The organism is Nonomuraea sp. GTA35, assembly GCF_041950525.1.
Classification (GTDB): domain Bacteria; phylum Actinomycetota; class Actinomycetes; order Streptosporangiales; family Streptosporangiaceae; genus Nonomuraea.
In genome coordinates this window covers 458,429-516,099 of record NZ_JBGNUV010000007.1, presented here as the reverse complement: position 1 = coordinate 516,099, position 57,671 = coordinate 458,429, and the positions used below count along the sequence as shown (strand labels likewise).

Genomic DNA, 57,671 nt, shown 5'->3' with positions numbered 1-57,671 from the left:
CGCCGTCACGGGGCTCCCAGGTGGACCAGACGGACTCGCCGACCCGGAGGGTGTCGATCCTGGCCTGCGCCATGAGGTCGAGGTCGCGATCGAGGTCGGGGGACTGCTGGTATTCCCAGTAGTAGGCGGTGCCGAAGCGGATGCCGGTGCTGCTCGTCGGGGGTGATGGCGTCATGAGATCCCCAGCGACTCTTAAAACGATTTACCGGATGATATATTTATTCAGGCCCGGATGTCAATGCTCATAGGTCTGGTGGAAAGACGATCACGTCTATAGGGTCAAAACGTTTGTCTCACCTCGGCGGAGGGACGCTCGTAAGAAATGCTCGACTTCCATGAGGACCCCGGGCCGGGCTCAGGGCGGCGGGCGCCGCGCGCGGACTTCGTCTCCGACGCGCCCCGGCTGTCGCTCAACGGGCAGTGGCGCTTCCGGCTCTGCGGCACGGCCGGCGGCACCGGCCCGTCGATCGCGGACCCCGGCCTCGACGACACCGGCTGGGAGACGATCCGGGTGCCGTCGCACTGGGTGCTGGAAGGGCACGACCAGCCCCTTTACACCAACACCGCCTACCCGTTCCCCATCGACCCGCCGTACCTGCCGGACTCGAACCCGACCGGCGACTACCGGCTGCGCTTCGACCTCCCGCCCGGCTGGCCGGGCGGGCGCGCGGTGCTGCGCTTCCAGGGCGTCGACTCCTGCGGCACCGTCTGGCTGAACGGCGAGCTGCTCGGGCACTCCAAGGGCAGCAGGCTGCCGTTCGAGTTCGACGTCACCGGGAAGGTCCGGCCGCGCGGCAACCTCCTCGCCGTACGCGTGCAGCGCTGGTCGTCGGGCAGCTACCTCGAGGACCAGGACATGTGGTGGCTGCCCGGCATCTTCCGCGACGTGGAGCTGCTGTCCCGGCCCGAGGGCGGCATCGACGACTTCACCGTGCGCGCCTCCTACTCATCCGGCTCGGGAACCCTCCTGGTCACCGCCGACGCCCCCGGCCTGGTGGAGGTACCGGAGCTGGGCATCACCGTGCCCACCGGGCAGGAGTCCACGATCGGCCGGGTGGAGCCGTGGAGCGCCGAGCACCCCCGCCTCTACCACGGCACCCTCTCCGCCGCCGGGGAGACGATCGCGCTGGCGATCGGCTTCAGAACCGTCGAGATCTCCGGCGGGCGGCTGCTGATCAACGGGGCGCCGGTGCTGTTCCGCGGCGTCAACCGGCACGAGCACGACCCCGACAGGGGCCGCTCCCTCGACCGCGAGACCATGATCCGCGACATCGAGCTGATGAAGCGGCACAACGTCAACGCCGTCCGCACCGCCCACTACCCGCCCCACCCGGAGTTCCTGCGGCTGTGCGACGAGTACGGGCTGTGGGTCGTGGACGAGTGCGACATCGAGACCCACGGCTTCATCTACGCCGGCTGGGAGGGCAACCCGCCCGTCGAGCCGATGTGGCGCGAGGCCCTGCTCGACCGGGCCCGCCGCATGGTCGAGCGCGACAAGAACCATCCCAGCGTCGTCATCTGGTCCCTCGGCAACGAGAGCGGCAGCGGCCCCGCCTTCGCCGACATCGAGACCTGGATCCGCGAGCGCGACCCCACCCGGCCCCTGCACTACGAACGCGACCCCAGCTACCGGCACTCCGACTTCTACAGCCTCATGTATCCGTCGCTGGACGACCTCGAACGCATCGGGCGGCGCAAGGAGGAGACCCCCGAGGGGGTCGTGCCCGGGTCGGCGGACGACGTGCGGCGGCGCGGGCTGCCGTTCCTGCTGTGCGAGTACGCGCACGCCATGGGCAACGGGCCCGGCTCGCTCGTGGACTACCAGGCGATCCTGGAGTCGTACGAGCGGTTCTGCGGGGCGTTCGTGTGGGAGTGGATCGATCACGGGCTGGCGGGGGTGGACGAGCTCGGGCGCCGGTACTACCGGCACGGCGGTGACATCGACCACCAGCCCAACGGCGAGCGCTACTGCCTGGACGGGCTGCTGTTCCCCGATCGCACGCCGTCGCCCGGGCTGGCCGAGCTGCGCAAGGCCATCGAGCCGGTGTCGATCTCGGTGGAGGGCGGCGAGATCGTGGTCGTCAACAAGCACGACGCGGTGTCGCTGGCGCACCTGGGCTTCCGGTGGCAGGTGAAGGTGGACGGCATCCGCCGGGCGGCGGGGCCGCTGGTGGTGCCCGGCTGCCCGCCGCGGTCGGAGGTGCGCGTCCCGCTGCCCGACGAGGTCGCCGCCATGATGCGCGAGCCGCACCCCGCGGCGCCGGACGGCGAGCGGCAGCCTGCGGCGCCGTGCGGTGGCGAGCCGCGGACGGCGGAAGCGTCCGGTGAGATGTGGCTGACCGTCGAGGCCGTGCTCGCCGAGGACGCCCGCTGGGCTCGGGCCGGCCACGTGATCGCCTGGGGCCAGGCCAGGCTCGGCTCGGCCACCCCCCACCGCCGGACCCCCCACCGCCGCTCACCCCGCCACCCGCACCCCACCGGCGCGGGCAGCCGGGCGGGGGAGGTGCGCCTCGGCGAGGCGGCGTTCGACGGCAGGACCGGACGCCTGACCCGCCTCGGCGGGCTCGAACTGGACGGACCCGTGCTCGACGTCTGGCGCGCCCCCACCGAGAACGACCGCGGCCAGGGCCCGAGGAACGCCCTGGCCGCCGACTGGGAAGCGGTCGGCCTGGACCGCTTCCTGCACCGCGGCGGCGGCATCGAGCGCCCCGACGACCACACCCTCGTCGTCCGCGGTCGCAGCGGCCCCGCCACCCGCACCCTCGGCTTCCGCACCACCTACACCTACCGCTGGCGGGACGGCGCGCTCCACCTCCTCGTCGAGGCCGACCCCGTGGGCGACTGGGACGACACCGCCTACGGCCACCTCACCGTCAACCCGCCCCGCATGGGCACCAGATGGTCGCTGCCCGGCGGCTACACCGACGTCACCTGGCTCGGCCGGGGCCCGGGCGAGTCGTACGCCGACAGCCGCGCCGCCGCCCGCGTCGGCAGGTACGCCCGGTCCATCGACGCGCTCCAGACCCCGTACCCCGTCCCCCAGGAGAACGGCAACCACGTCGAGACCCGCTGGCTGGAGCTGTCGGGCCCCGGGCTGCCCATGCTGCGCGTGGACGGCGAGCCGCACCTGGACTTCACCGCCCGACGCTGGACGAGCGAGGCCCTGCAGGCCGCCCGCCGCCCGCACGACCTGACCGACTCGGGGCGCGTGTGGCTGAACCTCGACCACGGCCAGCAGGGCATCGGCAGCGCCTCCTGCGGCCCGGCGCTGCCCGAGAGGTACCGCCTGGAGGTCCGCCGCTACTCCTGGTCCATGACGCTGACCGTGGCGAGAGGAAGCTGATCGCATGACAGAACCGTCCAAGTTCGACTTCTGCCCGTGGCTGTTCTGGGACCACGCGACCGACGAGGACCGCCGTGCCCAGGAGCTCCACCAGGCCGGGCTCAGGGACCGGATCGGGCTCGACGCGGCGGGGAAGGTGTTCGTCTCGCCGCTGGCCGCCGTGCACACCGACCGGTTGCGCATGGGGGACTTCTGTTACATCGCCGCCCACGCGTACGTCACGGACGACGTCTCGATGGGGGAGGACTGCACCGTCAACCCGTACGCGGTGGTGCGGGGGCGGGTGGAGCTCGGGGACGCGGTGCGGATCGGGGCGCACACGTCCCTGCTGGGCTTCAACCACGGCACCGCGCCCGACCGGCCGGTCTTCCGCCAGCCGATCACCTCCAAGGGCATCCGCGTCGGGGACGACGTGTGGATCGGCTCGAACGTCGTCGTGCTGGACGGCGTGACGATCGGCGACCACGCGATCATCGGCGCGGGCTCGGTCGTCACCAAGGACGTGCCCGCCTGGGCCATGGTGGCGGGCAACCCGGCCCGCCCCCTCCGCGACCGCCGCACCCCCCGCCCCACGGCGGGTGAGGCACCGCCGGTCGGCGGAGAGCTGCCTACGGCGGGCGGGGTCCGGGTTTCCGCAGGCGTGGCGGGTGGTGCGGCGGGCGGGGACCTGGAAGGGCGGCTGGTGGCGTTCGCCGGGCGGGCGCGGGAGCAGGCCGAGGCGGTGCTGGCGCGCTGCTGGACCGGCGACCGGTACGTGGACCGGCCCGGCGCCCAGCCCACCGTGCGCGCCTGGTGCGACGCGGTGGAGATCGCCGACCTGCTGCTCGGCGGCCCGCCGCCGACCCCGGCCCGCGACGAGATCGTCGCCTTCCTCCGCGACCGCCAGGACCCGGGCACCGGCCTGGTCCCCGAGCTCGGCGCCCCCGGCTCGCCCGAGGCGGGCGACGCGGGACGGCCGGAACTGGAGGGCGTGACCGCGTACCACGTGCTCTGCGTCGGATACGCGCTCAACCTGCTCGGCACCGCCTTCCACCACCCCGTCCACGCCGTCCACGACCTCCGCTCCCAGGACCTGACCGCCCTGCTCGACGGCCTCGACTGGACGCGCGAGGCGTGGACGTCCGGCTCGGTGGTGGATGCGATCGGCACCGGCCTCTACCGCAACCTCGCCGACTTCGGCCTGCGCGGCGACGTCGAGACCCTGTACGGGTGGCTGCTGACCCGCGTGCGCCAGACCCACGGCATGTGGGGCGAGCCGGACAACGACTCCGGCTGGCTGATGGTGGTCAACGGGTTCTACCGGCTCACGCGGGGCACGTTCGCGCAGTTCGGGATGGCGCTGCCGTACCCGGAGCGGGCCGTGGACACCGTGCTCGCCCAGGCCCGCGACCCCCGCTACTTCGGCCCGGACACCGGCAACGCCTGCAATGTGCTCGACGTCATCCACCCCCTGTGGCTGCTCGGCCGGCAGACCCCGCACCGCAGGGCGGAGGGCGAGGCGTGGGCCAGGGAGCACCTCGCCCGCGCGCTGGGCGGCTGGCACGACGGCGCCGGGCTCAGCTTCGCGCTGAGCGGGGGGAGCGGCGCGGCACGCACGCCCGGGCTTCAGGGCACGGAGATGTGGCTGGCCATCATCTGGCTGCTGGCCGACTACCTCGGGATCTCGGACACCCTCGGCTACCGGCCCCGGGGGATCCACCGCCCGGAACCGGCGATCAGGTATCCGGCCTAGGCGGCCGGCGGCACGGTGAGCGCGGCCGCCATCGCCTGGTGGCCGGCCGCGCTCGGGTGCAGGTGGTCGCCGCTGTCGTAACGGGGCAGCAGGCGGGCGGGGGCGGCGGGGTCGCGGAGGGCGGCGTCGAAGTCGGCCACCGCGTCGAACGCGCCGCCTTCCCTGATGAACGCGTTGACCGCCTGCCGGGCCCGTTCGCCCTCCCGGGTGTGGTAGTCGGCGCCCGCGAACGGCGTGATCGTCCCGCCGATCACGCGGACCCCGGCCGCGTGCGCCGAGGCCACCATGCGGCGGTACGCGGCGACGAGGTCGCCCGCCCGCGCGCCCGCGCCGAGGTCGTTGACGCCCGCCTGGACGATCACCGTGCCGATGCCCGGCTTGGTCAGCACCTCGGCGGTCAGCCGCGCCTCGGCGGGCCGTCCCGTCCCCGCCGCGAGCACCTTCCCGCCCGACACACCCTCGTTGAGTACCGCCACCCCCGAGAGGTGGGCGAGCAGGTCGGCCCAGCCGTGGCCGGTCTCCGAGCCGACGCCGACGGTGAGCGAGTCGCCGAGCGCCGCCACGACGGGCACCGGCTCGGGCGTGACCACGGTCAGCGCGTCGAGCCAGTGCCAGACCGCGACGGGCTCGACGTACGCGCCATCGCCCTCGTCGGCGGCATGATCGCCCGGGAGTGACCGGTAGGCGGGCGAGACGGCAGGCTCCCACGCACCGGCGGACGGCAGAGCGCCGCACCCGCCCCAGGCGCCGGGTTGCGCATCGGGCGCGTCCGGCGCGGCGGCCAGCAGCAGATCAGGCGCATCCGGCGTGGCGGCCAGCAGCACGGGCGCGTCCGATGTGGCGGGTAGCAGCACATCGGGCGCGGCGGGCAGCGCGGCAGGTGGTGGGTAGGCCGGGGCGGTGGCGCGGTTGCGGCCCGTCAGCGTGTCGCACTCTCCCCGCACGTACACGCTCACCGCCAGCCGCCGCCGTCCCGCCACGCGCCCGGCCACCGGATCGCTGAGCACCGTCTCCCCGGCCCCCACCGTCACCTCGGCACACCCGCCGAACGTCACCTCCCGGTTCGACCCCGGCTCCAGCGCGGCCCCCGCCCGAGGCACCCCCACGCACACCCGCCCGAACGTCACCGCCCGCCCTCCGAACGCGTTGGTCAGCCGCACCCGCAGCCCGGCCCCGCCCACGGAGGTACGCACCACGTTCCGCACGGTCACGTCACGCAGCCGAGCCCCGAGGGCCTCCGCGGCGGCAGCCCAGGTGGTCACCGCACGGCCGCCGACCGTCACCAGGCCGAGGTGAACGAGTACCGCCCGGACCCGACCCGGCACACCAGCGCCGACCCGGTCCACCCCACCCCGGTCACGGGCTCGCCGGACTCGCGCACCGACGACGCGTCCGTGGTGGGCACGTGCACGGTGGCCAGGGCTCCCGGCGGGATCCGCACCGACAGCCGCAACTCGCCGCCGTCGATCTCCCACCGGCTGGCCAGCCGCCCGAGCGGCGTCTCGTACGCGGCCGACGCCCACCGCAGGGCGCCCCCGACCAGCGGCCGGATCCGGGGACGGCGGAAGCCCACCGACCCCTCCTCCTGCCCGAGCCCGGCGACCCCGCCGTACAGCCACGCCCCGACGGAGCCGAGCGCGTAGTGGTTGAAGGAGTTCATGGCGACGGGGCCGAAGCCGGTCTCCTCCGTCCACCCGTCCCACCGCTCCCAGATCGTGGTGGCCCCCCGCTTGATCGAGTACCCCCACGACGGGTACCGGTCGTCGTGCAGCAGCGCGTAGGCCAGGTCGGCGTGCCCGTGCGCCGACAGGACGGGGCCGAGCAGCGCCACCCCGGCGAACCCGGTGGTCAGCCGCCGCCCCCGCCGTTCCAGGTCGGCCACCAGGTGGGCGACGGCGGCGGGCACGAGGCCGGCGGGGACCAGGCGGTGCGCGAGCGCCAGCAGGTAGCCGGTCTGCGTGTCGCCGGTGACGCGCCCGTCGGCCGAGACGAACTCGCGCGCGAACGCCTCCCCGATCCGCTCCCGCAGCCCCGCGTACCGATCATGGGCCGCGGTGTCGCCCAGCACGGCGGCGGCCCTGGCCGTCAGGTCCGCGCTGAGCGCGAAGTAGGCGGTGGCGAGCACGTCCCGGTCGGTGCGCACGTCCGCCTGCAGCCAGTCGCCGTAGTGGCTGCCGACCCGGTTCCGCCAGATGAGGCCGGGATTGTGGCGTTCGACGTGGTCGACCCAGCGGCGCATGCTGGGCAGGCTGTCGCGCAGCACCCGCTCGTCCCCGTACACCTCGTACAGGTGCCACGGCACGATCGTGGCGGCGTCGCCCCAGGCGGGGGTGCCGTGCCGTTCGGTGATGACGTGCGGCACGACGTCCGGCACCGCGCCCTCGGCCGTCTGGGCGCAGCGCAGGTCGGCCAGCCAGCCGGTGAAGAACGCCGCCACGTCCGCGTTGTAGCAGGCCGTGGGCAGGAACACCTGCGCGTCGGCCGTCCAGCCGAGCCGCTCGTCCCGCTGCGGGCAGTCGGTCGGCACGGAGACGAAGTTGTCGCGCTGGCTCCACCGGATGTTGCTCATGAGCTGCCGCACCATGGCGTCCGAGCAGGAGAACTCGCCCGCCACCGGCGTGTCGGAATGCATCGCCCGGCCCACGACGCCGACGTCGGCGTGCCCGGTGACCTCGACGTAGCGGAAGCCGTGCACGGTGAAGCGCGGCTCGTACGTCTCCTCCGCCCGGCCTGCCGTCACGTAGTGGTCGGTGGCCTCGGCGGAGCGCAGGTTGGCGGTGTAGAGGCCGCCGTCGTCGGTGAGCGCCTCGCCGTGCCGGAGCGTGACGCGGGTACCGGGCGCGGCGCCGCGCACGGTCAGGCGGACGCGGCCGGCGATGTTCTGGCCGAGGTCCACGATCGTCCTGCCGTCCTGGACGCGGATCTCGACCGGTTCGAGGTCCTGCGTCACCCGTACGGGCTCGGCCACGGACGGCACGAGCACCGCGAGGCCGGTGTCCGCGACGCGGGCCGGGGCCCAGGAGGAGTCGTCGAAGCCCGGCAGGTCCCAGCCGCCGAGGTCGAGGCGGGCGTCGTACCACTCGCCCATGAGCAGGTCGGCGTAGCGCAGCGGGCCGGTGGTCTCCCGCCAGCGCTCGTCCGTGCCGATCACGGTGCGGGAGCCGTCCGCGTGCTCGGCCACGATCTGGGCCAGGAGCTGCGGGTGCCGGCCGTAGCGCTGGGCCTGCTGCCGGCCGTCCCAGCCGAGGCTGCCCGACCACCAGCCGTCGGCCAGGATCGCGCCCACGCACAGCGGCCCGTCCCCGGCCAGGTCGGTGACGTCGTACACCTGGTACGGGACGCGCTGCCGGTAGTCGGTCCAGCCGGGGGTCAGCTCGCCGTCGCCGGCGCGGTGGCCGTTGACGTGCAGCTCGTACAGGCCGCGGGCGGTGACGGCGATCCGTACGGCGGTGGCCGGGGGCAGGTCGACGACGCGCCGGAAGTAGCGGGGCGCGGGGAGGTGGGCCGTGCGGACGGTGCGGGGCTCGCGGTCGTCCGTGGGCGGCTCGAACGGCGGCTCCGTCTCCGGGTCGTGCTCGATCCAGGCGGCCCGCCACTCGTCGGCGTGCAGCACCCCGGTGTCGAACCACGACCGTGCCGACCCGCCGTCGCGCACCTCGACCCGCCAGGTGTAGCGGGCGAACGACACCAGCGGCGCCCCGCCGTAGTCGGCGCTCACGTCCTGGCCGTCGATCCAGCCGCTGTCCCAGGCCAGGGCGCCGCCGGGGCCGTGCACGGTGACGCGGTGGGCGGCGGGGGCGTCGCCACGCCGGTCGGAGGCCAGCCGCCAGGCCAGCCTGGGCGTGCGGGTGCCGATGCCGAGCGGGGTGCGGCGGTGCTCGCAGCGCAGGTCGTACGGTGTCAGCTCCGGGGCGTCCGGAGGCTCGGGCAGCGACCAGTCGTCCGGCATGATGTTCACCACGTCCACTCCTTCGCGGGCCGGGCCAGCTCGTAGTTCCGCCGGGGGGCGGTGGGGTGCACCTTGCGGCCGCTGTACATGGGGCGGGCGGTGCCCTCCGGGCTGATGCCGATCACGTCGTCGCCGCGCCAGCGCACCTGGTACTCCCGGCCGGCCGCGACCTCGGTGCTGGTCGTCTCGGGGACGGGGAAGGTGACGGTGACGCGCTCGCCCGCGCGCGGGGCGGGGATCGACAGGTAACCGTCAGGGGCCCACGCCCCGGCCTGGGTGCCGTCGAAGCCCTCGGTGCCGCGGATCACGCGGACCTTGGCGTACCCCGCCCAGTCGGGCACCCGCATCCGCAGCTCCGGCAGGTCCTCGTGCACGTCGAGGTCAACCCGGCCCTCGTGGGGGAGGTGGCTGAGCACGGTGACCTGCTTGGTGGCCCGGGTGAGGAGCAGGTTGATCCGGTTGCCGGTGACGATCGAGTTCCACCCCCAGAACAGGCCGCGGACGCCGGAGCCGACGCAGCACGCCTGCACGTCGGCGGTGTGGCCGCGGCCCAGCTCGACGTCGCAGACGAAGTCGTTGGGCGCGCCGTAGCCGGCGAAGGCGCCGCGTACGCGCTCGCCCACCCGTACGTGGGTCGTCCAGCCCGGCTCGTCGCCGGAGGAGTCGGGCGCGGACTCGACCCAGCTCAGGTCGAGGAGCTGCGACTCCACGAGGTGGTTGCGCAGGAACCGCTCCACCACGCCCCAGTACGCGCTGTGCCCGGACCCGGCCAGCGTGGTGCCGGTGCCGATGAGGTCGACCAGCGAGCAGCTCTCGTGCTCGTACCGCTGGTCGGCCAGGTCGCCCGGGGTCCAGCCGAACGCGGTGGCCTGGCCGAGCGCCCAGTCGTAGCTCCTGCGCACGAACGCGGTCAGCTCGTGGTCGCCAGTGTGGTGGGCGTAGCGGGCCAGCCCTTCGAGGGTGCCCAGCCGGGTGTGGAAGTGGCCGCTGCGGTAGGCGCGGGCGGCGTTGAAGCTGCCGTCCTCGTGGAACACGCCGCTCTTGTGCACGATCAGCCGAGCGAACCACCCGCACAGCTCCAGCGCGTCCTCGTTGCCGGTCGCCTGGTGGTAGCGGAGCAGCGGCATGATCAACCGGCCGCTGAACGAGGCCGGGTCGGGGGCCAGGTGCAGCGCGACGGCGTTGGGGGAGGGCCAGCCCTCGGGGGTGTACTCGGAGGCGGGGTAGAACCACACGTCCCGCTCCTTGATGGCGATCCGCTTGAGGGCGGCCACGTGCCGGTCCACCAGCTTCCTGGCCTCGGGGTCGCCGTCGGAGACGAACCACGTGGTCAGCGACAGCAGCACGGCCCGCTGGTCGATGAGGTTGGCGTTGGCCGGCCAGCCCCGCTCGGGCCTGGCCTGCCGGTAGCTCAGCCCGTCGGCGCCGAAGAAGCCGATGAGCCTGGTACGGAAGCCGTCCTCGACCTCCCGCCAGGTGTCCTTGCCCGTCATCTGCCTGGCCAGCAGGCAGGCGTCGAGCAGCCGGCCGTGGCTGGAGCCCCAGTCCCAGTCGCCGTGCTGGAGCGTGGCCGGGCGGGCCAGCAGGTCGGCGCTGAAGTACGGGATGCCGCCCATGCCCGCGTCGGGCAGCCCGGCCACCGCGTTCATCGCCAGCTCGGCCCGTTCCTCCAGCAACACTGTGTCGGGAATCTCCGGCATGCCAACACCTCATAAATATTCAAGGTCGCATAAACTGCCCATTCAGCGTCCTTCGCTTCCGGCGTCCGCGTCAAGATCTGTATAAATATTCATGTCTTGTTGGATATGTAAGACTGAGGCACGATGGCCGCATGAGCGATGATTCGGTGGTGCGGCCGCGCCCGGAAGCGGCAGTCACCCTGCGACCCGCCTCCGGAGCGCGGATCGAGGGCGGGTTCTGGGGCGAGTGGCAGCGGGTCAACCGCGACGTGACGATCCCGCTGGGCGGCGAGCGGATCCGCGAGTCCGGCGCGTTCGCCAACCTGGAGGCGGCCGCCCGCGGTGCCGGAGGGGAGCACCGCGGCAAGGTCTTCGCCGACTCCGACGTCTACAAGTGGCTGGAGGCGGTGGCCTGGGAGCGCGGCAGGGCCGACGGCGGCGAGCTCGCGCGGTCGTACCAGGAGGCCGTCGCGCTGGTCGCGGCCGCCCAGCGCCCGGACGGCTACCTGCACACCCACACCCAGCTCACCGGCCGCGAACCCTACTCCGACCTGGCATCCAGCCACGAGCTCTACTGCGCCGGCCACCTCATGCAGGCAGCCGTCGCCGGCAGCCGCGCCCTCGGCGACGGCACGCTGCTGCGCGTGGCGACGCGCTTCGCCGACCACCTCGTCAAGGACCTGCCCGCCGGCGCGCTCGACGGGCACCCGCAGATCGAGACCGCCCTGGCCGAGCTCTACCGCGAGACCGGCGCACGCCCCTACCTCGACCTGGCCGCCCGCATGGTCACGGACCGGGGCCGGGAGAGCCTGCCGCTCAAGGGCCACCACGGCCCCGGCATCCGCCAGGACCGGGTGCCGCTGCGTGAGGCCACCACGGTCGAGGGGCACGCGGTCCGCGCCATGTACCTGGCCGCCGGAGCCACGGACGTCGCCGTCGAGACAGCCGACGGCGACCTGCTCGCCGCGCTCGCCCGGCAGTGGCGCGACATGGTGGCGACCAAGACGTACCTGACCGGAGGGCTGGGCTCCGTCTGGTACGGCGAGCAGTTCGGCGGCCCGCACGAGCTGGCCCCCGAGACCGCCTACTGCGAGACCTGCGCCGCCGTCGGGAGCGTGCAGTGGTCCTGGCGCATGCTCCTGGCCACCGGCGAGCCCGCCTTCGCCGACCTGATGGAGCGCACCCTCTTCAACGCCGTCCTGCCCGGCATCTCCCTCGGCGGCGACCGCTTCTTCTACGTCAACGCGCTGCGGGTGCGCGCCGGCGCCAACCCCGACGACCGCCGCGCCGCCGCCAGGGGCCGCCAGGACTGGTACGGCACCGCCTGCTGCCCGCCCAACGTCATGCGCCTGCTGTCCTCGCTCGGCCACTACCTCGCCACCCGGGACGCCGAGGGGGTCCAGGTCCACCTGTACGCCCCCGGCACGATCCGGACGGGGGACGTGCTGCTGGAGGTGGAGACCGACTACCCGTGGGACGGGCGCGTCGAGCTCGTGGTCCGGGAGACGCCCGATCGCCCGTGGACGCTCGCGCTGCGCATCCCGGCGTGGGCGGACGGGGCCGGTGTGGAAACGCGGTCCGGCGCGGACGGGCGGCCGGTCGCGTCCGGCGCGGGCGGGCGACCGGTCGAAGCCGGCGGGTATCACCGTGTCCGGCGCGCCTGGCGGCCCGGTGACCGGGTCACGCTGGACCTCGCCGTCCGGCCCCGCCTGACCGTCGCCGTGCCCCGCCTGGACGTGGCCCGCGGCCAGGTCGCGGTGGAGCGCGGCCCGCTCGTCTACTGCCTGGAGCAGGCCGACCACCCCGGCGTCATCGTGGACGACCTGTGCCTGGCCACGGACCCCGGCCTGCGCGACGGGACCCCGACGACGGGCCTGCCCACCGGGGTGGTGCCGGTCACCGCCCGGGGAAGGGCGCACGTGCACCGCGCGGACGACGCGGGCTTCCCGTACCGCACCGCGGGCGCGCCACGGGAGCCGGAGCACGAGGGCCCGGTCGGCCTCACGTTCGTGCCGTACTACACCTGGGCCAACCGCGGCACCGGCCCGATGACGATCTGGGCGCCGATGCACTGACGCGACCGCAAGCCTTCCGAAGGCCCGTCACACCCGCAGGACGGTCCACCGCGTCCTTGGCGAACTCCTGGCCGGTCGCCTGCGTGTGCTGGCCGTACAGCTCGGCGACCTCATCGGCGGTGAAGTCGCCCAGGCGCAGCGACTCGGCGACGATGTTGAACGGGCTGCCCGAGTTGGACCGGCCGGATTCGCCGCCCGAGGCGACCTCGTAATCGCGCAGGCCGCGCAACCCGCACAGCACCACGGACGCGGGAAACGGATGGCCCTCGTGCCGGGCGTTGTGGCCGTCACGGAGCTGGCTGAGGATGCTGACCAGGCTGTTGCCCTGCAGGGCGTCGATCTCGTCGAGCAACAGCACCACCCGGCGCGGGCAGCGGCGGCACCACGCGCTCAGCGCGGAACCGAACCGGCTGCCCGGCGTGACCTCCGGCCAGGAATCCGGCGGCAGCAGCTTCTTCGGCCATCCCGACCGTTCCGCGGCCTCGCGGAGGGAGTCCAGCAGAAGGGACTCCGCGACCGCGTAGTCGTCGCCGGCCGCCTTGGCGCGCTCGCAGGAGAACATCAGGGCGGCGATGTCGCCCTCAGCGGTCAGCTCGGAGGCCAGGCTGCGCAGCGTGGTCGTCTTGCCCGTCTGCCGGGGCGCGTGCAGCACGAAGTAGCGATCCATCTCGATGAGCACCCGCGCCTCGGGAAGCCGCTGCGCGGGGGGCAGCATGTAGTGGTGCCGCGGCCCGCAGGGGCCGGTGGTGTTGAAGTACTTCGCTCGGGGTGGCCGCATGGTCACAGTCTGCCACTGGCCTCCGCCGGGCGCCTGAAATGCCGCTAGCCGACCGTGACCCCGGTGATCGACAGGCCCTCGACGTCGGCGGCCACGTCCGCACGCGACACCCGGGCGAACGAGCTGTCCCTGATCGTGACGTCCCGCAGCGGCTGCTCCGGATAGCCCCGCAGCAGGTACGCGCTGCGCGTACGGTCGCTGCGCACCCCCGCCACGTGGATGTTGCGGATCGGCGGCGGATCGTCGCCGTTGTGCCCGTCGCCGTGGTAGAGATCGATCGAGACGGCCTCCTTGGTCAGCTCGCTGATCTCCACGTCGCGCACGAAGACGTTCTCCACGAAGCCGCCGCGCACCGAGTTCGTCTTGATGTAGAGCCCGAAGTAGAGCCCTTCCCCGCCCCAGCGGCAGCGCTGCACGAACACGTTGCGGATGCCGCCGGTGGTGTCCGTGCCGATCGCGACGGATCCGTACCGGTAGCGCATCTCGCAGTCCTCGATCAGCACGTCCTCGCACGGCACCCCGACCCGCCGCCCGTCAGGGCCGCGACCGGCCTTGATGGCGATGCAGTCGTCGCCCACGTCGAACACGCAGCCGGAGATCACCACGGACTTGCACGACTCGGGGTCGCAGCCGTCGTTGTTGGGCCCGCGCGAGTAGATCGACACGTTCCTGACCAGCACGTTCTCGCAGCGCACCGGGTGGATCTCCCACATGGGGGAGCGCACGATGCGCACCCCCTCCACCAGCACGTTCCTGCACAGGTACGGCTGGATCAGGTTCGGCCGCAGGTAGTGGCCGGCGCCGAAGACGCGCTGCTCGACCGGCACCCCCTCGGCGGCCATGCGTTGCAGCTCGGCCCAGTCCTCGTCCTCCCACGGCATGCCCTCCCGGTAGCCGAACTCCGGCGTGCCCACCCACGGCCACCAGTGCTCGGGCCCGGCCGAGCCGTCCAGCGTGCCGCCCCCGGTGATGGCGATGTTCTCCTGGCCGTAGGCGTAGACGAAGGGGGAGTAGTTGTAGCACTCGATGGCGGAGAAGCGGGTGTGGACGGCCGGGAGGTAGTCGGCGGGGTCGGTGCTGAACAGGATCGTCGCGCCCTCCTCCACGTGCAGGTCCACGTTGCTGAGCAGGTGGATCGCCCCGGTGGGGTACGTCCCCGGCGGCACCAGGACGTGGCCGCCGCCCGCCTCGTGGCAGGCCGCGATCGCGGCGCGGAACGCGCCGGTCCACTTCTCCCCGCCGCCGTAGGAGGTCACGTCGAACCAGCGGTCGGGGAACTCCGGCGGGCGCACCCGGTCCCGGAGCTCGTCGGCGTACCGCCAGGCCTCTTCCTCGGTCACGAAGCTCATGCCACCTTCCTCATGCGCAGCGCGTGATACAGGGGCAGCGCGATCACCCAGGACGGGTTCCAGGTGTTCGCCTCACCCGTGCGCTGCCAGTTGGTCTGGAAGAACCCCTCACCCTGCTCGCCCGGCGTCAGGAAGCCCCAGTCGCCCGGCTCCGTGCAGATGCCCTGGCCCATGGCGTGCAGGATCCGGTCCGCCTGCTCCGCGTAGTCGGCCCTGCCGGTCGCCCGGCCGAACTCCATCAGCTCGGAGGTGGGGAAGAACACGTCGAGGTGGTGGTTCTGCACGCTCACCGACGGCCAGCCGCACGCCTTGAAGCCGCGCCGCTCGAACGTGCTGCCCTCGTCGAACTCCGGCGACCACACGTAGACGAACGTCAGCAGCCAGTCGGCCGCCGCCTCCGCCCACCGCGCGTACGCCTCCCGCCCGGTCAGCCGGAACAGCTCGTGGGCGGCCAGGAAGAAGTACATCCCGGCCTCCTTGTCCTCGCCCGAGGCGTCCAGCGTGGCGTGCGCGAACGGCCGCTCGAACGTGGCCGCGTGCAGCCGGTGGTAGTGGCCGAGCACCTCCTCGGCGCGCAGCAGCCACATCCGCTCCCCGCTCAGCCGGTACGCGCCCAGCATCGCCTGCACGCAGGGGATGCCCGCCGCGCTCACCATCGGCGAGACCGGGGTGCCCATCGGGGTCCAGCCGAGCGGGACGACGCCCTCGGGCAGCCTGGTGTGCCAGAAGATCGAGGCGGCGTCCGCCACCGCCTCCGCCCACTCCGGCGGCACCTCCAGGCCCGCGTCCCTGAACCGCAGGGCCAGCGCCGCCAGGTCGGTGATCGTCTCGCCGTGGGCGCGGCTGGAGACGAAGTCCGCGCCGTCCTTGCGGAACATCTCCCAGCTGCCCTCGTCGACCAGGTAGCGGGCGGCGCGCAGGCCGCGCACCGGCGTCGCGCTGCCCTCGACGTAGAAGTCCGCGGCGCGGCGGGCCCGCTCGACCCGCTCCGGCTCGCCCCGCTCGATGCCGAGCAGGGCGTCGCACAGGGCCAGCTTCATGCACTGGCCGGTCCAGCCGTACAGGTACGAGCGGGGGCGGCCGTGGCGGGTGCCCTCGTAGGCGAGGTAGCCGTCGCCGTTCCAGCGCGCGTCCATGGCGCCCGTCTTCAGCCGGACGATGTCGTCCGCCGAGAGCGGTCTGGCGGGCTCGTCGCGGTAGAGCCTGGTGTGCACGAGCGTCCTGAAGCCGAACCCGCGCGGCTCCACCGGGCCCCAGTCCAGCGTGTGGCGGGTGGTGATCGTCTCGCCCGGGGCCAGGTCCCGGTAGCCGATCGGGCGGTCCGCCACCTCCGCCTTGCTGACGTAACAGACGTCCGGCTCGCCGTCGAACATGATCACGCCCGTCAGGGCGGCCACGGTCAGCCCGGGGGACCGGACGACGCCGAGCGAGCCGTAGGTCACCCTGCCGTCGTGGCCGCGGGTGGCCTCCGGGTGGGCGAACAGGCTGACGTAGCGGCCGTCCCAGGCGGCGTTCACGGCGGGGACGGGGAGGCGGTGCTCCTCGGCGACGTACGGGATGCGGGGCACCTTCCTCGCCGGGTCGGAGGAGGGGTTGTCGTTGTAGAGCACGCCCGGCATGGTGACGTGGGCGTCCTGGGTGGGGAGGGGGAGCAGGAGGCCGGCCGCCACGTCGGTGATCGCGGCGCCGGAGTCGTTGCGCCAGGTGGTGGTGAGGGTGAGCAGGCCGTCCGGGGTGAAGGCCAGCTCCAGTCGCGCGCTCAGCCCGCCGGCCCGCGCCGTCACCACCACCGTCCCCCGCTGGAGGCGCACGGTGCCCGGTTCGGCGGGTTCGACGCGCCACGGGCGGCCCGCCGAGGCGGTGAGCAGGCCGCGCAGCGGTGCCCGCAGGTGCGGGCCGGCCGCGTCGCGACGGCCGAGCCGCATCTCGGGGCCGCCGGGGCCCGTCACCACCTCGACGAGCTTCCCGCCGGGCTCGGCGATGGCGGCGAGCACGCCGGCGGGCGTGGACTCGCGTACCGGCGTCATGGCACCCGCCGCAGCCGGACGGCCTGCCCGACCGTCCCGGGCAGCGGGACCTTCACCGCCGGGCCCTCCTGGACCCCGTGCGGCGTCACCGTCATCTCCCACGTGTCGATCACCTCGACCTCGTAGCGCCCCTCCGGCACGTCGTACTCGCGCTGCGGGAACCGATGCTCGCCGCAGAACTCCAGGTAGAACTCCCCGGGCAGCTCCAGCATCGGCGCGTCCCTGTCCCGGTACCGCGCCTGCTCGGGGATCGCGACGAGCACCTGGCGCAGCAGCCGCAGCCGCGGCACCGCCTCGCCGACGAGCGTCCCGCCGCTCTGCGACCAGGTCAGCCCGTCCTCGTCCAGGTACGACTCCCCGTGCGTGACGCACCGCCGCCGCACCGCCCCGTCCCAGGCCTGGGTCACGACCTCCTGCGGGGTCAGGCTCAGCCACGGATCGGGCGCGTCGCCCTCGTAGCCGCACATGTCCATGACGACCGGCTTGTGGTGGTCGCGCGTCTGGACCCACGCGTCGCGCGGGCTGCGCGCGGTCACGCTGCCGTGCGTGAAGCCGCGCCGCCACAGCAGCGGCGAATCGGCCGGGACGGTGATGGACAGCGGATGGTGGCCGGGATCCTCCTCGGCCACCAGGTCCGCCAGCCGCACCCAGTCGTGCTCGGAGATGCCGGGCAGGCGCGCGGGGTCGGCCGACAGCGACCACCACACGTTCGGGTGCGCCGCCAGGCGGGGGACCACCTCCTCCAGGTAGCGCGTCGCGGCCGCCACGTCGGCGATGCCGTCGTCGGGGTGCAGCAGCACCAGCTCGGCGGTCACCCCGATCCCGGCCAGCTCCGCCACCCGCTCCTCCAGCGAGTCGAGCGTGCACCGGCCGGCCAGCGCCGCCATCCGCACCCGGTCGAAGGGGGAGGCCTGCAGCGTGGCGAGCGTCCGCGCGCGCCGGTTGGCGCCCTGCAGGTGCCAGGCGAGCGCGGTCGTCGCCATCCCATCGATGATCATGGTGCAACCCTCGTCATCCGCAGCGCCAGGTACGGTCGGCGCGGCAGCGCCACCCGCGCCTGCTTCCGGTACGCGCCGTCCACCGGGGTGATCGTCATGTTCCAGGCGTCGATCAGCTCGACCTCGTAGGCGCAGCCGTCGTCGGGCAGGTCCACCGTGACGGAGGCCGCCTGCCGCCGCCCCAGGTACCGCAGCAGCACGCCCTCGTGGCGCGCCTGCATGACCTGCCGCAGGAAGGCGATCCTGGCGGGGCTCTGCCCGTACAGGCCGCCGCCGTTGCCGATCCAGGCCCGCTCCTGGAAGCCGGACAGCGACTCGCCGTGGCCCACGTAACCGCCGCGCGCCATGCCCTCCCAGAAGCGGTCCACCAGCTCCTCGCCGGTGACGTTGCCCCAGCGCCTGCCGATGTTCCCCTCGTAGCAGATCTCGTCGAGCACCACCGGCTTGGGGCAGGCGCGCAGCCACTCGTCGGTGGGGGTGACGTCCCAGTGCTGGATGCTCTGGTGCGTCACCCAGGGCTTGGTGAAGTCGTACAGGGTCGCGACCTCGTACATGCGGGTCCCGTTGTGGATCGAGCGCAGGTGCTCGTACGGGTCCAGCCGGGCGATCGTGCGCAGGATGTCGTCCCAGTCCTCGACGGTCTTGGCCGTGTTGAAGTCGTACTCGTTGGCGGCCGACCACCACACGTTGCGGTAGGCGGCCAGGCGGGCGATGACGTGCCGCAGGAAGGCGTGGTCGGCCTGCTTGCCCATGTCCTCGATGCCGCGCCGGCCGAAGTCGTAGGGGTGGAAGAGGATGATGTCGGCCTCGATGCCGAGGTCGAGCAGGTCCCGGACGCGGGACTCCAGGTGGCGGAAGAAGATCGGGTTGAACCGGGTCTTGTCCAGCCCGTCCGGGTCCTTCCCGGCGAACGGCACCTGCGGCGGCGTCATCGCGCCGGTCGGCAGCACGCACATGCGCAGCTTGTTGAAGGGCGAGGCGGCGAGCGTGCGCAGCGTCTGCCGCTCGCGCTCCTCGTCCATGTCGTGCGTCCAGTGGTAGGCGGTGGTGCCGAACGGCAGGTACGGCGTGCCGTCGGCGTACTCGAACGCGGTGCCGGACGCGCGCACGGGGCCGTGGTTGCCCTCGGACGCGGGCGACACCTCGAAGGCGCCCGCGTGGCCGTCCAGCTCGGTCACGTTGCTCACGGTGGTGTAGCTCCACGGACCCACCGCGTCCGGCATGAACCGGACGCGGTAGACGCCGTCGCCGTCGTAGAAGCCGTCGGCCTCGACGATGCGATTGCGGAACTGGAACCGGGCCGACAGACGAACGTCAGCGAAGGGGTTGCCGTCGGACGGCCCGGCCAGCTCGATCTCGTGGACGCCCCAGCGTTCCACGGTGGGGGACAGTGTTACCAATCCTTCCCTGCGGCGGCCTGCGCCTTGATGTAGTTGGGGATGTCCTGCTGCTCGGAGACGGCCAGCGACTGCTCGGGCGTCATGCCGTCACGCAGCACGTGCTGGCGGAAGACCGACCACAGCGGCAGGTCCCAGAACTCGGTGTTCTGGTAGTTCGACACCGCGGCGTTCTCGCCCCAGTAGACGGCCGAGGTGTCGAGGTTCGCCAGCGCGGGGACGCCCTTGCCGAAGTTCGACACGACGCCTTCGGTCTGCAGCACGGCCTTGATGCCCTGCTTGGAGATCTCCGTCTGGGCCTCCTCCGACACCAGCCACTTCACGATCCGCAGCGCCTGATCCTTGTGCGCTGCGGACGGCGGGACGAACGCTGCCCGCGTGTTCGGCTGGTAGATGGTCGTGGAGCCGCGCTTGAGCACCGGGATCGCGGTGACCCCGATGTCGACGCTCTTGGCCTGCTCCTTGAACGACTCCTCGTCGCCGTCCTCGATGAACAGCTCGTTGCCGGCGTACATGTTCAGCCGCGACACCGTCTCGACGGCCATGGCCAGGTGGCCCGGCTGGCTCATGTCGCCCTTGAAGAAGTCCGTGACGGTGGTGAACTCGTTGCGCGGGATCGTCAGGAAGCGGTACAGGTTCTCCACGTACTGCTTCCAGCCGTCACCGGTGATGCTGACCTTGACCTCCTCGGGCTTCGGCTCCTCGCCCGCCGTCGGCTGGAACGGGTAGAGGCCGGCCTGGTTGAACTCGAGGTACTGGTCGGGGTGCTGCATGTAGCCCTTGTAGTGGTCCAGGCCGTCGTCCCTGGTCAGCTTCTTGGCCAGCTTGTACGCCTCGTCGTACGTCATGCCGGGCTTGGGATGCTGCACCCCGAACTTGTCGAAGATCTTCTTGTTGTAGAGCAGCACGTGCTCGTCGATGAACAGCGGCACGCCGTAGATCCCGCCGTCGGAGCGCGACCTGGTCAGCTCCACGGCGGCCTTGTTCAGCGTGTTCAGGTCGATGCCGGCCTTCTGGAGGTCGGCGGTGAGGTCGCCGACCCAGCCCATCGGCTCCAGGTCGCGGTCGATGCGGGACTTGGGGTCCTCGATGATGATGTCGGGGGTGACGCCCGCCTTCTTGAGGTCCTCGTACCGCACGGGGAGGTCCCACGTCGCGTACTTGATCTTGATGTCGGGGAACGCCGCCCGCAGCTTGTTGCCGATGATCTCGTCGAAGACCCGGGTGCCCTGCCGGGACTCGTCGACGGTCGCCTCGAACGGCTTGTAGTTGGCGGCGAAGATGAACAGCTCGTCGTCGCAGACCTGGAACGGCAGGTTGTACTTGTTCCCCACGTCCTTGCAGGCGGCCGCCGAGGCGTTGGCGGGCACGGCGGTGACGGACAGAGCGAGCGCCAGCAGCGCGATCCCACGAACCTTGCTCATCATTCACTCTCCTTGACGGGGGAATAGCTGCACTGGCGCACGACATCGCGCCGGACGCCGTTCTTGAACTCGGTGATCGTGTGCTCGGGCCAGTTCGAGAGCAGGCCCACCGCGTTGCGCAGGTATTCCTCGTTGAAGACCACGTGCCGGATGTTGTTGCGGTTGTAGGAATAGACCAGGTGGATGAAGCCGTCGGCGCTCTGGGTGAGCACCGGGTAGGTGAACTGCGGGCCCGACTGGGCCTCCACGTCCACCGAGTGCTCCCACGTGCGCCCCTTGTCCGGCGAGAGCGACAGGCGCATGGGGGAGCGGTGCTCGACCCACGGGTTGTAGGCCAGCACGAGCTTGCCGCTGTCCAGCTTCAGCGCGGCGACGCGGGAGTTCGGGTTGCCGATCGGCTCGGCCGCGGGAGCGCTCCACGTGCGGCCGAAGTCGGTCGACTCGCTCTTGTAGATCGCCTTGTCGCCGGTCCGCATGTACGCGGCCAGCCGCCCCGGCTCCACCTCCACCACGGTCGGCTGGATCGAGCCCTCCGGCGTGCGGATCCAGGCCCCGGTGTCCTCCGGGTACGCCTTCCACGTGCTCAGGTCCTGGCTGAAGACGTAGAAGCCGGAGCTGGAGTTGGCCTCGTCGTAGATGGGCAGCAGCACCTCGCCGTTGGACATGCGGATCGGGTTGGTGCCGACCATCCAGCCCCACTCGGAGCGGATGACGGTGGGCTCGCTCCAGGTGTGGCCGCCGTCGTCGGAGGTCTTGAGCCGGATGGAGGCCTGCTCCCAGCCGTGCCCCTCGATGACGACGTAGAACAGGTAGACCCGCTTGCCGTCCGACCACAGCACGGGGTTGCCGTCGGCCTTGCCCGGCTCGTCGACCACGACCTCCGGCTTGGACCAGGTCTTCTTGCCGGTCGCCAGCCGCGACAGGTAGAGCGCCTGGTTGGCGGCGCCCTCCGACGTGCCGCCGTAGTAGACCGTCAGCATGTCACCCGTCGGGGCCTGCGTGACGGCCGCCGCGTGGACCTTGGGGACGTTCGGGTCGGGGGCCGCCACGTCCTGGCGGCAGGCGTACGCGCCGGTCGGCGCCACCTGCACGTCGCCGTCGCCGTGCGCGCCTGACACGTACGAGGGCACGCCGACGGCCACCGCCAGGGTGCCGTATAAAAGGCTCTGCCGAATTTTCATGAAGCGTCGATCTCCAGATACTTGATGGTCTTCCGCAAATAGGAGAAGGCGACGTCCAGCCGCCCTTCCCGGCCGTCGGTGACGCTCGGATAGGAATAGCCGAGCTCGCTCTGCCAATATTCGGAGTCGGAATCCTGCAGTACGCGCCGGTGCGGCCAGTTCGCGCCGCCGTCCTCGGAGACGGCGACGACCAGGGGGGTGCGCAGCGCCTTCTTGCGCCGTTCCCCGTTCTTGGTCACCCACCTGAACTGGTCGCGCTCCAGGCTCGCGTCGTTGTAGACGAGCGCGAGCCGTCCGTCGCCGAGCCTCGTGAGCTGGACGGAGGAGTCGTTGTTCGGCAGTTCGGTCCGCGTCGGAGCGGACCAGGTGCGGCCGTCGGAGGAGGTGGAGGCGTAGATCCGCCCCGCCCGCCGGTCGCGGAACATCGCCAGCAGCCGCCCGTCGGGCCGCCGGGCGATCGTCATCTGGACCAGGTCCGCGCTCCCGGGAACCTGGTGCTCGGTCCACGTGCGCCCGCCGTCAGCGCTGACCTCGGCCACGCTGTGGTCGCCGCCGGCGGTGCAGTGGTAGGCGGGCAGCACCCACGCGCCGTCGTCCAGGACGATCGGCGGGTGCCGCACGAAGATTCCCGGCTCGGACAGCAGCACGCGCGGCTCGCTCCACGTGCGGCCGGCGTCGGCCGAGGTGCGGGCCACCACGTGCGCGGTGGTCTGGTCGTGCGGCTCCATGGAGGTGTGCAGCAGCCACACCAGCCCGCCGCCGTCCTCGAACAGGACCGGGTTCTGCTCGCTGCGCAGCGGGTCGGCCGCCACGAGCAGCGGCTCCTGCCAGCGGTCGCCGGTCAGGCGCGAGACCACCACGTTCGTGCCGGGATCGCCTTCCTGGGGGCCGCTGAACCAGGCGCACAGCAGCTCGCCGCCGCGCGTGCGCAGCAGGTTGGCCGCGTGGTTGTCGGGGCCGTGCGGCGCCGGCAGCAGCGCCTCGCGCGCGCCGGCCAGCACGGCGGACGGCCGCACGATGCCGTCGAAACGGGGGTCGGTCATACGTTGACCACCGGGTCCTCTCGTACGTCGGGATCGGGGACGCCGCGCAGCTCCAGCTCCTCGGCGAAGTGGCAGGCCACCCGCCGGCCCCGCACCTCGCGCAGCGGGGGCCGCTCGGTGCGGCAGGTGTCCCTGGCGTACACGCAGCGGGGGTTGAACGGGCACCCGGGCGGCACGTGCGCCGGGTCGGCGATGTCGCCCAGCAGCTTGATCCGCTCGCGGTGCCGCTTGGCCGCGGGATCCGGGTCGGGCACGGCCGACAGCAGCGCCTCGGTGTAGGGGTGCAGGGGCCGCCCGTACAGCTCCTCGGTCGGGCCCTGCTCGACCACCCGGCCCAGGTACATGACCGCGACCACGTCCGCGACGTGCTCGATGATGCCCAGGTCGTGGCTGACGAACAGGAAGCCGAGGTCCGACTCCTCCTGCAGGTCCATGAGCAGGTTGAGGATCTGGGCGCGGACCGACACGTCCAGCGCGCTGACCGCCTCGTCGGCGACGACCAGGCGGGGCGAGAGCGCCAGCGCCCGCGCGATCCCCACCCGCTGCCGCTGACCGCCGCTGAACGCGTGGGGGTAGCGGTTGGCGTACTCGGGGCGCAGGCCGACGCGTTCGAGCAGCTCGCCGACCCGGGCGTCGATCTCCTCCTTGGTGCCGACCTGATGCACCCGCATCGGCTCGCCGATGATCTCGCGCAGGGTCTTGCGCGGGTTGAGCGACGAGTGCGGGTCCTGGAAGATCATCCGCACCTCGGCCCGGTACGGCTTGAGCTCCTTCTCCTTCAGCCCCGCCACGTCGATCACCGAGCCGTCGGGCCGCCGGTAGAGCATGCGCCCGCCGGTCGGGTCGTGCGCCCGCACGATGCACCGGCCCAGCGTGGTCTTGCCGCAGCCGGACTCCCCGACCAGGCCGAGCGTGGTGCCCGCCGCGATGTCCAGATCGACCTCGTCGACCGCCTTCACCGTGCCGACCTGCCGGCCGAGCAGGCCGCTGCGGATGGGGAAGTGCTTGGTCAGGCCTTCGATCCTGAGCAGGGGTTCCTTGCTCACTCGTCCTCCTCGTAGAGCAGGCAGGACACCTCGCGGTCGCCCACGGGCAGCAGGCGCGGCTCGACCGCGTCGCACCGCCCGGCCACCACGTGGTCGCAGCGCGGGTGGAAGAAGCACCCGTCCGGCCGCGCGTACGGGGGCGGCACCATGCCTTTGATCGCCGTCAGCCGCCGCTGCCTGGCCCGCCCCAGCCGGGGCATCGAGCGCAGCAGCGCCTGAGCGTAGGGGTGGCGGGGCGCGGCCAGCACCTGCTCGGCGGAGCCGTACTCGACCACCCGCCCCAGGTACATGACGGCCATGCTGTCGGCGACCTGCGCCGCCACCCCGAGGTCGTGCGTGATCAGCATGATGGCCATGCCGAACTCGCCCTGCAGGTCCCGCAGCAGCTCCAGGATCTGCGCCTGGGTGGTGACGTCCAGCGCGGTCGTCGGCTCGTCGGCGATCAGCAGGCTGGGGTTGCACGCCAGCGCCATCGCGATCATGGCCCGCTGCCGCATGCCGCCGCTCAGCTCGAACGGGTAGGCGTCCACCCGCCGCTGCGGCATGGGGATGCCGACCCGGTCGAGCATCTCGATCGCGCGCCTGCGGGCCTCGGCCTTGCCGACGTTCTCGTGCAGCCGCACCGCCTCGACGATCTGGCTGCCGATGGTGTGCACGAGGCTGAGCGAGGCCATCGGCTCCTGGAAGACCATCGCGATGTCGTTCCACCTGATCTGCCGCAGCAGCTTCGTATCGGCGCCGACCAGCTCGACGGGGCCGCTCTCGCGGTGCAGGGTGATCTTGCCGCCCTCGATCTGCCCCGGCGGGTCCACCAGGCGCAGGATCGAGCGGGCCATGACGCTCTTGCCGCAGCCGGACTCGCCGACGATGGCCAGCGTCTCGCCCCTGCGCACCTTCAGGTTCACGCCGTCCACGGCGCACACCACGCCGTCGTCCATGAGGAAGTGCGTGCGCAGGTCCTCGATCTCAAGCAGCACGTCGTCTGCGGGCACGCCTGCTCACCTTCCTGTTTCCGTGTTGATGGTCGCGCTCGCTTGACGCCCTGCGCGGTCACGCCAGAAGGGCTTCCTTCTCCGGGCTCGGCTCGCCGCTCCGTACGGATCGGCGGCGTCTCTCAAGCCGTCCCCGAAGAAGTTCATGGCGACCACCACGACCACCACCGCGACGCCCGGCGCCAGCAGCCACGGCGCGTTCGCCACGACGCGCACGTTCTGCGCGCCCTCCAGCAGCACGCCCCAGCTCACGGCGGGGGCCTGCAGGCCCAGGCCGAGGAAGCTCAGGCTGGTCTCGCCGAGGATCATGGCCGGGATGGCCAGTGACAGCGAGGCGATGATGTGGCTGGCGAAGGACGGGATCATGTGCCGGAAGATGATCGACAGCCGGCCCACGCCGTCCAGCCGGGCGGCCGTGACGAAGTCCTCCTCGCGCAGCGACAGGAACCGCCCGCGCACGTCCCGGGCCAGCCCGGTCCACCCGATCAGCGACAGCAGCACCGTGATGGCGAAATATCGGGTCAGCGGCCCCCAGTCGGTGGGGAGCGCGGCCGACAGCGCCATCCACAGGGGCAGCGTCGGGATCGCCATCAGGAACTCGATGACCCGCTGCACGACGTTGTCGACGGCGCCGCCGAAGTATCCGGAGATGCCGCCGATGAGCATGCCGAGCAGGAAGCTGGCCGCCACCCCGACCAGGCCGATCGACAACGACACCCTGGCGCCGTGGATCAGCCTGGACAGCAGGTCCCGCCCGTTCTGGTCCGAGCCCAGCAGGAAGAACGGCTCGCCCTGCTGCACGGGGCCGATCAGGTGGATGTCGGACGGGATCAGGCCGAGCAGCTTGTACTCGTCGCCGTGCACGAACAGCCCGACCTCGATCACCTTGGCCGGATCCTCGGTGTAGCGCTGCTCGAAGGTGTCCGGGTCGCGCTCGGTCGTGTAGCCGTACACGTGCAGGCCGTGCTCGCCGGAGAAGTGCAGCACCTGCGGCGGCGCGTACGTCATGGACGTGTTCGCGGTCGAGCTGGACATCGGCGCGAAGAACTCCGCGAAGATCGCCACGAAGTACACCGGGATCAGGATCGCCGCGCCGGCCATCGCGAGCCGGTGCCGCCGGAACTGCCGCCACATCAGCCGCCACTGCGGCAGCGTCCCTGCTTCCTTCGTCGTGGGTCGCCTGAGAAACATGCGGCGCTACTCTCTCTTGTACCGTTTGCGAATTCGCGGGTCCCACCACGCCAGCGCCAGGTCGCTCATCACGGTGCCGACCACGGTGAGCAGGCTGAGGATCATGATGAAGCTGCCGACCAGGTACATGTCCTGGTTCATGACCCCGCTGAGCAGCAGCGGGCCGCCGGTCGGCAGGCTCATGACGACCGAGACGATGGTCTCCCCGCCGATCAGCCCCGGCAGCAGCCAGCCCACCGTGCTGAAGAACGGGCTGAGCGACATCCGCACCGGGTACCTCAGCAGCAGCTTCCACTCCGGCAGCCCCTTGGCCCTGGCCGTGTGCACGTAGGGCCGGTAGAGCTCGTCGAGCAGGTTCGCCCTGGTCACCCGGATCATGCCGGCCGTCCCGGAGACCGCGATGACCGCGATCGGCACCCAGAGATGGCCGAACAGGTCGAGGACCTTGCCCAGGTTCCAGGCCGCGTCCTGGAACTCCGGTGAGAACAGCCCGCCCACGCTCTGCCCGAAGTAGCGGAACCCGACGTACATGAGGACCAGCGCCAGCATGAACTCGGGGACCGCCATCCCGATGAAGCCGAGGAAGGAGAAGCCGTAGTCGCCCCAGGAGTACTGCTTGACCGCGCTGTAGATCCCGATCGGGAACGCGATCGCCCAGACCAGGAGCAGCGAGGCGATCGACAGCACCGCCGACAGGACGACCCGCTCGCCGATCAGCGTGGCGACCGGCTGGTTCCAGGCAAACGATTGACCGAAGTCGCCGTGCAGCACGATGGCGGAGATCCACCGCCAGTACTGGACGAAGATTGGGTCATCGAGGCCGTAGCGCTGCCTGAGGTTGGCGGCCTCCGCGGGTGTGATGCCCTCGCCGCCCGAATCCGCGTTCGCGACCAGGGTCGAGACGTAGTCGCCCGGCGGCAGGTTGATGATGACGAACGTGACGATCGAGATCGCCCAGAGCGTCACCACCACGTAGAGGAGGCGGCGGCCGAAGTAACCCAGCACGTCGGCCCCTCAGAGGGAGTACTGCTCGGGCATGGTCGGCCCGGGGTTCACCGGGGCGGCGGCCATGGACTCGGGCACGTTCTTGAAGCTGTTGGAGACGATGCCGTACTCGTTCGGGTACGAGCTGATCCCGATCGAGTAGAACTGCTCCTTGGAGATGCGCACGACCTCCTTGGCGTGCTCCAGCGCCTTGGTGAAGTCGGGCTCGGTGCGCATGGTGGTGAACGCCTCCAGCTGCTTGCGCACCTCCTCCGGCGGCTCGTCGCCGCTCTTGCCCTTGCTGCCGTACCACTGGGCCCAGCGGATGGCGTAGCGGGCGCTGCCGGAGTTGCTCGGCACGTAGTAGTGGTCGCCGCCGGTGCCGGTGATCACGTCGAAGTCGCTGCACGTGTACGCGGACGCCTGCGGGTTGTTGCCCATCGTGCGCTCGTCGTACAGCGTGGACGCCACCGGATCGACCCGCAGCCCGACCCCGACCGCCTCCCAGTCCTTCTTGACGAACTCCAGCGCCTGGACGTGGTGGGGGAACTCCGTGTCCGCCATGACCGTGATCATCAGCGGCTTGCCGTCGGGGCCGAGCCGCTTGCCGTCGGCGTCCTTCTCGGTCAGCCCGGCCTTGTCCAGGAACTCGTTGGCCCTGGCGACGTCGTACTCCGTGTACTGCTTGGCGAAGTCCGCGTCGTAGAGGGCGTTGGCCTTGGAGGGCGCGCCCTGCCAGGGCTCGCCCTGGCCCGCGTACACGCCGTCGATGATCTGCTTCCGGTTGATCGCGTACGACAGCCCGACCCGGAAGTCCTTCTTCCTGAACAGCTCGCGCAGGTTCTCGTCGGAGATGGTCTGGTTGAACTGGATGATCATCGTGTTGCTCAGCCGGCTCTGCACGTCGAACAGCCGGTACTTGCCCTTGGTGGCGTTCTGCGCGACCAGCGGCTTGTTCTCCGGCGTGTTGAAGTTGCGCAGCTGCATGTGGAGCTCGCCGTTCATGATCTTCAGCAGCTCCACCTCGACGTCGCCGAGGATCTCCGACCTGAACCGGTCGATGTAGGGGAGCTGGCGCCCCTGCTGGTCGACCTTCCAGTAGTACGGGTTCCGCTCGGCCACCACCGCCGTTCCCTTGCCGATCGCGTTGCTGATCTTCCACGCGTGCAGCGTGGGGATGTCGGCGTTGTGCGGGACGTCGTTCTTCTGCATGAACAGCTGGGTCCAGTCCTCCAGCTGCTGCTCCTTGGCGAGCTTGTCGGCGTCCGGGTTGTACTTCTTGTGGAACTGCTTGAGGTAGTGCTTGGGCAGCAGGAACCCGCTCGCCCCGCCCCGCTCGAACGTGGCCACCGCGATCTGGAACAGCAGGCCCGCCTTCGGCTCCTTGTAGACGTAGCGGACGGTCCGCTCGTCCACCTTCTCGACCTTGACCCGCTCGGTGGTGCTGCCGTTCTCCAGGTAGAGGTCGTAGATGCCGGTCGTGTGCAGGTCGTGGTAGGTGGCCACGTCCTCGAAGGCGAACAGCATGTCGTCGGCCGTGCAGGGCTGCCCGTCGGACCACTTCAGGCCCTCGCGCAGGCGGAAGACGTATTCCCGGCCGCCGTCCTTGACCTCGAACTCGGCGACGTTGGGGATGATGTCGTCCGGGCCCTTCTGCCCGTTGGTGCCGGGCTTGAGCCGGACGAGGGGCTCGTAGAGCGTGAAGATCAGCCAGTCCCAGTCGTCCTCGCCGACCAGGGCCGAGTTCCACGTGCCGCCGTACCTGCCGGGCTCCTGCAGCGGGGTGACGGTCAGCGGGTTCTTCGGCAGGCGCTGCTCCAGCGGCGGCAGCTTGCCGGCCTTGACCAGCTCCGCCAGCGCCGGCGCCTCCTTGGCGGACATGTCGGCGGCCTGCGCCGCGCCGGCGGCGCCCGTGTCCGGGCTGGTGTCGAAGAAGCTGCAGCCGCTCGCCGTGGCGAGCGCGAGCAGTCCCCCGCCGCGGAGCAGGCTCCTCCTCGTCAACGCGTGCTCTGTCATGGGTGCTCCGTTCTGGAGGTCTAACGATTGACCTTGACCTGGCTGAAGGTCGCCGTGGTGTAGACGTGGACGCCGTTCGCCTCCTGGTTGCCGTCCACGGCCAGGCCGATGTAGAACCGGCCGGTCCGCATGACGATGCGCTCGTAGCCGATGCGCTCCCAGTTGAGCGAGTTCTCCGAGAGGAAGGCCTCGAACTCGGTGTCCCCGCCCGTCGGCAGGCTCCGGCAGACCAGGCGCAGCCAGTACGGCTTGTCGTCCAGCGGGTCCTCGCCGGCCGGCGGGTACACGCCGACGCTCGGCGCCGTGCCGTGGGAGGCGACCCTGATCGCCTTGGCGCGCTTGCGGGAGCCGTCCTCGTTGCTGGCCGAGTATCCGATGCCGGCCATCATGAACGGCGAGTTGGGCTCCAGGTCCTGCCGCACCATGATGCCGGCCACGGCGTCGACGTGATTCTTGCTCACGCCGTCCAGCCGGGCGGTGATCTCCAGGACCTCGCCGCGCTTGCTGAACCCGACCGCCTTGTAGGCGAAGTGGAAGGCGTCCTTCCAGCCGGCGATCTTGCCGGACCCCTTGATCGTGAACACGCCGTCCTTGAGCGCCGTGTTGCCGGGGATCGGCACCTCGCCGATGTCCTTGACCTGCCAGCCCGGGTGCGTCCTGGTGCGGTTGACGTGGATCGGCACCAGCGAGGAGGTGGTGGCCGAGCCCGTGCTGTCGGTGGCCCTGGCCGTCAGGAAGTAGGTGCCGTCGGTCACGCCCCTCCAGGTCGCCTGGTACGGGGCCGCCGTCGACTCGCCGATCTTCTCGTCGCCGTGGAAGAACTCGACCTTGGCGATGCTCGCCCCGTCGAGGGCCTTGGCGTCGGCCGTGATCGCGACCGGCTGCTTGTCCTTGTTGGCCGCGAACACCTGGTCGATCTGGGGGGAGGTGATCGCCACCTCCGGGTTGCGGGCCCCGGCTCGCTGGATCGAGTTCAGGTACCGCTCCAGGTTCGTGTACCCGTCACCGCCGGCCGCCTTGGCGTCGTCGGCGTTGTTCGGGTCCAGCCCCTGCGCGGTCTCCCACTCGTCCGGGATGCCGTCCTTGTCGGTGTCGGCCGGCGCGGGCACCTCGGTGGGTAAGGGCAGGAAGCCGCCCACGTCCTTCTGGGAGTTGATGTGCCGGCCCGTGCCGGTGCGCGCCTCGCCGACCAGCCGGGCGTCGATGGCGTCCCGGCGCGGCAGGATGGCCCCCGCCTGCTCCAGGACGGCCGCGTACGCCTGCTGCGCGCCCTGCTCGGTGATGCCGTTCTCGAACTCCACCGGCTTGGGCAGCAGCGTGATGCCGCCGACCGGGTAGGTGATGCCGAGCGCGTTGTCGGCCGTGACGTCGGCGTGGCCCTCGATCTCGTTGCCGCTGACGTGCCACTGGCCGAACCGGCCGGGGGCGACGATCTCCCTGGCGGTCTTCGGCAGCGTGTTGGGGCCCGGCTTGTAGTAGTTGCCGACCAGGTTGATGCCGTTGGACCACTCGCCGCCGTAGCAGGAGGTGATGCCGTGGTTGTAGATCACGTTGTTGCGGTGGTCCACCACCAGGGCCATGCCCTCTTCGAAGCTGAAGCGCGGATTGCGCGCGTTCTGGTGGATCAGCAGGTTGTGGTGGTAGGTGACCGTGTCGCCGCCCCACAGGCCGCCCATGCCGTGCCGGCCCTTGTCGTGCACCGAGTTGGTCAGGCCCTCGGAGATGATGCACCACTGCACGGTCACGTTGGTGTTGCCGTAGACGGAGAAGCACTCGTCCACGCCCCAGGAGAAGGAGCAGTGGTCGATGATCAGATCCTTCACGCCGCGGGCGGCGAACGTGTCGATCGGGGTGCCCATCTCGTCACCGCCGCGGAAGCGCAGGTGGCGCAGGATGATGTTGTCGCCCTTGATCGCCGTCTCGTTGCCGGCGACGGTGACGCCGTGACCCGGGGCGGTCTGGCCGGCGATCGTGAGGTTGGACCCGGTGATGTCGAGCCCGCCCTTGATCTTGATGGTGCCGGCGACCCGGAAGACGATCGTGCCGTCGGACTTGGCGACCGCCTCGCGCAGCGAGCCGGGGCCGTCGTCGGCCAGGGTGGTCACCTCGTACACGGCGCCGCCCCGGCCGCCGGTCGTGTACTTGCCCGCGCCCTCGGCGCCGGGGAAGGCCGGGATCTTCGGCGCCGCCGCGCTCGCCCGGGTGCTCGGAGCAGGCGACGGGGACGGCGTGGGCGCCGAGGCGGCGGCGGCCGTGCCGGCCTGTCCGGCCAGCGCCACGGCGGGGGTGGCCAGCGCCGCCGAGCGCACGAAAGCGCGGCGGCTGAATTCTGATTGCTGGGGATCGAAGCCAGGGGCCTCGGTCATCGAAACGCTCTCTTTCCGCCCCGGAAACAGGCAGGGCTGTGCCGTGGATCGGCACACTCCGGACCACGCTGTCGATAGGTGAGAATTTTTATTCAGCCATGAATGGAGTGGATTGCATCACATCGTGAACGACACGGATGTGACTGTCAAGAGCGGTTTCTCCGCCAGATGACGCGCCGGTAAATTCCCAGGACTCGTCCAGGAACGGCGAAGGCCGCCGTGCGGCGTGCGCACGACGGCCCTGTCCTGGGGGTGGGGCTAGTCCTTCAGCAGTTCCTCGGCCACGCCCACGTCCGTGATGAGCGTGTTGACCCAGCCGCCCCTGAGCGCGGCCCTGATGGCGGCGGTCTTGCGCCGCCCGCCGGCGATCGCGATGCGCCGCGGCACGCGCAGCAGGTCGGCGGCCGGGATGCCGAGGATGCGCTCCTCCAGCGGCGAGTCGACCAGCCGTCCCTCGGCGTCGAAGAAGCGCAGGCACACGTCACCCACGGCGCCGAGCCCGCGCAGCGTCTCCATCTCCTCCTCGCCGATCGCGTTGCCGCTCTCCTGCAGCAACGGCGACGGGTTGAGGCTGCCGATCCCGACCAGCACCGTCGTCAGCCGCGACCAGGCGTCCACCACCTGCCGCACCACGTGGTCGTCGGACAGCGCCTGCCGCGCCACCGCCGAGCCGACCAGCCCCGGCGCGGGCAGGAAGACCGGCTCGGCGCCGGTCAGGTCGGCCAGGTGGGCGGCCAGCCGGGTGGCCTGCACCTGCGCGGAGCCCTTGCCCACGCCGCCGATGAGCTGCACGACCTCCTCGGCCACCCGCACCGGGCGGCGCTGCATGGCCTCCACCGTGGCCAGCAGGCTCGCGCTCCACGAGGAGATGCCGAGGTGCTCGCCGCCGATCAGCGTGGCGTCGAGGTACGTCGCGCCCGCCGAGCCCAGCGCGGCCACCACGTCGTGGCTGTCGCCCGAGGCGTCCACGACGATGATCTGCTCCACGCCGTACTTGCGCTCCAGGTCCTCCTCCAGCAGCGCGTGCACGCCGCTGGGCACCACGACCACCGTGCGCACGATGCCGATCTCGGCGGCCTCCTTCAGCAGCCGGGACACGCGCGGCTGCGAGATGCGCAGTTGGGCGGCGATCTGCGGCTGCCGCACGCCGTGCTCGTGGTAGAGCCGGGCCACGCGGACGAGCAGCCGCATGCGCTCGGACTCCTGGCTGAGCCTGCGCCCGCCGAACCGCACGGACTCCGCGCGGCCCTTCTCGAACTGACTGTCAGCTCCCACGATCGCTGGCCTCCGCTTCGGCTCCGCCGCTCCTGCTGGTCCGGTGGCGAGCCCGGGCCACTGCCGAGTGCCATTCTGCTAGGGCGCGACGCCGTTCGCACACCGGCAGAACGGGTGTGTAGCGCCGGCCGTGGCGCGGCAGCCCGGACAGCTCCCGGCGGGACCATACACCGGATGCGGCCCCTGCGAGGTGCGCGGCCCCTAGGGCCGACAGCTCGGGCCGGCGCGCGACGCGCACGGCGTGACCGGTCACGTCGGCCTGCCACTGCATGAGGTCGGCGTTGGCGGTGGGCCCGCCGTCGGCCAGCAGCTCCGCCACCGGCCCCGCCGCGCGCTCCATGGCCGACACGACGTCGCCGACCTGCAGGCCGATCGAGTCGACCGCCGCCCTCGCCATGTCCTCCCGCCGGCTGTCCAGGCCGAAACCCGTCATGATCGCTTCTGCCCGGTCGTCCCACCACGGCGCCCCGAGGCCGCCGAACGCCGGCACGATCTGCAGCCTACCCCGGCGGCCGGCGGTCGCGAGCCGCGCCAGCTCCTCGGCCCGCGTCCCCAGAACCCCGGCCAGCCAGGCGATCGTGGCCCCCGTGGACAGGATGTTGCCCTCCAGCGCGTACGCGGGCACGCCGTCGTCCCAGCCGACCGTCAGGCACAGCCCCTCGTCGCTCACCGTCTCCGGCCCCGAGACCAGCCCCATCACCGACGAGCCCGTGCCGTACGTGACCTTGACCCGCCCCGGCTGCCCCGCCGCGTGCGCGAACAGGGCGGCGTGCGAGTCGCCGAGCACCGCCGCGACCGGCACCCCCGCCAGGGCGGGATGCAGCGCCTTGGCGTCGGCGTGGGTCGCGGTGGAGGCCACCACGTGCGGCAGCGCCTCCACCGGCAAGCCGAACAGGTCGAGCAGCTCCGGGCTCCACGCCCGCCGCCGCACGTCCAGCAACTGCGTACGGGAGGCGCAGCCGACCTCGATCACGTGCCCGCCGCCCAGCCGGTGCAGCAGCCACGAGTCCACCGTGCCCAGGCACAGCTCACCCCTCAGGGATCGCGCCCGCGCGGGGTCGTGGTGGTCGAGCAGCCAGGCCGCCTTGGCCGCGGAGAACATCGGGTCCAGGGGCAGGCCGCTGGCCCGGCGTACCAGGGGGGCGGCGCCCCCGGCGGCCAGGCGGGCGCACAGGCCGGTGCCCCGGCGGTCCTGCCAGCTCACCAGCGGCCCCAGCGGGGCGCCCGTGGCCCGGTCCCAGAGGATCACCGACTCGCGCTGCACGCTCAGGCCCACGGCGGTGATCCGCCCTGGAGGCGCCTGCGCGAGGCAGCCGGCCACGGCGTCGAGGACGCTGCGCCACAGCTCCTCGCCGTCCTGCTCGACCAGCCCCGGCTCGGGATGCCGCCTGGACAGCGGCGCCGAGGCGCGCGCCACCAGCTCGCCCGCCGCGTCCACCAGGATCGCCTTGGTCGCGCTCGTGCCCTGGTCCACACCCAGCACGAGCGGGTCCCCGAGCGCGGTCACGCGGTCACCGTCCTCGGCCCGAGCGGGTTCTCATGCGCGGTCACGCGGTCACCGTCCTCGGGCCGAGCGGGTTCTCATGCGTGGTCAAGCCCCAGCACCTCCAACGCCGACCGGGCGATCCCGTCGGCGGTGAGCCCGAAGTACTCCAGCAGGAAACCCGTCTCGCCGGTCGGCGCGAACGCGCGGGTGCCCAGCAGCCGCATCGGCACCGGCCGCGTCTCCAGCACGACCTCCGCCACCGCCGCCCCGAGCCCGCCGGTGGGCACCGCCTCCTCGGCCGTGACCACCGCGCCCGTCTGCCGGGCCGCCGCCACGATCTCCTCCCGGTCGAGGGGCGAGATGGTGGACACGTTCACCACCCGGGCCTGCACCCCGCGCTCCTCCAGCAGCGCCGCGGCCTGCATCGCCCGGCTCACCATCGTGCCCGTCGCCACGATCGTCGCGTCCACGCCCTCGCGCAGCCGCACCGCCCGCCCGTACGTGAAGGCGGGGGCGCCCGGTGGCGACACGTCCGGCACGGGGAACCTGCCGATCCGCAGGAACACCGGCCCCTCCGTCTCCGCCGCCCACCTGATCGCCGCGCGGGTCTGCGCGGGGTCGGCGGGCACGATCACGGGCAGGTCGGCGATGGCCCGCAGCCACGACAGGTCCTCCGTCGAGTGGTGCGTCGGCCCCAGCGCCCCGTACGCCAGCCCGGGGCTCATCCCGCACAGCTTGACGTTCGCCAGGCTGTAGGCCACGTCGGCCTTGATCTGCTCCAGCGCCCTGGCCGTCAGGAACGTCGCCGCCCCGCACACGAACGGCACCAGCCCCGCGTTGGCCAGCCCGGCGCCGATGCCGACCATGTCCTGCTCGGCGATGCCCACGTTGACCAGCCGGTCGGGGAACTCGGCGGCGAACGCGCCCAGCTTGCTGGAGCCCACCGAGTCGTTGCAGACGGCCACGACGCGGCTGTCGGCGCGCGCCAGCCGGACCAGCTCGTCCGCGAAGGCGTCCCTGCAGTCGTGCGTCTCCTCGTGTGCTCGCCGGAGGATCAACGCAGTTCCTCGAGTGCCATGCGGGCCTGCTCGGCGTCCGGCACCTTGTGATGCCACTCCACCCGATCCTCCATGAACGAAACCCCTCGGCCCTTGACGGTCCTGGCGATCACGCAGCGCGGCCGGCCCGCGTCGCGCGGCGCGGTCAGGGCGTCCAGCAGGGCCAGGTGGTCGTGGCCGTCCACCTCGACCGCCTCCCAGCCGAACGCCCGCCACTTGTCGGCCAGCGGCTCCAGCTCGTTGGTCGCGCTGGTGCTGGCGCCCTGCTGCAGGCCGTTCCTGTCGATCACGGCCGTCAGCGACGTGAGCCCCCGATGCCCGGCGGCCATGGCCGCCTCCCAGTTGCTGCCCTCCTGCAGCTCGCCGTCGCCCAGCACCACCACGGTCCTGGCCGCCGAGCCGCGCATCCGCAGGCCGACCGCGATGCCGACGCCCACCGGCAGGCCGTGCCCGAGCGGGCCGGTGCTGGTCTCGACGCCGGGCACCGACCTGCGGCTCGGGTGGCCGTTGAGCGGCGACATCGGGGCCGCGAACGTGCTCAGCCGCTCCGCGGGGAAGTAGCCGCACGTGGCGAGCGTGGTGTAGAGGGCGACCGAGCAGTGGCCCTTGCTCATGACCAGCCGGTCGCGTTCCGGCCATCGGGGGTCGGCCGGGTCGACGCGGAGCACGGCGCCGTACAGGGTGGTGAGGATGTCGGTCACCGACAGGTCGCCGCCCGCGTGGCCGAGGCCCGCCGCCGCGATCGTGCTGATCACGGTGCGGCGGATGCCGCCGGCCAGGGCCGCCAGGGCGGCGGCCGAGTCGTCCCTGCCGGCGTGCGCCAGCCGCTCGCGCAGCCGCCGCCACTCGGCGATGGCCTCGCGGTCGGGGAGGAGGTCGGTGACGTCCCGGCCGGGCGGGGTGGCCGTGATCGTCGTCTGGCTAGGTCGCACGTGCCATCCCGATCGCCGACCAGAGGATCGCCTGCGCGGCGAGCGCGTCCTGCCGCTCCTGCGCGTCCTCCAGCTCTTCCAGGTCGATCCGGTCGCACACCTCCTCCAGCGCCCGGATGGTCCTGATGCTCTCGGACAGGGCGCGTACCGGGTCCTCCCTGAACGGGAACTGGTCGAGCAGGACCGGCTTGTCCCAGCCGATCCGGCGCACGGCCAGCAGGTACTCGACGGTCTCGAACAGGTGCACCGAGGCCACCGGCAGGTCGTCGTCCCAGCCGCGCCAGTTGTCGTTCAGCTCGACCGAGACGAGCCGGCCGCGCCGGTGCACGAGCTGCACCGCCTCGGCCGGCGTCTCGCCGGCCAGCAGCGAGTGGCCGAAGTCCATGACGATGCCGACGTTCGGCTGCCCGGCCTCGTCGATGGCCAGCAGCGTACGGGCCGCGTCGGCGAGCGTGATGCGCACCCGCGGCTCCTTGGCCTTGTACTCGATCGCGAACTGCACGTCGGGATGCGCCGAGGCGAGGTCGCGGATCGCGCTCACCGTCAGCTCCCACAGGCGCGCGTAGTCGGCCTGACCCGGCAGGTCGAACCCGTCCTGACCAGGCCAGAACTTCACGTAGTCGGCACCCAGCTCCCTGGCCACGGCGACGGCCTCGTGCACGCGCTCGGCGGCGCGGCGGCGCACCTCCGGCTCGGGGTTGGTGAACGCCCCTCTGGCGAACTCCCTGGTGTAGAGGTGCGGCGTGATCGCCCTGGCCCGCAGCCCGCGCTCGGCCAGCGCCTGCGCCAGCTCCGACGCCTTGGAGATGCCCTCGGCGAACGGCACGTTGATGTCCAGGCACTCCAGCCCGTCCACGGCCGCCGCCAGGTCCAGCATCTGCGTCATCGTCCTGGCCGGGCCGTAACCGTCGGTCGCGTACCGGTCGACGATCTGCCCGAACGCCCATATCCCGGCGCCGAACGTCAGCATGGTCCTCGTCCCTCCCTGTCAGCGGTGATCCGCGAAGGCGCGTAGCTTCGCGAAGAAGTCCTCATGGATGAAGCGCGCGTCGATCGAGCCGTAGGTGCGGATCGGCCGGTTGGCGGCGGAGAAGTCGTGCGTGCCGTCGTGGCGGAAGTTCGGCGCCGGCCGCTCCACCCAGGTCCCGCAGTCGGGGTGCAGCATCAGCCCGATCGCGGGGGAGTCGCCGAGCACGCGGAACTCGATCGACCCGCCGTGCTGCCGCTCGTTCCACTCCACGAGCTGGCGCACGAGGTAGTCGCCGATCTCGCCGCACGGCGCGACCTTCGCGTCGAGCTCGGCGTAGCCGACGGCCATCATCCGGTACGTCGGCGCCGGGATCTGCCACACCTTGAGCGCCGAGGAGAAGACGATGTTGGCCGCCACGATGTCGTTGGACAGGTTGAACTCGGGCCTGCCGTCCTGCGGTCCGACGCCGTCGTACCCGCCGCCGCCGATCCAGATCACGGTCACGTCCCGCTCGGCGATGCGCGGCTCCAGCATCAGGGCCGAGGCCATGTCGGTCAGCGGGCCGAGGAAGGCCACGTAGAGCGGCTCGGCCACGTCGCGCATGGCCTCCTCGACGATCAGCTCGACGCCCGGGGCCGGGACCGGGGTGCCGGCGTCGGGCAGCGCGTACGGCGCGCCGTCCGCCACCGGCACCCGGCCGTCGAGCTTCATGAGCCGCAGCAGCAGCTCGATCTCCGCCCGGCTTTCCTCGAGGCTCGACCGGGTGCGCCGGTTGCCGAAATGCGCGGCCACCAGACCGCGGATGTCCAGGCTCGGGGAGAGCAGGGCGTGCACGATGGCGAATTGGTCGTCCGCCTCGTTCTTCGCATCGGTGTTGATGATCACCCGGCGCCGATGGGAAAAAGTCCTGTCCGCCATGCGACCTCCGCCTGAATATCTATTCAGCAATGTATCTATATTCCGATATTATGTTGTGACATTTACCGTGTCAAGATCCCAGAGGATCACGGAAAGCGCGTGCGGCGAGATGGTGTGGTCGTCGTGCGTGGCGTCCTCCAGCAGGTCCCACCGCCCCCGCTCGGGCCGCCCGCCGGCGAGCAGCGCCACCCGGTCGCGCACCGGAGCCTGGTAGACGCGGTGGCTCACGCCGTTGAAACAGCAGTCGTCGAAGCGGTTGAGAATCTGGAGCTGCCCCCTGTTCTCGCCGACCGAGGCCATGACGTACATCTCGAGGTAGTCGTCGGCCGTGCCGGCCGTGATGGAGGAGTAGAAACCGGGGAACGACGCCCTGGTCTGCTCCCAGTCGCCGGTGGTGGGGCTGGGCTTGGGGGAGGCGGCCCGCAGGAAGAACGGCAGCGAGCCGGCGGCCGGGTAGCTGTGGTTGACGCGCGGATCCAGCGCCGCGTACACCGTGGTCGTCCAGCCACCGCCGGACAGGCCCAGCATCTCGACCGACGCCGGGCGGTAGGCCGCCTGCGCGTGGTTCAGCGTGACGACGAGCGGCTCCAGGAAGAACGTCAGCGTGGAGAACGTCTCGCTCTCCCACGGCACGAGCTCCCGGTGGGAAGGGCTCGGCAGCATCGTGCCCGGGCTCCGCGGGTCCTCGATCTGCTGGCCGCCGTTCCAGTGGTGGAACGGCATCGCGTACGCCATCACGCGGTAACCCCGGTCGAGCAGGGCCTGGACGGTGCGGAGCATGGTGTCGAGCGGCTCGCCGTGGCCGTTGTGGTACAGGGCCAGGCGGCGGTTCCACGCCTTGCGGGGCAGGATGTCGTACACCTTGGCGGTGATCTTGTACTGCAGGGGGACCGTGAGCCGGTCGATCCGGCGTACGCCGGTGAGCGAGGCGAACTCGGGGGCGCTCACGCCGGTCTCGACGGTCGGGACCGCCGAGGGCAGGCCGGCGCCCTTCCAGATGAAGTCGACCATCTTCTGCCGGCGGGCGGCGATGTCCTCGGCCTTCGCGATGCCGATCAGCGGCTCGACGTCCACGCCCGCCACGGCGGTGGGCAGCGTCCTGTACTCGGGCCCGAACCTGGCCGCCGCCTCCTGGTTCACCGGCGCGACCGGGCGCGGCGGCCGCCTGCCGCCGTGCGTGGTGACACCGCTCCCGCCGGCGACCACCCCCGCGGCGCCGCTCCCGCCGGGGACGGCCGCGTGCGCGGCGCCCGCCGGGAGGCCCGCGGCGAGCGCGGCGCCGATCCCGCCCAGCACGCCGCCGAGCACCTTGCGCCTGCTCGCGTCGAGGTCCGTCATCGCGTCACTCCATCCAGGGGATTCCAGCCGCCCAGCACGAACGAGGGGTCGCTCCACTGCTTCGCCTCCTCGGGCGTGAGCTGGCGGGAGCAGGCCAGCCGCTGCGAGGTGTCGATCGGGCGGCCGTCCAGGCCGGTGCTGCCGTACTCCCAGAAGGAGGCCGACCGGGCCTGCTCGCAGTCGTTCGGATCGATCTGCCAGCCCACCGGCGCCACGTGGGTGTCCATCCTCGTGTCGATGAACACCGCCTGGCTGTACAGGAACCGCCACACCGCGCTGCGCCCCAGCACCACGGACGCGTCCGGCACCCCGGGCGCCCGGGTCAGCCTGGTGCGCACGAACACGTAGCCCGGCCGCGTGTCGTCGTTGCGGCTCTGCGAGATGTAACCGCGGTCGGTGGACTCCAGCACCGAGTCCTGGATGAACACGGTCCCCGTGCCCCAGACGAAGTCGGTGTCGCCGCGGATGTGGCTGTCGGTGACGAAGCCCTTGCCCTGCAGCCGCAGCGTGTCCTGGTTGCTGAACAGGTTCACGCGCTCCAGCACGATGCGGTCGTTGTTGCCGCGGAACGCCTCGGCCTGCGAGCCGCCGTCCGGGGTCGTGTTGTGCACGGTGAGGTCGGCGAGCCGGAAGTCGGCCGCGTCCACGCCGAACGTCTGCCGCCAGCAGTTGTGCAGGTCGGAGGTCTCCAGCACGCGGCGCGGGCAGACGTCGGCCGGGCCGCCGTTGACCAGCGCCTTGTCGCCGTTGCGCAGGTCGTTGTTGGGGTACCGGATCACGGTGCGGCCCGCGCCCGCGCCCTTGACGGTCAGGTGCGGCCGGTCCTCGCGGACGTAGACCATCTCGGTGTAGACGCCGCGCTTGACGTCGATGGTGACCGGCCGCGTGTTGCCGGTGGGCACGGCGTCGATGGCGCCCTGGACGGTGCAGAAGTCGCCGGACCCGGAGGCGGAGACGGTCAGGTGGCGCGGGTTGCGCGGCTGGTGCTTCCTGGTCGTGAACTGCCAGCTCGCCGCGTCGTGCCCGGGGAAGACGCCGGCGTCGACGGTGACGGTGTACCTCTGGCCGTACTCGAGCTGACGGTGCGGATGGATGGTGGCGGTGTCGCCCTCCACCATGATCGATTCGTACGAGAAGTCGTGCGGCAGCCCCGTGTCCGAGATCGCCTGGCCGATGTTCTTCTTGTCCGTCTTGGCGGTGGCCGCCTCGATGCGGTCGGCGAGCGTGCCGTCCGCGCGCCGGATCTCGATCGCTCCCGAGGAACCCAGGGTGACGGGCTCCGGGAAAGTGATCGTCAGGGGGGCGTCCACGCAGGTCCCGCCGCGTCCCGGCGCCGAGAACCGGGGGGCGGTCTCCGCGGCGGCCGGGGTCGTGACTAAGACGAGCGCTGTGACGAGAACGGGGATCGATGCCTTCACATTCGGCCTCTCTGTGCACGAATGGATAATGGAGAGTGAATATATATGTAGACCGCTTAACAGGTCCGGTCAAGAGTTGTGAGCCCTGTCCTCGCGCATGAACCGGCAAGTCGATCCCGTCCGGCGTCTGTAGTGTCGCCGTGTGACGTACGACGACGGCGAGGCGGCAGTACGGGCGACCGAGGCGGAGGCTCCCGCCAACCTCCAGGCCGTGCTCCAGCTCTGCGCGGCGGGGAAGCTGCGGTGCAGCGAGAAGACCCGCCGACCGAGCGCGGCGACGGTGACGGCCGTGACCTCGGTCCTGGCCGCGGGCGACTTCTACGCGGGGGAACCGATCGCGGCGTTCGCCTGGCCGCTCTTACTGCAGGCCGGCGGGCTGGCCGCGCTGACGGAGGGCAAGCTGCGGCTGACCGCTCGCGGGCGCGCGGCGCTCACCAGGCCCGCTGCGGAGACCATCAGAGATCTGTGGCGGCGCTGGACGGACAACACGCTGATCGACGAGTTCAGCCGGATCGAGGCGATCAAGGGCCAGCGCGGCAAGAACGTGCTGACGGCGGTGAAACCGCGACGGCAGAACGTCGCCGCCGCGCTCGCGCTGTGCGAGCAGGGCGAGTGGGTGGCGATCGACGACCTGTTCGCCCTGATGCGCAGGCAGGGCCTCTCTCCCGTGATCGCGCGCAGCGCACGGGCGATGTGGAAGCTGTACCTCCTGGACCCGCAGTACGGCAGCCTGGGATACGAGGGCTTCGGAGACTGGCCGATCCTCGAGGGCCGCTACACGCTCGCCGTGGTGTTCGAGTACGCCGCGACGCTCGGCCTGATCGACGTGGCCTACGTCGAGCCCGAAGGGGCGCGCGAGGACTACCACGACAACTGGGGATCGGACGGGCTGGAGCGGCTCAGCCGCTACGACGGGCTGCGGGCCATCCGGATGAACGATCTGGGCGCCTTCGCGCTCGGGCGCAGCGACACCTACGAGCCGCCCGAGAGCACGACCGACCTGGGGCTCAAGGTGCTGCCGAACTTCGACGTCGTCGTCACCGGGAGCCTGCCACCGGTGGATCGGCTGACCCTCGACGCCTACGCCGTACAGACCTCCGACCGCGTCTGGACCCTGTCGGCACGATCACTCCGGGAGGCGCTCGGCAAGGGCGGCGACCTGGGGCGGCTGCGGGCGTTCCTGGGCGAGCGGAGCGGGCAGCCGCTGCCCGGCACCGTGGCCACGCTGCTCACGGACGTGGAGCGCAAGGCCCGCCAGGTGCGGGACAGGGGACTGGTGCGGCTCATCGAGGCCGACGACGCGGCGACGGCGGCCCTCATCGCGGGCGACCGCAAGGCCGGCAAGCTGTGCCGCCTCCTCGGCGACCGTCACCTGTGCGTGTCCCTCGAGGACGAGGCGGCGTTCCGCAGAGCGGCGCGGTCCCTCGGCTACGTCCTGTAGAAGCGATCACAGCCGATCGAGCATGGCGACCAAGGCGGGACGGCGCTTGTGGCCGAGTCCGCCGCTCGGCGTGCGGCTCGCCACGCGGCGGCCGTCGCGCCTCGCGCATGCGGACCGCCGAGCTGTGCTCCCGCGGCTTCGGGAAAAAATCGAGAAGAAATCCGCGGGCCGTGTCGAAACCGGCCCGGCTCTTTCGCTGCCTAGCCAGAGGGCCGGACCGGCCGGCCCCCGCGACGCAAGGCGGACGACCATGGCTCAGCTCGCCCAGACCTCCTCCCACCCGATCTCCCGCCCGATCTCCCGCCCCCGCCTGCTGCTCGGCTGCGGCGTCCTGGCAGGCCCGATGTACGTGACCGTCGCCCTGGCCCAGGCGTTCACCAGGGAGGGCTTCGACCTGGCCCGCCACCCCTGGAGCCTCCTGGCCAACGGCGACCTCGGCTGGATCCAGACCCTCAACTTCGTCCTCACCGCCCTGGCCACCATCGCCGCCGCCTTCGGCCTGCGCCGTGCCCTCGCACCGGGACGCGGCGCCCGGTGGGCCCCCGTTCTCCTCGGAGCGTTCGGCGCCGGCATGATCGGCGCCGCCCTCTTCCCCGCCGACCCCGCCATGGGATTCCCCGCCGGAACCCCGGAAGGCCCCGGCGCCGTCACCCTCTCCGGCATCCTGCACATGGCCGTCGGCGGCGTGGGCTTCCTGTGCGCGGTCGCGGCCTGCTACGTCGTCGCCTCCCGCTACGCCCGCGACGGACGCAAGAGCTGGGCCTGGTACTCCCGCATCACCGGCACCCTCTTCCTCGGCTCCTTCGCCGGCATCGCCGGCGGCGGCGGGATCGCCTGGTCCAACCTCGCGTTCGTCGCCGGCATCCTGGCCCTCTGGAGCTGGGTGTCGCTAATGTCGCTGGACCTGTCCCGCACTGCCTGAAAGCCCGTCTCGCGCTGAAAGCCCATCTCTCACGAAAGCTCATCTCGCACTGAAAGGCGCCGAACCATGCGTTACCTCGTCACCCTCAAAGTCACCGCCCAGCCCGACGGCCCGCCCCCGGCCGACCTCATGGAGGCCATCATGAAGCTCGGCCAGGAGGCCACCGAGTCCGGCGCCCTGCTCGACACCAGCGGCCTGGCCCCCAGCTCCGAGGGCGCTCGCGTCGAGGTTTCCGGCGGCCGGCTGATCGTCAGCGACGGCCCGTTCGCCGAGGCCAAGGAGATGATCAGCTACGCCGTGTACGAGGTCAGGAGCAAGGGGGAGGCCGTGGAATGGGCCTCCCGCTTCGTCAAGCTGCACCGCGACCTGTGGCCCGGCTGGGAGGGGGAGGCGGACGTGCTCCGCCTGTTCGGCCCCGCGGACTTCGCACCGCCCGCCTGATCACGATATTCAGGACGCATGACGGTAGCCGATCCCCACCGGGCGGTCGAGGCGGTCTGGCGCATCGAATCCGCCCGGGTCATCGCCACCCTGGCCCGCATGGTCAACGACATCGGGCTGGCGGAGGAGCTGGCCCAGGACGCCCTGGTGGCGGCGCTCGAAGAATGGCCGCGCAACGGTGTACCGGACAATCCCGGCGCGTGGCTGACGCTGACCGCCAAGCATCGCGCCATCGACCAGTTCCGCCGCCGCGACACCTACCAGCGCAAGCTGCAACAGATCGGCCGCGACATGGAGCTCCGCCAGGAATGGGCAGAAGCCGACCTCGACGACGCCCTCGACGACCACATCGGCGACGACCTGCTGCGCCTGGTCTTCACCGCCTGCCACCCGGAACTCCCGGTCGAGGGGCGGCTCGCGCTCACCCTCCGGCTGCTCGGCGGCCTGTCCACCGCCGAGATCGCGCGGGCGTTCCTCGCCCCCGAGCCCACCGTCGGCCAGCGCATCTCCCGCGCCAAGCGCACGCTCGCCGACAAGAAGATCGCCATCGAGCTGCCGCCGCCCGCCGAGCTGCCCGCCCGGCTGGCCTCCGTCCTGGAGGTCATCTACCTGATCTTCAACGAGGGGTACGCGGCCAGCGCGGGCGAGGACTGGATCCGCCCGTCGCTCTGCCAGGAGGCGATGCGGCTCGGCCGGGTGCTGGCCGGGCTCATGCCGGCCGAACCCGAGGTGCACGGCCTGCTGGCGCTCATGGAGATCCAGGCGTCGCGCATCCCGGCCAGGACCGCCCCCGACGGCTCCCCGATCCTCCTCCTGGACCAGGACCGCAGCCGCTGGGACCGGCTGCTCGTCCGCCGCGGCCTGGACGGCCTGCGCCGCGCCGAGCAACTGGGCACGCTCGGCCCGTACGGCCTGCAGGCCGCCATCGCCGCCTGCCACGCCCGCGCCCTCACCCCGCAGGCCACCGACTGGGCCAGGATCGCCGCCCTGTACCGGCTGCTGGCCCACCTCACGCCCTCGCCCGTCGTCGAGCTGAACCGGGCGGTCGCGGTCGGCATGGCCCACGGTCCTGAGCGCGGGCTGGAGATCGCCGACGCCCTCCTGGACGAGCGCGCGCTACGCGACTACGCGCACCTGCCGGCCGTCCGCGGCGACCTGCTGGCCAGGCTCGGCCGGGCGGATGAGGCCGCCGCGGAGTTCCGCCGCGCGGCCGGGCTGACCCGCAACGCCCGCGAGCGGGAGCTGTTCCTGGAGCGCGCCGCCGGGCTCGACTGACCGGCCCTCGCGTACAGCGGCTGACCGGCGCACTCCTTCGCCCGGCTGCCGGCCCGGGATCCAGGGCCGGGGACGGCCTCACCGGTGACCAGCTTCGGGCCCGGCTACCTGCCCCCGAACGGTCTCGGCGGAGCGGAGTGCGGTGAGCTCCTACTCTTCGCCCTGGTGATGCTGTTCGTCGGGCTCGCTGAACAAGTCCTGAGGCGTGCGGGCAGTCGCCGCGCGGGTGAGCCATGCGTGGAGCTGTGCGAGGTCCGTGCAGGTTGTGATCATGGCGCGGGTGTCGTCGGAGATGTCGAAGCCGCGGGCGTCCAACACCAGTAGCACCGACTTGGCGGCCTCTTCCGCCTTGCCCTCGGCCTTGCCCTCTGCCTTGCCCTCTGCCTTGCCTTCTTCCCGGCCACGGCCGAAGTGTTCGCGGGCGAAGGGACTGTAGACCGGCCAGGCGGTGGACGCCATGATCTCCTCCAAGAGCTTCCGGATTTCGGGCCCGGACATGCTGTACGCGTATTCATAGTACTTCGTAGCGTGTTCATCGGAGGTGGTGTTCAGCGCGGTGGCGAACGCCTCGATGACCTTGCGGTCTCGGCCTTGAGTCATGACGGACATGACCGCGAGTGGTAGGTCGGCGGCAGCCTCCTGGGGGTCGATGATGGCTGGGACATCCCGCGGCCCCACCACCTGGGGTTGGAAGCGGTAGCCGTTCAGCCCTGATTCGACCGGTTTCGCGTAATGGTCGGCATCTGATTGGTTCGGGCACACGATCAGAACTGTGACGTCGCACTTCAACAGCAGCCACGCGGCGGCGGCGTAGCGGGCGAGCTGCTTGGCTTCCTTCCCGTTGTCCTGCTGAACTTCCACGATGATCGCGTGCAGCGGGCTCTGTTTCGGCCCCAGGGTGAAGACCAGGTCAGGCTCGATGTCGTCGGAGATTCGTGTGTTGAAGGTGCGCTCCTCCTGTTGGATGAGCGGGGTGTCGGGCAGCTTGACGTGTATGAGGTCGCGCAGGATCTCCGTCACCAGTTGAGGGCGATCGGAGAACAGCTGGACGAGGGCGTCATGTGGGGGGGACGGCATGGCGCTTAGCGTATCGATGTGCTCACCGACTGTGATGGAATTTCGTGATAGGAGCAGGCTCAGGTGCCGGCCGGGTTGCCGGGCGCATAGTCCAGATCAGCACGGCCAGCCCGGCGAAGATGATCGCCGCGACGACGCCGTTGACATGTAGGCCGGCGGTGAACGCCTCCCGGGCGGCGTGCAGCAGCTCCGCGCCCTCGCCGGTGGGCAGGTGCGCGGTTGTGGCGATCGCACCGGCGAGCGAGTCGGACGTGCCGTCCATCCGGGCGCGGTAGACCACCGCGGCCGTCAGCCCGAGCAGCGCGAAGCCGAGCGAGCCGCCGAAGTAGTTGCCGGTCTCCGACAGCGACGCCGCCGATCCGGCGCGCTGCGGCGGCACCGACCCGACGACCAGCCCGGTGCCCAGCGCGAACAGCGGGCCGGTGCCCAGCGCCAGCACGGTGATGCCGATCATCACCAGCGGCAGGGCGCTCGCCTCGACGCCGACGCCGACCAGCAGCAGGCTGCCCAGCGCCGACACCGCCAGCCCGCCGGCGATCGCGGTCGTTTGCTTCATCCGCCGGGCCAGCGCGGGCGCCGCGAGAGTGCCGGCCGCCGTGCCCAGGCCCATGGGCGCGAACAGCACCGCCGACGCGGCGGGCGAGAAGCCCAGCACGCTCTGCAGGTACTGCGTCACCAGCAGGCCCGTACCGGCCATCGCGATGCCCGCGAAGACCAGCGCGACGATCACGGCCGTGAACGGGCGGTTCCGGAACAGCCGCAGGTCCAGCAGCGGCGACTCCAGGCGCAGTTGCCGGCGTACGAACAGGAACCCCATGACCGCCCCGGCGGCGAGCGCCACCGCCGCCACCGTCGGCACCGCCGCGACGCTCTCGACTGCCAGCTGCTTGATGCCGTAGACCATCAGGAGCACGGCCACGAGCGACAACCCGACGCCGGCCGGGTCCAGCCGGCCGGCCTGGTCGCTGCGGTACTCGGGAAGCACGACCGGCCCGGCGAGCAGCAATACCGCCATCGCCGGCACGGCCACCAGGAACACCGATCCCCACCAGAAGTACTGGAGCAGGAATCCGGCGAGCACGGGACCGAGCGCGCCGCCGGTGAACTGGCAGGTCGCCCAGATGGCGATGGCCCGCCCGCGCTGCCGCTCGTCCGGGAACATGTTGGTGATCAGGGCGAGGGTGGACGGCATCAGGGTCGCGCCGGCCACGCCCAGCAGGGCCCGGGAGACGATCAGCATCATCGGGCCCGCCGAGAAGGCGGCCACGACCGACAGCACGGCGAACGCCGCCGCCCCGATCATCAGCAACCGCCGGCGGCCGATCCGGTCGCCGAGCGTGCCCATCGTGATGACCAGGCCGGCCACCATGAACCCGTAGCTGTCGCTGATCCACAGCTGTTCGACGCTGGTGGCGCCCAGTTCGGCGCTCAGTTGGGGGAGCGCCAGGAACAACGCCGTCATGTCCATCGCGACGAGCAAGGTCGGCAGCAGGAGAACGACCAGCCCCCACCACGCTCGATTGGTACGCATACTCGAAAAACTCCCTGTTGTCTCGACGTTTCGGGAGGTGGTCGGAGCAGGCGGGAGGTTTTCGACACCGGTACGGAGAGGGCCGGCGTCCTGCGAGCGGCGGGAACGGCGGGAACGGCGGGAACGCGCCCAGGAGTGTCAGCGGGTGATGAGCACGACCAGCAGACCCAGGCCGAGCACCAGATCCACCATGCCGCACCACTCGGCGAACGTCCGGGCGACGATCTTGTTGGCCCGCCAGTGGAAGCCGTCCCACATGGCGTGGCCCACCAGCCCCGCCGCCACCAGATACCCTCCGGCCGCAGGCGGAACCGACAGCACCAGCAGGCCGGCGGCCATGAAGGCGAGCGCGCCCGGTGCCTGCAGGGCGAAGACGCGTGGCCTGCGCAGCCGGCCGTTGACCAGGCCCAGCGCGGCGAGGGCGATCACGACGGACGCCAGTGGCGGCCACGGGTCGATGTCGAGCGCGCGCAGGACCACGACCGCCGCCAGCAGGGCGAGCACCACCGCCCACGTGATGCGGGGCCGGTCGGCCACCGCGAGGAACAGGTAGCCCGCGGCGGGCAGGATGAACAGGATCATGTACTCCAGGCCGTCGCCGACGTCGGACAGGCTGTAGACGGCCCAGGCGAGCGCCAGCAGGCTGGGCCAGCGGTGTCCCACGGCGATCAGCGCGCGCAGCCACGCGGGTCTGGGTGCGGTGTCCCGGATACCGCCAGGGTCATCGGCCGCGCCGGGAGCGGGGGCAGCAGAGTCGGTCATGGCCACACTGTGGTCCGGCGCGCACGGCTCATCGTCGTCTCGCCGGTGAACGGTCCGGAATCCTGCGCTGTCGGTCCTTCCGTCACGGCGGTGGCCGGGCCTTGACGCTGTGACAATCTTGGATAAGATTGTCACGATGTCACAGAGTGCAGAGAAGCAACAGCAGATCCTTGATGCCGCGCTCCAGGTCTTCGGCCGCTACGGCTTCCGCCGTACGTCGATGGAACTGATCGCGCAGGCCGCCGGGGTGTCCCGTCCCGCCCTCTACAAGCACTACGCGGGCAAGGAAGAGATCTTCCGGGCCGTGGCCGAGCGGGCCATCGACCGGCTCATCGCCCAGGCGGCGGAGATCGGCCAGGAGGACGGCGACGTCGCCGACCGGGTGTTCCGCGCCCTGAACCTCAAGCTGGAGTTCGTCACGGGCAGCGTCGAGGCGGGGTTCCGGGGCGAGATGCTCGCGGAGGTGAGTGTGCTCGCCCCCGACCTGACGCGCTCGTTCAAGGAACGTCACGTCGCCGTCGTCAAGTCCGTTCTGCTCGCCGCCGGGGACGACCTGCCGCGGCTCGGCACCGCCCTGTCGGCGGATGACGCCGCCGAACTGTTGCTGGCGGCGCTGACCGGCATCTCCCAGCAGGAGGAGGAGGCACACGTGCTGCGCACCCGGCTGCGGCAACTCGTCGACATCACCGTCGGAAGCCTCACCTGATCACAGGAGCCCCCATGACGCAGACGATCCTGCTCAGCTTCGTCGCAGGCCTGCTCGCCGCCAACGCCACCCCGCACTTCGTGAAGGGCATCACGAAGGAGGAGTTCCCCACCCTCTTCGGCCCCAGCCCGCTGGTCAACCTGGTCGCCGGATGGTTCATGTACGTGCTGGCCGCGGTCCTGACGATCATGGCCGACGTCGTCGCCCACCCGGTCGCCGCGCTCGCCGCGGGTGCGGTGGGCGTGCTGGGCATGGGCGTCTTCCACGCCCACATCGGTGCCGCCGGACTCGGCAGGCAGCCACGTGCCGCCCGCGGCCGTACGACGTGAGGCTGGTGCCGCCCATGACCACGATCGTGATGACCGGAGCCACCTCCGGGCTGGGCGAGCTCGCCGCCGCCCGCATGACCGCCGCCGGCGCGCGGCTGCTGGTCGGCGCGCGCAGCCCCGGCCCGCACACCGTGGACGGGTTACCGGCCCTGGACCTGGCCCGGCTCGATTCCGTACGCAGGTTCGCCGCGGCGGTGGGCGACCACCTCGGATCCACCCCCATCGACGTGCTCGTCCTGAACGCCGGCGTGTCCTTCCACGACATCGACCAGCGCACCGCCGACGGGTACGAGACCACGTTCGCCGTCAATCACCTCGCCCACTATCTCCTGCTGCGCCGGCTCCTGCCCAAGCTCGCCCGCGGCGGCCGAGTGGTGATCACCAGCAGCTCCGTCCACGACCCCGAGCTCGGCGGGACACTGCCGCCCCCGAGGCACGCCACCGCGACACTGCTCGCCAACCCGGAACTGGACCCCGACCGGGACACCAACCCCCGGGCGGCCGGCGGTCACGCGTACACGGCGTCCAAACTGTGCGGCCTGATGACCGCGCGGACGCTCGCCACGCGCCCCGAGGCCCTGGCCAAGCAGCTCACCGTGCTCGCCTACGACCCCGGGCCGACGCCCGGCACCGGTCTGTCCCGCAACTTCAGCCTGCCCATCCGGCTCCTCTGGTCCCTGCTCGGCACTCGGCTGGGAGCCCTGGTCCCGCGCATGAACAGCCGGCGGGCCGCCGGCCACACGCTGGCCGACCTCTGCCTCGGCACGATCACCCCGCCCGCCGGCCAGCGGTACGCCTCGCTCGTACGGGGCCGGCTGACCTGGCCGCAACCGTCGAAGACGGCATGCGACCGCGCGGCAGGCGAGGCGCTCTGGCAGGACAGCGCCGCCTTGATCGGCCTGCCGGCGTAGCGGTGCCGTCGCGGCCCGCTTGCAGCCGCAGGCATCCAGACGGCAGAGGAGACGGCAGAGGACGAGGTCATGAGCGTTCAGGGCCGCAGAGGCCGAGGGCGCCAGCGTTCAGGCGGCAGAGGCCGCGAAGGAGTGATGCTGACTGATGCGAGACGTGCGCATTCCGTTGCCGGACGGCGGTTCGCTGGCTGCGGCGCTGGCGCTGCCAGAGGGGACCGCACCCGACTCCGGCTGGCCCGGAGTCGTGGTCGTGCACGAGATCTATGGCGTCGAACCAGACATGCTGGACGTGGCGCGGTCGTTCGCCGGACACGGGTACGCGGCAGTGCTGCCCGATCTCTACAGCCACGGCTCCAGAGTCAAGTGCCTGGCCAGGGCCCTCCACCAGCTCGCGACGGGAAAGCCGGGCGGGCCCGCCGCCGACCTCGACGTCACCCGTCAGTGGCTCGCCGGCCGTGCGGAGGTCGACGGCGGAAGGCTGGGCGTCATCGGGTTCTGCATGGGCGGAGGCTTCGCCCTGGCCTACGCGGCCGGCGCGCCACCCGGCGTGCGGGCGGCGTCGGTGAACTACGGCGCGGTTCCGCGCCGCGAGGAAGAGCTGGCCTCCGTGTGCCCGGTCGTGGCCTCCTACGGCGGCCGCGACCAGGGCTTCCGCGCGCACGGTGCCCGGCTGCGGGAGCACCTGCGGGAACTCGGCATCGACCACGACGTCACGATCTACCAGGAGGCCGGCCATTCCTTCATGACCGACGGGCACCACCCGATCGCGAACCTCGCACTGTTCCCGCTCCGTCACGGCCTGGTCCGACCGGCGGCGGACGACGCCTGGCGACGCACCTTCTCCTTCTTCGACAGGTACGTCGCCGGCCAGGGGGCTACCGGAGCGGCGCCTCCCCGTACGGGACCAGCCTGACCGGCCCGACCAGCCCGTACGGCTGCCGCGCCAGCCCGCCGTACACGGCCGGGTCCGCCACCCTGAGCAGGTTGCCCAGCGGCGTCGCCACCTCCACCTGGATGGTGTTCGACCCGCGTCTGAGGTGCGGGCCGAGATCGAGGACGGGGTGGATCTGGTCCACCGGGCCCAGGCGCCGGCCGTTGACGCTCGCCCGGCAGGTGTCGCTCACCTCGCCCAGCTCCAGATAGGCGGGACCGTCCGACTCGACGGTGGTCGTGTACGTCCCGACGCCGGACACGTCGGCCAGCTCCGGGATCTCCGGCCAGGGCGCGAGCCGGTCGAGCCGCAGGGAGCGCACGGCCGGCGCCGGGCCCCGGTCCTCCACCCGGAGGCTCCAGGTGTTGAGTTCGACGGGTGCGGGGACGGGGCCGATCTCGGCGGTGAGCGCGCGTCCGTCGGAGAGGGTGGTGGTGTAGACGCCCGCCTCGGCGGCCCGCACGACCAGGCGGCCCTCGCCGTACGCCATCGCGTCCGGGTGGCTCTCGCTGTACCGCACCAGGTCGGCGTCCGTGCTGGTGGCGTGCGCGCGCCGGCCCGTGCGGTCGCCGAACAGGCCGGGCCGGCCGAGGGCCACGATCCTGGCCTGGCCCGGCTGCAGGGTCACGCGCAGGCGGATGCCGTCGTCGTCCGCCACGTACCGGGCGATGCGCGAGGCGCGGCCCGTCCACGGGTCGAGCAGATACGGGACGCTGTCCCGGTTGCTGCGGGCCAGCGTGACCTCGTGGTCGATCGCGGTCACGGGCGGTTTGGCGTTCTCCTGGTGCTTGCCGTTGCACAGGTAGTAGTAGTCCACGTCGCCGTCCACGCGGCGCATGGTGAGCAGCGTGGAGGGGGTCGCGTACCGGACGTCGGGGTGGACGCCGAGGGCGGCGAGCGCGGCGGGCACGTCCGCGGCGGACGCGACCATCCGCGTGGTGGGCCGCGCGAGCAGGTCCGACAGGATCGCGCGGAGCCGCTCGTTCTCGCCGTCCAGCGTGCCGCCCGGCTCTGCGGTGTCGCGCCGGTCGCCGTCTCGCGGGATGCCCGGCACCGAGGCGTTGCGCCAGTCGCCGAGCAGGACGATGGGCAGGCCGGCGTCGGCGTACTCCAGCAGGCGCCGCGCCACGCCGACGGTCATCGTGCACTCGCCCGCGTAGAACTTGTCGCCCTCGACGAACAGCGCCTTGTACGCGGGCCGGCCCAGCCGCCCGTCCGAGACCCGCGCGGCGGGCAGGTCGAGCAGCGGGCCGCTGACGAACTGGTGAGTCCAGCCGCTCGGGACGCCGCTCGCGGTGAACCAGGAGGCCCCGATGCCGGTCTTGGTGTAACCGGTCTGCCGGAACACCGCCACATCAGCGCGAGGCACCCCTTGTCGCATGATCAAGTGAATCCGCGCGAAGTATGTGGATATGTCGCTGATGTGGTCCCAGGTGGGCTGGCGCGGCCCCCACGATTCCGCATAGCCCACCGTCCCGTTGTACGGCGTGAACGCCGCGAACCCCGGCCATGCGGCGCCGGGCGCCTCCGCGTACGAGAAGCCGTGCAGGACTGTCTGGTTGAGGCCGGCCGCGTACGCCCCGCCCATCGTGCGCAACAGCTTCTTCCACGTCGTCGTGTACGCCCCGCCCTGGTACGCCCCCGCCTCGCAGGACAGCACCTCCCGCCCGCCCATGTCCCGGCCTCCGGCCAGGCAGCGGTAGTCGTCCAGGTTCTTGAACCCCAGCGACTCCCCCTCCGGCACGTCGAGGATCGCCGCGGCCTCGATGGCGTCCGTCTGCAGCCCGTACGGCTGCGCCCGCAACCGCAGGCCGATCGAGTGCGCCCAGTCGCGCAGCGCGGTGAAGTGATGCTCGTTGAACAGCTCGGACACCGTGTCCCAGTAGTCCTTGCGGGCGTGCCGGGTGCGGGCGGGGTCGTAGGCGAAGACCGGGTCCTCGTTCGCGAGCACGACCACCGGCAGGATGGACGCCAGCGGGTAGCCGCGCCGCCGCTCGAACTCGGCGGGCAGGTCCGGCGTCCACGGCAGGGCGTCGGTCTCGATCTCGATGGAGTCCTCGAACAGCGCTCCGCCTGCGCGCTTGAGCAGCTTGCGGATGGCGGGGGTGAGCAGCGCCGACTCCCAGTAGTCGATCACCGCCTGGGTGCCGGCGCGGCTGAAGTGGTCCACGACGTACGCCTCGGGGGCGGTGTGCGGGCCCGACTCGGGGCGCTGGCCGGAGCCGCGCTGCCAGTAGGAGATGAGCAGCCAGTCGCCGCCGGCGGGGGCGGTCCAGGTGATCGTCTGCTCGTCGGTGACGGTGATGGCCTGGAGGGAGGCGGGGTCGAGGCCGGTCTCGTCGCGGGTCGAGTGGGCGGGGTCGATCCTGGCCGCCTGGACGAACAGCAGCTCACCGCCGGACCGGTGGGCGCCGGTGGCCGGCGCCTCGGCGGCTGGGGCGACGGTGGGTGGTGGCACCGGGCCGGAGTAGGTGGTTCCGGCGGGGACGGTGACGGAACCGTGGGCCAGTTCCTTGGCCGCCGCCGCGCTGCCGGGCGTGATGGTGGGGACGGCGGCCGGCCAGGCGGGGCCGATCGTGAGGTCGATGGTGATCCCGCGCTCGGCCGCCTGGTCGAGCGCGGCCTCGACGGCGGCGTTCCAGGCGGGGGTGCCCCAGCCGTGACCGGCCGGGTCGAGCACGGACTTGTCGCGGATGCTGTGGTGCACGGCGGCGATCTCCGCGCCGCCGAAGCCGGCGTCGGCGAGCTGGTCCACCTCGCGCCGGATCTCCTCGGGATCGACGTGGGCGTCGGGCCACCACCAGCGCACCATCGGGCGCACCTCGCGGCGCGGCCGGGCGAACCAGGCGGCCGAGGGCGGCGCGGAGGCCGCGACGGCGGGGGAGGGGGAGAGGTCGTCGAGGGCGAAGGCGGCGGTGGCCGCGGCTCCGAGCGCGAGAAATCCCCGCCGCGTCACCGCAAGACCACCGAGCCGCGCCTCGGGGCCACCGAGCCGCGCGATGGGGCGGTCAGGCTGTGCGGTGGGGTGGTCAGGCTGTGCGGTGGGGCCGTCAGGTTGTGTGGTGGGGCCGTCAGGCTGTGTGGTGGGGCCGTCAGGCTGTGTGGTGGGGCTGCTGTGCCGCCTCCGTGCGCGGGGCGCGGGAGATGAGCCGCCGGGTGTCGAGGGAATGCCGTGCTGCGTCAGGTCGTTCACGGGCGCTCCAGGAAGCCGGTCCTGTGGGGGGTCGCCGGTCGGAGGGGGCGCCGGGACGGCCCGGCGCCCCCGCCGGCTAGCTCGGGATCGGGTACGGGAACGCGCTCGTCACCCCGATCTTGTCGTACTCCATCTTCGAGGCGTCGAACCCGTCAACCCAGTTGGCGTTCGTCACCTCGTTGCACTGGTAGCTCTGGTAGGACTGGTCGGTCGTCTTGCCCACCTCGATGTTGTCGAAGGCGAAGCCGCAGCCGCCGGCGTCCATGTGCACCCCGCGGGTCCCGCTGTCGGGCATGGACGCGTCGGGGATGACGTCCCCGATGACGACCTGGGAGACGTGGTTGGTGATCTCGTGCGGGTCGAGGTTGGAGATGCCGTAGGTGTAGAAGGCGCCCATGTCGCCGCTGTCCAGCCCCGTCTCCTCCAGCCGCAGGTACTTGAACACGTTCCCGTGCGCGTACCCGTCGCCGTCCTTCACCTCGGGCCGGACCTCGAGGCTGACCCCGTACCGGGCGCTGTGCTTGACGACGGTGTGGCTGACCTCGTTGTTCCCGGTGTTCATGAGCTCGACCCCGGACGCGTCCCCGGGCACCAGCTCGCCGATGTGATGGATGTAGTTGTTGGTGAACACGTTCTGCCCGGCGACGTCGCCCTCGCCCGGGTACGGGCCCTCGACCTTGATCCCGTCGGCTCCGATGTTCTCCAGGAGACTGTCGGAGATCCGTACGTGATCGTTGGCGAACAGCAGGTAGAACCCGGTGAATCCGGTGTCCGACAGGTGCAGCCTGGTCAGGTCGATGCCGCTGGTGTTGGTGAGCGTCACCGCGCCGAAGCGGTTGCGCGGCATCTCGATCTGCCGGTCGTACTCGGGGTACCTGTGCGGCTCACCGGCGTCGCCCGCGCTGATCCAGCCGTTGCGGTACCAGCTCACGAAGTCGCTGTACTGCAGGGCCAGCCCGTCGAAGGACAGGTTCCGCACCCGCTTGTCCGGCGTGCTGCCCTTCAGCGACAGGATCGTCTTCACCGTCGGCGCCATCACCTTGTCGATCGACGCCTTCGGCCAGTAGTAGACCTCGCTGTTGTCGAAGTCGAAGTAGTACTCGCCGGGCTGGTCGAGGAAGTCCAGCGAGTTTTGCAGGAAGTAGCGCGAGCCGCCGCGGCTGTTGACCAGGGCGTAGCGCGTCCAGTGTTCGAGGGTGAGCTGGTTGTCGTCCCACGACGGGTTCTTGATCGGCACGGTGTCGGTGAACCAGCTCCACGAGCCGCCCGACCAGACCATGACCTGCGCGTTGTCGAGGTTCCAGCTCTTGTCCCAGTCACCGGGCTTGGAGTACAGCCACTGGTAGACCGCCTCCTTCTCCGGTTCCTTCAGCACCGAGGTCAGGTAGGGCGCCCACACGTCGTCGGAGCGGCGGTTGGGGTAGCGGGCGGTGGTGGCCCGCTTGCCGTCCTCGAACAGCGTGTGGAAGGCGCGGTCGACCTTCGTCTTGTAGATGTTGTCCTTGTACTTCTCCCACCCGGTCACCGGCCGCGCGCCCAGCAGGCGGGCCTTGCCGGGGCCGTCCACGCTGCGGTAGACGACCCGGTGGCCGTTCTTGCCGGAGTCGGCCTCGGTGAACTCGATGGTCCTGTCGACGACGTAGTCGCCGGCCTTGACGTTGACGACGATGTCGCAGCTCTGGTGCCTGACGGCCCTGATCTGGTCGCGGGCGTGCTCGATGGTCTTCCACGGCCGCTGGGCGCTGTTGCCGGGCCCCCGGTCGGCGCCGTTCGGGGCGACGTAGAAGTCGATCGGCTCGCACGGCGCCTGGGCGGAGGCGGTGGGGGCGACGAGGAGCGCGCCGAGGGTCACCGCCACCGTGATCATCGCCTTCACTGCGCGGCCCCGGGGATCGGGTACGGGAACGCGCTGGTCACGCCGATCTTGTCGTACTCCATCTTCGAGGCGTCGAACCCGTCGGCCCAGTTGGCGTTGGTCACCTGGTTGCACTGGTAGCTCTGGTACTTGTCGTCGCTGACCTTGCCGACCTCGATGTTGTCGAAGGTGAAGCCGCAGCCGCCGGCGTCCATGTGCACGCCGCGGGTGCCGCTGTCCGGCATCGCGCCGGCGGGGTCGTTGACGACGTCCGTGATCACCATCTGCTTGACGTGGTTGTCCATGGGGTGCGGCTCGACGTTGCTGACGCCGTAGGTGTAGAAGGCGCCCATGTCACCGCTGTCCAGGCCGGTCTCCTCCAGCTTGATGTAGGAGAAGGTGTTGTTGCGGGCGTAGTTGTCCTCCGGCTTGATCTCCGGGCGGACCTCCAGGCTGATGCCGTACCGCGCGCTGTGCTTGACGTTGATGTTGCTGACGGTGTTGTTGCCCGTGCTCAGCAGCTCGATGCCGGCCGCGTCGCCGGGCACCAGCTCGCCGACGTGGTAGATGTAGTTGTTCGTGATCGTGTGGTGGCCGGAGATGTCGCCCTCGCCGGGGTAGCCGCCCTCGACCTTGATGCCGTCGGCGCCGATGTTCTCCAGCAGGCTGTCCGACACCTTGACCCGCTCGTTGGCGAATAGCAGGTAGACGCCCATGAAGCCGCTGTCGGAGACGTGCAGCCTGGTCAGGTCGATGTCGCGGGTGTTCTCCAGCGTGATCATGCCGAACCGGTTGCGCGGCATCTCGATCTGCCGGTCGTAGACGGGGTACTTGTGCTCGTAGCCCGAGTCGCCCTCGCTGATCCAGCCGGCCCGGTACCAGTCCACGAAGTCGCTGTACTGCAGGGCCAGGCCGTCGAAGGACAGGTTCTGCACCCGCGCCTGCGGGGTGCTGCCCTTGAGCGAGAGGATGGTCCTGACGGTCGGGGCCATGACCTTGTCGATCGAGCCCTTGGGCCAGTAGTAGACCTCGCTGTTGGCGAAGTCGAAGTAGTACTCACCGGGCTGGTCGAGGAAGCGCAGCGTGTTCTGCAGGAAGTAACGCGAGCCGCTGCGGCTGTTGACGAACGAGTAGCGGGCCCAGTGGTTGAGCGTGAAGAAGTTCTTGCGGAAGTCGGCCCCGCCCAGCGGCACCGTGTCGGTGAACCAGCTCCACGAGCCGCCGGACCAGACGACGATCTGCGAGTTCTTGTCGAAGTCGGCGTCCCACTCCTTGGGCACGTCCTCGGGCTTGAAGTACAGCCACTGGCGCACCGCCTCCTTCTCCGGCTCC

Annotated in this window: 42 protein-coding genes and 1 pseudogene (2 of these 43 running past the window's edge); 11 read left to right on the top strand and 32 right to left on the bottom strand. The window is 71.5% G+C overall.

Annotation, left to right across the window (positions count from 1 at the left end; all coding sequences use genetic code 11):
- A protein-coding gene (locus tag ACBJ32_RS31635) for a beta-galactosidase (protein ID WP_375129824.1) crosses the window boundary here: on the bottom strand, positions 1-175 show its 5' end (the start). It extends 1,862 nt beyond the left edge of the window; the window shows 175 of its 2,037 coding nt (coding positions 1-175); the start codon lies at positions 173-175; the stop codon falls past the left edge of the window.
- Positions 176-322: 147 nt separating this feature from the next.
- Here ACBJ32_RS31635 and ACBJ32_RS31630 point away from each other — a divergent pair, with 147 nt between their 5' ends.
- Positions 323-3,343: a glycoside hydrolase family 2 TIM barrel-domain containing protein gene (locus ACBJ32_RS31630; protein ID WP_375129823.1), complete on the top strand. Its 3,021-nt coding sequence runs from the start codon at positions 323-325 to the stop codon at positions 3,341-3,343.
- 400 nt (positions 3,344-3,743) lie between these two features.
- Positions 3,744-3,908 (top strand): annotated as a pseudogene (locus ACBJ32_RS31625) (DapH/DapD/GlmU-related protein); the annotation flags it as partial.
- Positions 3,909-5,071: 1,163 nt separating this feature from the next.
- Here the strand turns inward: ACBJ32_RS31625 and ACBJ32_RS31620 are convergent.
- Genes ACBJ32_RS31620 through ACBJ32_RS31610 form a run of 3 tightly spaced genes read right to left on the bottom strand, consistent with a single transcriptional unit; the run spans position 5,072 to position 10,724 of the window.
- On the bottom strand, positions 5,072-6,337 hold the full coding sequence (locus ACBJ32_RS31620; RefSeq protein WP_375129822.1) for a GDSL-type esterase/lipase family protein: 1,266 nt from the start codon (positions 6,335-6,337) through the stop codon (positions 5,072-5,074).
- A gap of 17 nt (positions 6,338-6,354) precedes the next feature.
- Positions 6,355-9,036 carry a family 78 glycoside hydrolase catalytic domain gene (locus ACBJ32_RS31615; RefSeq protein ID WP_375129821.1) on the bottom strand — a complete coding sequence of 894 codons (2,682 nt, stop codon included), beginning with the start codon at positions 9,034-9,036 and terminating at the stop codon, positions 6,355-6,357.
- Positions 9,030-10,724 (bottom strand): hypothetical protein, encoded by a 1,695-nt coding sequence (locus tag ACBJ32_RS31610; protein ID WP_375129820.1) that lies wholly within the window; start codon positions 10,722-10,724, stop codon positions 9,030-9,032. Before ACBJ32_RS31610 ends, ACBJ32_RS31615 begins: the two co-directional genes overlap by 7 nt.
- Before the next feature lie 131 nt (positions 10,725-10,855).
- Here ACBJ32_RS31610 and ACBJ32_RS31605 point away from each other — a divergent pair, with 131 nt between their 5' ends.
- A complete protein-coding gene (locus tag ACBJ32_RS31605; protein WP_375129819.1) occupies positions 10,856-12,778 on the top strand; it encodes a glycoside hydrolase family 127 protein in 1,923 nt (640 codons plus the stop codon).
- Here the strand turns inward: ACBJ32_RS31605 and ACBJ32_RS31600 are convergent.
- The 22 genes from ACBJ32_RS31600 to ACBJ32_RS31495 all read right to left on the bottom strand — a co-directional run bounded on the left by ACBJ32_RS31600 (position 12,705) and on the right by ACBJ32_RS31495 (position 40,965).
- Positions 12,705-13,556: an ATP-binding protein gene (locus tag ACBJ32_RS31600; RefSeq protein WP_375129818.1), complete on the bottom strand. Its 852-nt coding sequence runs from the start codon at positions 13,554-13,556 to the stop codon at positions 12,705-12,707. The genes ACBJ32_RS31605 and ACBJ32_RS31600 overlap by 74 nt on opposite strands.
- 44 nt (positions 13,557-13,600) lie before the next feature.
- A complete protein-coding gene (locus tag ACBJ32_RS31595; RefSeq protein WP_375129817.1) occupies positions 13,601-14,905 on the bottom strand; it encodes a glycoside hydrolase family 28 protein in 1,305 nt (434 codons plus the stop codon).
- Positions 14,902-16,932, bottom strand: coding sequence for a hypothetical protein (locus tag ACBJ32_RS31590; RefSeq protein WP_375129816.1), 2,031 nt, complete (start codon positions 16,930-16,932; stop codon positions 14,902-14,904). The genes ACBJ32_RS31595 and ACBJ32_RS31590 overlap by 4 nt, the downstream gene beginning before the upstream one ends.
- Positions 16,929-17,930 (bottom strand): DUF5605 domain-containing protein, encoded by a 1,002-nt coding sequence (locus tag ACBJ32_RS31585; protein ID WP_375129815.1) that lies wholly within the window; start codon positions 17,928-17,930, stop codon positions 16,929-16,931. The genes ACBJ32_RS31590 and ACBJ32_RS31585 overlap by 4 nt, the downstream gene beginning before the upstream one ends.
- Positions 17,927-19,309 carry a DUF5060 domain-containing protein gene (locus ACBJ32_RS31580; protein ID WP_375129814.1) on the bottom strand — a complete coding sequence of 461 codons (1,383 nt, stop codon included), beginning with the start codon at positions 19,307-19,309 and terminating at the stop codon, positions 17,927-17,929. The genes ACBJ32_RS31585 and ACBJ32_RS31580 overlap by 4 nt, the downstream gene beginning before the upstream one ends.
- Positions 19,310-19,323: 14 nt before the next feature.
- A complete protein-coding gene (locus ACBJ32_RS31575; protein WP_375129813.1) occupies positions 19,324-20,751 on the bottom strand; it encodes an ABC transporter substrate-binding protein in 1,428 nt (475 codons plus the stop codon).
- Positions 20,751-21,932 carry an exo-alpha-sialidase gene (locus tag ACBJ32_RS31570; protein ID WP_375129812.1) on the bottom strand — a complete coding sequence of 394 codons (1,182 nt, stop codon included), beginning with the start codon at positions 21,930-21,932 and terminating at the stop codon, positions 20,751-20,753. The genes ACBJ32_RS31575 and ACBJ32_RS31570 overlap by 1 nt, the downstream gene beginning before the upstream one ends.
- Entirely contained in the window at positions 21,929-22,975 is a 1,047-nt protein-coding gene (locus tag ACBJ32_RS31565; RefSeq protein WP_375129811.1) for an exo-alpha-sialidase, read from the bottom strand. The genes ACBJ32_RS31570 and ACBJ32_RS31565 overlap by 4 nt, the downstream gene beginning before the upstream one ends.
- Positions 22,972-24,021 (bottom strand): ABC transporter ATP-binding protein, encoded by a 1,050-nt coding sequence (locus tag ACBJ32_RS31560; RefSeq protein ID WP_375129810.1) that lies wholly within the window; start codon positions 24,019-24,021, stop codon positions 22,972-22,974. Before ACBJ32_RS31560 ends, ACBJ32_RS31565 begins: the two co-directional genes overlap by 4 nt.
- The gene (locus ACBJ32_RS31555) at positions 24,018-25,013 is read right to left on the bottom strand and encodes an ABC transporter ATP-binding protein (protein WP_375129809.1); all 996 of its coding nucleotides are present in this window, start codon (positions 25,011-25,013) and stop codon (positions 24,018-24,020) included. The genes ACBJ32_RS31560 and ACBJ32_RS31555 overlap by 4 nt, the downstream gene beginning before the upstream one ends.
- A gap of 6 nt (positions 25,014-25,019) precedes the next feature.
- Positions 25,020-26,204, bottom strand: coding sequence for an ABC transporter permease (locus ACBJ32_RS31550; RefSeq protein WP_375129808.1), 1,185 nt, complete (start codon positions 26,202-26,204; stop codon positions 25,020-25,022).
- Between the two features lie 6 nt (positions 26,205-26,210).
- Complete coding sequence (locus ACBJ32_RS31545) at positions 26,211-27,209, bottom strand: ABC transporter permease (protein WP_357871488.1); 999 nt, start codon at positions 27,207-27,209, stop codon at positions 26,211-26,213.
- A 9-nt stretch (positions 27,210-27,218) separates the two neighbouring features.
- Entirely contained in the window at positions 27,219-29,204 is a 1,986-nt protein-coding gene (locus ACBJ32_RS31540) for an ABC transporter substrate-binding protein (RefSeq protein WP_375129807.1), read from the bottom strand.
- A 20-nt stretch (positions 29,205-29,224) separates the two neighbouring features.
- A complete protein-coding gene (locus ACBJ32_RS31535; RefSeq protein ID WP_375129806.1) occupies positions 29,225-31,570 on the bottom strand; it encodes an Ig-like domain-containing protein in 2,346 nt (781 codons plus the stop codon).
- Between the two features lie 258 nt (positions 31,571-31,828).
- On the bottom strand, positions 31,829-32,845 hold the full coding sequence (locus ACBJ32_RS31530; RefSeq protein WP_357871497.1) for a sugar-binding transcriptional regulator: 1,017 nt from the start codon (positions 32,843-32,845) through the stop codon (positions 31,829-31,831).
- Positions 32,835-34,352, bottom strand: a complete 1,518-nt coding sequence (locus ACBJ32_RS31525; RefSeq protein WP_375129805.1) for an FGGY family carbohydrate kinase — start codon at positions 34,350-34,352, stop codon at positions 32,835-32,837. Before ACBJ32_RS31525 ends, ACBJ32_RS31530 begins: the two co-directional genes overlap by 11 nt.
- A gap of 74 nt (positions 34,353-34,426) precedes the next feature.
- A complete protein-coding gene (locus tag ACBJ32_RS31520; protein ID WP_375129804.1) occupies positions 34,427-35,389 on the bottom strand; it encodes a transketolase family protein in 963 nt (320 codons plus the stop codon).
- On the bottom strand, positions 35,386-36,321 hold the full coding sequence (locus ACBJ32_RS31515; protein WP_375129803.1) for a transketolase: 936 nt from the start codon (positions 36,319-36,321) through the stop codon (positions 35,386-35,388). The genes ACBJ32_RS31520 and ACBJ32_RS31515 overlap by 4 nt, the downstream gene beginning before the upstream one ends.
- Positions 36,311-37,291 carry a sugar phosphate isomerase/epimerase family protein gene (locus ACBJ32_RS31510; RefSeq protein WP_375129802.1) on the bottom strand — a complete coding sequence of 327 codons (981 nt, stop codon included), beginning with the start codon at positions 37,289-37,291 and terminating at the stop codon, positions 36,311-36,313. The genes ACBJ32_RS31515 and ACBJ32_RS31510 overlap by 11 nt, the downstream gene beginning before the upstream one ends.
- Positions 37,292-37,309: 18 nt before the next feature.
- Complete coding sequence (locus ACBJ32_RS31505) at positions 37,310-38,176, bottom strand: nucleoside hydrolase (protein WP_375129801.1); 867 nt, start codon at positions 38,174-38,176, stop codon at positions 37,310-37,312.
- 81 nt (positions 38,177-38,257) lie between these two features.
- The gene (locus tag ACBJ32_RS31500; RefSeq protein WP_375129800.1) at positions 38,258-39,547 is read right to left on the bottom strand and encodes a hypothetical protein; all 1,290 of its coding nucleotides are present in this window, start codon (positions 39,545-39,547) and stop codon (positions 38,258-38,260) included.
- Positions 39,544-40,965 carry a pectinesterase family protein gene (locus ACBJ32_RS31495; RefSeq protein WP_375129799.1) on the bottom strand — a complete coding sequence of 474 codons (1,422 nt, stop codon included), beginning with the start codon at positions 40,963-40,965 and terminating at the stop codon, positions 39,544-39,546. The genes ACBJ32_RS31500 and ACBJ32_RS31495 overlap by 4 nt, the downstream gene beginning before the upstream one ends.
- A gap of 142 nt (positions 40,966-41,107) precedes the next feature.
- Here ACBJ32_RS31495 and ACBJ32_RS31490 point away from each other — a divergent pair, with 142 nt between their 5' ends.
- The 4 genes from ACBJ32_RS31490 to ACBJ32_RS31475 all read left to right on the top strand — a co-directional run bounded on the left by ACBJ32_RS31490 (position 41,108) and on the right by ACBJ32_RS31475 (position 45,044).
- The gene (locus ACBJ32_RS31490; protein ID WP_375129798.1) at positions 41,108-42,406 is read left to right on the top strand and encodes a hypothetical protein; all 1,299 of its coding nucleotides are present in this window, start codon (positions 41,108-41,110) and stop codon (positions 42,404-42,406) included.
- A gap of 250 nt (positions 42,407-42,656) precedes the next feature.
- The gene (locus ACBJ32_RS31485; protein ID WP_375129797.1) at positions 42,657-43,328 is read left to right on the top strand and encodes a DUF998 domain-containing protein; all 672 of its coding nucleotides are present in this window, start codon (positions 42,657-42,659) and stop codon (positions 43,326-43,328) included.
- 66 nt (positions 43,329-43,394) lie between these two features.
- The gene (locus ACBJ32_RS31480; protein WP_375129796.1) at positions 43,395-43,769 is read left to right on the top strand and encodes a YciI family protein; all 375 of its coding nucleotides are present in this window, start codon (positions 43,395-43,397) and stop codon (positions 43,767-43,769) included.
- An 18-nt stretch (positions 43,770-43,787) separates the two neighbouring features.
- A complete protein-coding gene (locus ACBJ32_RS31475; RefSeq protein WP_375129795.1) occupies positions 43,788-45,044 on the top strand; it encodes an RNA polymerase sigma factor in 1,257 nt (418 codons plus the stop codon).
- A 150-nt stretch (positions 45,045-45,194) separates the two neighbouring features.
- On the opposite strand, the gene ACBJ32_RS31470 is transcribed toward ACBJ32_RS31475, so the two are convergent.
- The 3 genes from ACBJ32_RS31470 to ACBJ32_RS31460 all read right to left on the bottom strand — a co-directional run bounded on the left by ACBJ32_RS31470 (position 45,195) and on the right by ACBJ32_RS31460 (position 48,414).
- Entirely contained in the window at positions 45,195-46,064 is an 870-nt protein-coding gene (locus ACBJ32_RS31470; protein WP_375129794.1) for a hypothetical protein, read from the bottom strand.
- Positions 46,065-46,143: 79 nt separating this feature from the next.
- A complete protein-coding gene (locus ACBJ32_RS31465) occupies positions 46,144-47,652 on the bottom strand; it encodes an MFS transporter (protein WP_375129793.1) in 1,509 nt (502 codons plus the stop codon).
- Between the two features lie 138 nt (positions 47,653-47,790).
- On the bottom strand, positions 47,791-48,414 hold the full coding sequence (locus tag ACBJ32_RS31460) for a hypothetical protein (protein ID WP_375129792.1): 624 nt from the start codon (positions 48,412-48,414) through the stop codon (positions 47,791-47,793).
- Between the two features lie 136 nt (positions 48,415-48,550).
- Between ACBJ32_RS31460 and ACBJ32_RS31455 the strand changes: the two genes are divergently transcribed.
- From ACBJ32_RS31455 to ACBJ32_RS31440, 4 genes are all read left to right on the top strand, one after another.
- The gene (locus ACBJ32_RS31455; RefSeq protein WP_375129791.1) at positions 48,551-49,120 is read left to right on the top strand and encodes a TetR/AcrR family transcriptional regulator; all 570 of its coding nucleotides are present in this window, start codon (positions 48,551-48,553) and stop codon (positions 49,118-49,120) included.
- A 14-nt stretch (positions 49,121-49,134) separates the two neighbouring features.
- The gene (locus ACBJ32_RS31450; RefSeq protein WP_375129790.1) at positions 49,135-49,449 is read left to right on the top strand and encodes a hypothetical protein; all 315 of its coding nucleotides are present in this window, start codon (positions 49,135-49,137) and stop codon (positions 49,447-49,449) included.
- Positions 49,450-49,463: 14 nt separating this feature from the next.
- Positions 49,464-50,360 carry an SDR family NAD(P)-dependent oxidoreductase gene (locus ACBJ32_RS31445; protein ID WP_375129789.1) on the top strand — a complete coding sequence of 299 codons (897 nt, stop codon included), beginning with the start codon at positions 49,464-49,466 and terminating at the stop codon, positions 50,358-50,360.
- A gap of 145 nt (positions 50,361-50,505) precedes the next feature.
- Positions 50,506-51,273 carry a dienelactone hydrolase family protein gene (locus tag ACBJ32_RS31440; protein WP_375129788.1) on the top strand — a complete coding sequence of 256 codons (768 nt, stop codon included), beginning with the start codon at positions 50,506-50,508 and terminating at the stop codon, positions 51,271-51,273.
- Here the strand turns inward: ACBJ32_RS31440 and ACBJ32_RS31435 are convergent.
- From ACBJ32_RS31435 to ACBJ32_RS31425, 3 genes are all read right to left on the bottom strand, one after another.
- A complete protein-coding gene (locus ACBJ32_RS31435) occupies positions 51,236-54,247 on the bottom strand; it encodes a glycosyl hydrolase (RefSeq protein WP_375129787.1) in 3,012 nt (1,003 codons plus the stop codon). The two genes, ACBJ32_RS31440 and ACBJ32_RS31435, sit on opposite strands and share 38 nt — an antisense overlap.
- Before the next feature lie 313 nt (positions 54,248-54,560).
- Entirely contained in the window at positions 54,561-56,351 is a 1,791-nt protein-coding gene (locus ACBJ32_RS31430) for a right-handed parallel beta-helix repeat-containing protein (RefSeq protein WP_375129786.1), read from the bottom strand.
- Between the two features lie 5 nt (positions 56,352-56,356).
- A protein-coding gene (locus ACBJ32_RS31425) for a right-handed parallel beta-helix repeat-containing protein (RefSeq protein WP_375129785.1) crosses the window boundary here: on the bottom strand, positions 56,357-57,671 show its 3' portion. It continues 494 nt past the right edge of the window; 1,315 of the gene's 1,809 nt are visible here — the last part of the coding sequence; the start codon falls outside the window, past its right edge; it ends in the stop codon at positions 56,357-56,359.

Coding starts and splice junctions, on each gene's coding strand:
- ACBJ32_RS31630 (WP_375129823.1), top strand. CDS start 323: ATGCTCGACTTCCATGAGGACCCCGGGCCGGGCTCAGGGCGGCGGGCG.
- ACBJ32_RS31610 (WP_375129820.1), bottom strand. CDS start 10,724: ATGCCGGAGATTCCCGACACAGTGTTGCTGGAGGAACGGGCCGAGCTG.
- ACBJ32_RS31605 (WP_375129819.1), top strand. CDS start 10,856: ATGAGCGATGATTCGGTGGTGCGGCCGCGCCCGGAAGCGGCAGTCACC.
- ACBJ32_RS31600 (WP_375129818.1), bottom strand. CDS start 13,556: ATGCGGCCACCCCGAGCGAAGTACTTCAACACCACCGGCCCCTGCGGG.
- ACBJ32_RS31595 (WP_375129817.1), bottom strand. CDS start 14,905: ATGAGCTTCGTGACCGAGGAAGAGGCCTGGCGGTACGCCGACGAGCTC.
- ACBJ32_RS31590 (WP_375129816.1), bottom strand. CDS start 16,932: ATGACGCCGGTACGCGAGTCCACGCCCGCCGGCGTGCTCGCCGCCATC.
- ACBJ32_RS31585 (WP_375129815.1), bottom strand. CDS start 17,930: ATGATCATCGATGGGATGGCGACGACCGCGCTCGCCTGGCACCTGCAG.
- ACBJ32_RS31575 (WP_375129813.1), bottom strand. CDS start 20,751: ATGAGCAAGGTTCGTGGGATCGCGCTGCTGGCGCTCGCTCTGTCCGTC.
- ACBJ32_RS31570 (WP_375129812.1), bottom strand. CDS start 21,932: ATGAAAATTCGGCAGAGCCTTTTATACGGCACCCTGGCGGTGGCCGTC.
- ACBJ32_RS31565 (WP_375129811.1), bottom strand. CDS start 22,975: ATGACCGACCCCCGTTTCGACGGCATCGTGCGGCCGTCCGCCGTGCTG.
- ACBJ32_RS31550 (WP_375129808.1), bottom strand. CDS start 26,204: ATGTTTCTCAGGCGACCCACGACGAAGGAAGCAGGGACGCTGCCGCAG.
- ACBJ32_RS31540 (WP_375129807.1), bottom strand. CDS start 29,204: ATGACAGAGCACGCGTTGACGAGGAGGAGCCTGCTCCGCGGCGGGGGA.
- ACBJ32_RS31535 (WP_375129806.1), bottom strand. CDS start 31,570: ATGACCGAGGCCCCTGGCTTCGATCCCCAGCAATCAGAATTCAGCCGC.
- ACBJ32_RS31510 (WP_375129802.1), bottom strand. CDS start 37,291: ATGCTGACGTTCGGCGCCGGGATATGGGCGTTCGGGCAGATCGTCGAC.
- ACBJ32_RS31500 (WP_375129800.1), bottom strand. CDS start 39,547: ATGACGGACCTCGACGCGAGCAGGCGCAAGGTGCTCGGCGGCGTGCTG.
- ACBJ32_RS31485 (WP_375129797.1), top strand. CDS start 42,657: ATGGCTCAGCTCGCCCAGACCTCCTCCCACCCGATCTCCCGCCCGATC.
- ACBJ32_RS31480 (WP_375129796.1), top strand. CDS start 43,395: ATGCGTTACCTCGTCACCCTCAAAGTCACCGCCCAGCCCGACGGCCCG.
- ACBJ32_RS31475 (WP_375129795.1), top strand. CDS start 43,788: ATGACGGTAGCCGATCCCCACCGGGCGGTCGAGGCGGTCTGGCGCATC.
- ACBJ32_RS31465 (WP_375129793.1), bottom strand. CDS start 47,652: ATGCGTACCAATCGAGCGTGGTGGGGGCTGGTCGTTCTCCTGCTGCCG.
- ACBJ32_RS31460 (WP_375129792.1), bottom strand. CDS start 48,414: ATGACCGACTCTGCTGCCCCCGCTCCCGGCGCGGCCGATGACCCTGGC.
- ACBJ32_RS31455 (WP_375129791.1), top strand. CDS start 48,551: ATGTCACAGAGTGCAGAGAAGCAACAGCAGATCCTTGATGCCGCGCTC.
- ACBJ32_RS31450 (WP_375129790.1), top strand. CDS start 49,135: ATGACGCAGACGATCCTGCTCAGCTTCGTCGCAGGCCTGCTCGCCGCC.
- ACBJ32_RS31445 (WP_375129789.1), top strand. CDS start 49,464: ATGACCACGATCGTGATGACCGGAGCCACCTCCGGGCTGGGCGAGCTC.
- ACBJ32_RS31440 (WP_375129788.1), top strand. CDS start 50,506: ATGCGAGACGTGCGCATTCCGTTGCCGGACGGCGGTTCGCTGGCTGCG.
- ACBJ32_RS31430 (WP_375129786.1), bottom strand. CDS start 56,351: ATGATCACGGTGGCGGTGACCCTCGGCGCGCTCCTCGTCGCCCCCACC.